This is a genomic window from Shinella sp. CPCC 101442, assembly GCF_024704725.1.
GTDB lineage: Bacteria > Pseudomonadota > Alphaproteobacteria > Rhizobiales > Rhizobiaceae > Shinella.
Genome location: NZ_JALIQS010000004.1, coordinates 55,709 through 112,004 on the forward strand (window position 1 = coordinate 55,709; position 56,296 = coordinate 112,004).

The window sequence follows — 56,296 nt, forward strand, 5'->3', positions numbered from 1 at the left end:
TCTCCGCCCCGCCGTCGATCCTGCCGACCTTCCTGCAGCTGGACATCATGGGTGCGCTGCATGGCGGCCTCGTGCATGTCATCCTGGTCTTCGTGCTCGTCGAAGTGTTCGACGCCACCGGCACGCTGATCGGCGTCGCCAAGCGCGCCAACCTCATCCAGGAAGGCAAGAAGAGCCGTCTCGGCCGCGCGCTTCTCGCCGACAGCACGGCGATCGTCGCCGGCTCCCTGATGGGCACGAGCAGCACCACGGCCTATGTGGAAAGCGCCTCGGGCGTGCAGGCCGGCGGCCGTACGGGCCTGACCGCACTTACCGTCGCGGTCCTGTTCCTCGCCGCCCTCTTCATCTCACCGCTCGCAGGCTCGGTTCCGAGCGTCGCGACGGCCCCGGCCCTGCTCTATGTCGCAGGCCTGATGATGCGCGAGCTGACGGAAATCGAATGGGAAGACCTGACCGAGGCGGCACCGGCGGCACTCACCGCGCTCGCCATGCCCTTCACCTATTCTATCGCCAACGGCCTCGCCTTCGGCTTCATCAGCTATGTCGTCATGAAGCTCTTCACCGGCAAGTGGAAGGACATCCATCCGGCAACGGCGATCGTCGCGCTCCTCTTCGTCATCCGTTTCGCGTTCTTCGCGGAATAGGACGACATTCGACAAACGAACGGGCCGCGCTCATCACGCGGCCCGTTTGCGTTTCAGGAGGTCGCGACGGCATCGAGCCAGGCGTGCCATTTGGGGCGGGCGGCGACGGCAGCCTCGCTGGCCCCGGCACCGTAGAAGAAGCGGCAGAGGCTGAGGCGGATCGCCTCGCCCGCATCGTAGAGCCCGAACAGCCCCACGCCCGGTACCTCTCCATCGATGCGCAGGATCACATAGCGCTGCACCGCGTCCTGACGCACGACGACCACCTCGCCGAACAGCGTTTCACCAGCCTCCAGGGTCCAGTTTTCACCCACATCGGCCGTTTCGTGGCCGAGCCCGTCCAGCAGCGTTCGCCAGACGACAAGGGCGTCGCCTCTGGCTTCGGCAAAAAGCTGGAAGGAGGCGGCCTCTTCGCCGGCATGCCGAGTGAGATAGAGCCGCAGCACATCGATAAAGCCCGGCCAGCCGGATTCGAACCCTTCCATCTGGCCATCCCAATGGGACGACGGGCCGACGATGGAATGGGTCATGCGCACGAGGCATTCGTCGGGAGAACGTGCGACGATCGTGATGTCGGTCAGGACGGGCGGAGCGCCTTCCGCCCAGTCGGCCTCCACATAGCTGAAACGGCACGGGGGCTCCCAATGGGTGACCGTGCCGTGGCCGGTGACATCAGGCGTGAAATGGAAGGTGACCCGGCCGCCGATCCTTTCCTCGATCTCGGCCATGGTGAACCAGGCAGCGTTGCCGGAACCGGTCGCCATGGCGTGCCAGACCGCGTCCGGCGCACCGGGAACGAGAAATTCCAGTTCCACCCAGCGCTTGCCGCTCGCATCGAGTTTTATCGGCATGGTCTTCCTCTCTTTGTGTCGCGTGCCGAGAATAACACGCGAGACAAGGAGCGGCCGTCACGCATCCGTGAAGACAGAAATGCCGGCCCGTGGAGGCGGGCCGGCGGATCCGCATCCCCGGTGGTGGATCAGCGGACCAGGAAGGTTTCGTCGTAGAAGTGCTCTTCGAGGTTCACACCCTCGCCGCCGCGATCGACCACGGCGAAGTCCGAGGTCTTGTCGAGCGGGGTCAGGATGCCGTGCCAGACGTTACGGCCGATATTGACGCCCTGGCCGGGCGCGGTGCGGAAGGCGATGGGCTCGGCCGGGCCGCTTTCCGTCTCCTCGGCGACCACGACGAGAAACGAAGCGTCGCTGAGCGGAATGAAGGCCTGGCTGCCGAGCGGGTGGCGTTCCACCATCGCCAGCTCCAGCGGCAGCGGGTAGGGCTCGCCACGCAGGAGGCTGATCATCGGCCGGGCCTTTTCGCCGGTCGTCTCGATGTTGGCGAGATCGTGGTAGCGCGTGCACTTGCCCGCATTGATCGGGAAATTATGCGCACCGTCCTGCTCGATGACCTGACCGAAGGGCGCGAAGGCCTCGCGGGTGAGCTCTCTGATTTCAATGGTCTTCATGTCTTTCCTCCCTCGGCCGGATGGCCAAAAACCCTGAGACGGCTGATACCGCCGTCCGGATGAATGTTCAGGCGGACATGCGTCACGGCATCCGCCCGCTTCACGTGTTGGCCATCGAACGTGTGGATACGGTCGGCGGCCAGTTTCTGCTCGGGCAGGATTTCCTGCCAGAACATCGACGCGGCGGTGACAAGGGTGGGGAGGTCCCCCGTCGTGCCCGTCAGGTCGGCGGCCTGCAGGGAGCAGGCGTCCGGATAGTTGCCCTTGAAATGGGCGGTATCGACGACGATGCTGTCCACCGTCGCCCGCGCGGCGAGCTTCACCACGATCCATTCGTGACCCGGCTGCCGGCGGCGGCTGGTCTCCCAGCCATCACCCATATTGACGCCACGGCCGGGTGCTAGCAAGCGTTGATGGCCGTAATGCCCGTTGGAAAAGGCGATGACCTGGCCGCCGGCGAGCGCCGAGGCAAGATCGATCGGTCCTTCGGCGGGAGAGAGTGCCGGAATGCCGTAGACCCGCAGCCGCGCCACGCCGCCATCGGGATAGATTCTCAGGCGCACATGGCTGAACAGGCCGTCGGCGGCGCAGTCGAAGAAATGCTGGGCGCTCGGCCCGAGCGGACTGGCCGAAAGCAATTCCACCCATTGCGTCGCCTCGTCCGGGCCGCCGGGTGCATGGCAGGCCTCGATGGCGCAGGCCGTCGGGTAGTTGCCGGTGAAGAAGGCGGTATCCACGTCGAAGCCGCGAATGCGGCCGGGGGTCGCCAGCGCCACGACGGCGTGGTCGTGGCCCGGCCCGCGCCGCCGCCGGGTTTCCCAGCCGTCCATCCATTTGCCGTGCGCGTCGTAGACGCCGGCATGGTAGACGGCCGGTTCGTCGCGGAGCATGCGCGAGAGCGGGCCGAAGAACTCGTCCGTCGCAAAAAGCCCCTTCGCCCCGAGGCCCGCCGAGGCAAGGTTGATGGTTCCGCGCGCGAAGACAGGCAGGGCGGGGGTGGACATGGTCTGTCCTCAGGCCGGCAGCAGCGCCTTGAGCCGCAAGAGCCCGATCCGCTCGACCTGCTTGCAGGCGGTGGCGAATTCGGCGTCGCGGTCATGGGCGATGCGCTTCTCGAAGGCGGCGAGGATGCTGGCTTTCGTGTTGTCGCGCACGGCGATGATGAAGGGAAAGCCGAACTTCCTGACGTAGCGATCGTTGAGATCGGTGAAGCGGGTGCGCTCCTCGTCGGTCAGCGCGTCGAGCCCGGCCGACGCCTGCTCGTCCGTGGAACTTGCGGTCAGGCGCTTGGCCTGCGCCAGTTTGCCGGCAAGATCCGGGTGGGCGACGAGAACACCGAGGCGCTGCTCGTCGCTTGCGGCGCGGAACTGGAAGGTGAGCGCCGCAGCAAGGCCCACGGCGGTATCGTTAGCCGGCGAAAGTTCTTCCGACCAGGCGCGGCGCGCGATCCAGGGGGAATGCTCGAAGATGTCGCCGAAGCGCTGGACGAAATCCTCCTCCGCCATTTGCGAAGGACGCTCCGAAAGCGGCTGCGGCGGATGGGTCTTCGCCCAGTGCTCGGCAATGTCCACGCGCCTGGAAATCCAGACCTTCTCATGGCTCTGGATGTAGTGGATGAAGCGGGCAAGCGCCATGACGCGGCCGGGGCGACCCATCAGGCGGCAGTGCAGGCCGATGCTCATCATCTTCGGGTTGCCCGCTTTGCCCTCGGCATAGAGCGCGTCGAAACTGTCCTTCAGATAGGTGAAGAACTGGTCGCCGCTGTTGAAGCCCTGCGGCGTGGCGAAGCGCATGTCGTTGGTATCGAGCGTATAGGGGATGATGAGCTGTTGCCGGCCGTTGTGCTCGTACCAGTAGGGCAGGTCGTCGGAATAGGTGTCGGAGATGTAGTCGAAGCCGCCGGTCTCGGCGACCAGATCGACCGTGTTGACCGAACAGCGGCCCGTATACCAGCCACGCGGCCGCTCACCGGTGACGAGCGTGTGCAGTCGGATCGCCTCGGCGATCGCTTCGCGCTCCTCCTCCGGCTTCATGTCCTTGTGCTCGACCCATTTCAGCCCGTGCGAGGCGATTTCCCAGCCGGCCTCGATCATCGCCGCGACCTGGGCGGGCGAGCGCTTGAGGGCGGTCGCCACGCCATAGACCGTAACGGGTACGTTCTTTTCCGTGAGCAGCCGGTGCAGGCGCCAGAAGCCGGCGCGCGCGCCGTATTCGTAGATCGATTCCATGTTCCAGTGGCGCTGGCCCGGCCATTGCGCGGCACCAACAATTTCCGACAGAAAAGCTTCGGAGGCCGCATCGCCATGCAGCACGCAATTCTCCCCGCCTTCCTCGTAGTTCAGCACGAATTGCACGGCCACGCGCGCTTCACCCGGCCATGCGGCCTTGGGCGGGGTCTGGCCGTATCCGTGCATGTCGCGGCAATATCGCATGGAACGCTCCTCCAAACGTTTATGATGACCAATGTCTAACCCGGAATCGGGCGCACCATTCCTCAGGAAATTTTGAAAGTCTCGAACGATACTGCTGCTTCTCAGGGGAATGCGCCTGACAGATAGTGGGAAGGAGGAGCGCTGTGCTCGGGAGGAAAACATGCAGTCTCATTCGAACGGAGCCGGCCGGCTCACGACCCACGTTCTGGACACCGCGCGCGGCAAGCCGGCAGAAGGTCTGCGCATCGAACTGTACCGTGTCGAGGGCGATGCGTTCCATCTCCTGAAGACCACCGAGACGAACGATGACGGCCGCTGCGATGCACCGCTTCTGTCGGGCGAGACCATGAAGGCCGGCACCTACGAGCTGCGTTTCCACGCCGGCGACTATCTCGGCCGCACGGCGGATGGCCCGCTGTTCCTCGATATCATTCCCATCCGCTTCGGGCTTGCCGATGAAGGCGCGCACTACCATGTGCCGCTGCTCGTCTCGCCGTTCAGCTATTCCACCTACCGCGGGAGTTAATCCATGGCCGTCGAAATCCGCTCCGAGCTGCGCTTCATCCTGAACGGCAAGGACGTGGCCCTTCGCGATGTCGCACCGGACCACACGCTGCTCGACTGGCTGCGCCTCTCCCGCCTGCTGACAGGCACCAAGGAAGGCTGCGCCGAGGGCGACTGCGGCGCCTGCACCGTTCTGGTCGGCCGCCTGACGCCAGAGGGCGGTCTCGTCTACGAGGGCGTCAATGCCTGCATCCGCTTCATGGGCTCGCTCGACGGCTGTCATGTGGTGACGGTCGAGCATGTCGCCGCCCGCGACGGCCACCTGCACCCGGTGCAGCAGGCGATGGTGGATTTTCACGGCTCGCAATGCGGCTTCTGCACGCCGGGCTTCGTCATGTCGCTTTATGCGCTGTGGATGCAGACACCCCATCCGAGCGACCAGCAGATCGAGACGGCGCTCCAGGGCAATCTCTGTCGCTGCACCGGCTATGAGCCGATCCTGCGCGCGGCGCGCGCCATCTCCAGCTATGGCGGGACGGAGAAGGATCCGCTTCTGACTGAACGCGCAACGATGATCGCGCGCCTCAAGGCGCTGCGGGACGGTGCGCGCGTCGAGATCGCCGACGGCAAACACCGGCTGGTCGTACCGGCCGGCCTCGACGATTTTGCTGGCGTGCTGGAGGCAACGCCGACCGCGACCGTGGTCGCCGGCTCCACCGATGTCGGCCTCTGGGTCACCAAGCACATGCGGGATATCTCGCCGGTGGTCTTCATCGCCGGGCTCGACGAGCTGAAGTCGATCACCGTCAAGGACGGCACGGTCTCGATCGGCGCCGGCGTCACCTATTCCGAGGCGATCGACACGCTGTCCCAGCATATTCCGGCGCTCGGCCCCCTGATCAACCGTATCGGCGGCCAGCAGGTGCGCAATATGGGCACGATCGGCGGCAACATCGCCAATGGCTCGCCGATCGGCGACACGCCGCCGGCGCTGATCGCGCTCGCCAGCACGCTCACCTTGCGCAAGGGGTCGGTTCGGCGCACCATTCGCCTGGAAGACTACTTCATCGCCTATGGCAAGCAGGATCGCCAGCCCGGCGAATTCGTCGAATCCGTGCATGTACCGGCACCGGCCGCGGCGGAAAAGTTCGCCGTCTACAAGGTGACCAAGCGGCGCGACGAGGACATCACGGCGACGCTTGGCGCCTTCCGCCTGGCACTTGCCGCCGATGGCACGGTGGCCGAAATCTGTATCGCCTATGGCGGCATGGCGGCGACGCCGAAGCGGGCCTTCGCCGTTGAAAAGGCACTTGTCGGCCAGCCCTGGACCGAGGCCACGGTGGAAGCGGCAATGGAAAAGTACGCGGAAGACTATGCGCCGCTGACCGACATGCGTGCCACCGCCGAATACCGCGCGCTGGTGGCGAAAAACCTGCTTCTGCGGTTCTTTATGGAAACGACATCCAGCGATGCACCCGCACAGGTGTCCAGATACGAGGCTGCGTGAGCCATGAACAAGCACACTCCTGATCTCAAGGCAGAAAAGATCGAAGGCGGCGTCCATGCGAGCATCCGCCACGATTCCGCGCACAAGCATGTCGCCGGTTCAGCCGTCTATATCGACGACATCACCGAACCCGCCAGCACGCTGCATGCCGGCTTCGGACTGTCGACCGTCGCGCACGGCATCCTGAAGTCGGTCGATCTTTCGGCGGTGCGGGCGGCCCCCGGCGTCGTCGACGTGCTGACGCATGAAGACGTGCCCGGCGTCAACGACATCTCGCCGTCCTACATGAACGACGACCCGGTGCTCGCCAATGGCAAGGTCGAGTTCCACGGCCAGCCGATCTTCTGCGTGATCGCGGAAACCCGCGAACAGGCCCGCCGCGCTGCGCGGCTCGCCAAGATCGAATACGAGGAACTGCCGGCCGACATCGACATCTGGGACCTCGACGTCAAGACGCACCGGCAGGTCGTCACGCCGCTGACGCTGAAGCGCGGTGACGCGGCGGCAGCGCTTGAAAGCGCGCCGCGCCGCGTGACGGGCCGCATGCGGCTTGGCGGCCAGGACCATTTCTATCTCGAAGGTCAGGTCTCGCTTGCCGTTCCCGGCGAGGACGACGAAGTGCTCGTCTACTGCTCGACACAGGGCCCGAGCGAGACGCAGCACATGATCGCGCACGCGCTCGGCGTGCCGAGCAATGCGGTGACGGTGGAAGTGCGCCGCATGGGCGGCGGCTTCGGCGGCAAGGAAACCCAGGCGAACCAGTGCGCGGCGCTTGCCGCCATCGCCGCCAAGAAGCTGAACCGTGCCGTCAAGGTGCGGCTCGACCGCGACGAGGACATGGTCGCGACCGGCAAACGGCATGATTTCGCCATCGACTACGATGTCGGCTTCGACGACGAGGGTCGCATCCTCGGCATCGATTATACGTTTGCATTGCGGGCTGGCTTTTCCGCCGACCTGTCCGGTCCGGTCGGTGACCGGGCGCTGTTCCACTGCGACAACGCCTATTTCTTCCCGCATGTGCATGCCAAGTCGGCGCCGCTCTACACCAACACGGTGTCCAACACGGCGTTCCGCGGTTTTGGCGGCCCGCAGGGCATGGTTGGCGCGGAACGCGTCATCGACGAGGTGGCCTTCGCCGTCGGCAAGGACCCGCTCGAAATCCGCAAGCTGAATTTCTACGACGCAATGGGCGTCGAAGGAGACCGCAACCTCACGCCGTACCACCAGAAGGTCGAGGACTGCATCATCCAGCGCATCGTCGCAGAACTGGAAGAAAGTGCGGATTACGCCGGGCGCCGCAAGGCGATCGCCGAATTCAACGCGAAGAGCCGCATCGTCAAGCGCGGGCTTGCGCTGACGCCGGTGAAATTCGGCATTTCCTTCACCAAGACGGAATCCAACCAGGCCGGCGCGCTGGTGCATGTCTACACGGACGGCTCCGTGCACATGAACCACGGCGGCACGGAAATGGGCCAGGGCCTGCACCTGAAGGTGGCGCAGGTGGTGGCGGAAGAGTTCCAGATCGATCTCGACCGGGTGAAGATCACGGCGACGACGACCGCCAAGGTGCCGAACACCTCGCCGACCGCCGCCTCCTCGGGCGCCGACCTCAACGGCATGGCGGCGCAGGATGCCGCGCGCCAGATCAAGGACCGGCTGATCGATTTCGCGGCGGAAAGCCATCAGGTGCCGCGCGACCAGGTGGTGTTCCTGCCGAACCGGGTGCGCATCGGTAACGCGGAAATCTCCTTCAACGAACTGGTCAAGAAGGCCTATATGGCCCGCGTCCAGCTCTCGGCGGCCGGCTTCTACAAGACGCCGAAGATCCACTGGGATCGCTCGAAGGGCCGCGGCCATGCCTTCTACTATTACGCCTATGGTGCGGCCTGTTCGGAGGTGTCCGTCGACACGCTGACCGGCGAATATATCGTCGAGCGCACCGACATTCTGCACGACACCGGCCGTTCGCTGAACAAGATCATCGATATCGGCCAGATCGAGGGCGGCTTCATCCAGGGCATGGGCTGGCTGACGACGGAGGAACTGTGGTGGGACGGCAAGGGGCGGCTTCGCACCCATGCGCCCTCCACCTACAAGATCCCGCTCGCATCGGATCGCCCAAAAATCTTCAACGTCGCGCTGACCGACTGGTCGGAGGCCTATGAGCCGACGATCCACCGCTCCAAGGCGGTCGGCGAGCCGCCGCTGCCGCTCGGCCTTGCCGTGCTGCATGCGCTGTCGGATGCGGTAGCGAGCGTGGCGGACCACAAGATCTGCCCGCGTCTCGATGCGCCAGCTACGCCCGAATGCGTGCTGATGGCGATCGAGCGGCTGAAAGCCGCCCGAGCAAATCCAGGAAAAGTGTGATGCGGTTTTCCGTCCGGAATTGCGACCAAGAAAAGCAGGGGTGATGTCATGCCGGCCGCTCGCGAAGACATCCGGGATTTCCTGCGCCGCGAGCCGGGAGCGATCCTGGTCGAAGTGACGGGTGCCGCGGGCTCTACGCCGCGCGACACCGATGCCTGGATGCTGGTATCGGAGCGGGCGATCTTCGCGACGATCGGCGGCGGGCAGCTGGAATATATGGCGATCGACCAGGCGCGCCGGGCGCTGCGCTCCGGGTCGGCCGCCGAGCCGATGAACGTGCCGCTCGGGCCGGAGATCGGCCAATGCTGCGGCGGCCGGGTCGGGCTGTCCTTCACCGCCCTCAATCCGGCCCTCGCGAAAGACCTGATCGACCGCAGCGACCGGGAAATGGCGTCGCGGCCGCATGTCTATGTCTTCGGCGCGGGCCATGTCGGCGATGCGCTGGCCATGGCGCTGTCGCTTGCGCCGCTGCGCGTCGTGCTGGTGGATACGCGCGAGGATGAACTCGTCGCCTGCACGGTGCCGCGTATCGAAACCTGCCTGACGGCGATGCCGGAGGCCGTGGTGCGCGATGCACCGGCCGGCAGCAGCTTCGTCATCCTCACCCACGACCACGCGCTCGATTTCCTCATCACCGCGGAGGCATTGCGGCGGGAGGATGCGGCCTATGTCGGCATGATCGGCTCCAAGACCAAGCGCACGACCTTCCGCAACTGGCTGGCGCGCGAAATCGACCGGCCAGAACTGTTTTCCAATCTCGTCTGCCCGATCGGCGGCACGGCGGTGAAGGACAAGCGGCCGGCGGTCATCGCAACGCTTGCTGCGGCCGAGATCATGACGGCGGCGCTGAGCTGGGTTGCCGCCAAGACGGAGCGCCGGGTGGCGGTCAGTCGCTAGGCGCTTCGGCGGCCGGCTCGTCTGCGAGCAGCTTGCCGATCAGCCGCTGACATCGCTCGGCCATGAAATCGATCATCAGGCGCAGTTTCGGATCCTGGAAGCGCTTGTGCGGATAGATCGCGGCGAGCTGCACGGCGGCGGGCGGCGCGTCCTTCAGGATTTCGACCAGACGGCCTTCCTTCAGATGCGCCTTCACCTCGAACAGCGGCTTGTTGATGATGCCGCGATCCTCCAGCGCCCATTGGGTCAGGACGTCGCCGTCGTCGCTGTCATAGGGGCCGGCGACCTCGAACTTGCGCGGGCCGTCCGCCGTCACCAGCGTCCAGTAGTATTCCTTCGAGCCGGGATAGCGCAGCAGCAGACAGTCGTGTTTGTCGGCAATCAGCGCATCGGCGTTCGCAGGCGTGCCGCGGCGGGCGAGATAGGTCGGTGACGCACAGAGCACGCGTTCGCAATTGAGGATGCCGCGCATGCGCAGGTTCGAATCCTCCAGCACGCCGAGCTTGAAGGCAACGTCGACGCCTTCGGCGAGAATATCGACATTGTGGTCCGACAGGCGCACGCGCACTTCGATATCCGGGTATTTGTCGTGGAATTCCGGGATGCCCGAGGCGATGAGCCGCCGGCCGATGCCGAGCGGTGCGGTGATCCTGAGCGAGCCCTTGGGGTTGCGCGAGAGATCGGCGATCGCCGCTTCCGCCTCGTTGACCGCCTCGATGATCTTCACGGCGCCATCGTAGAACACCCGGCCATGCTCGGTCGGCGAGAGCTTGCGCGTCGTGCGGTTGAACAGCCGCACGCCGAGATGGCGCTCCAGTTCCTTGATGCGATTGCTGGCGACTGCGGGGGTGACGCGCTGGTCGCGCCCTGCTGCCGAAAGGGTACCGAGTTCGACCACACGAACGAAGACGCGCACATTATCGAGATAGGACATGGTTCTTTCTACCACATTGGCGTGCAGATCAAAGTGGGCGTGATCTTATAGATTTTTTTGAAAGTGTTGAGGATTCACCGGGATTTCCGCGAAAATCACTTGATGGCAAACAGGTGCATGGAAAATGGGTGGAGGCCCCTATGTACGAATATGCCATTGCCTGGGACTGGCTCATGTTTGCCGTCCGCTGGCTGCACGTCATCACGGCGATTGCCTGGATCGGCTCGTCCTTTTATTTCGTCGCGCTCGACCTGGGCCTGAAGAAACATCCCGACCTGCCGCCGGGTGCGCATGGCGAGGAGTGGCAGGTTCATGGCGGTGGTTTCTACCACATCCAGAAATACCTGGTCGCGCCGGCCGCGATGCCCGAGCACCTCGTCTGGTTCAAGTGGGAAAGCTACGCCACCTGGCTCTCCGGTTTCGGCATGCTCTGTCTGGTCTATTATGCCGGGGCGGATCTCTACCTGATCGACCCGAACGTGCTCGACGTCTCGAAGCCGGTGGCAATCGCCATCTCGCTCGCGTCGCTTGGCTTCGGCTGGATCATCTACGACCTGATCTGCAAGTCGCCCTTCGGCAACGACAACACGCGGCTGATGGTGGCGCTGTATTTCATCCTGGTCGCGGTGGCCTGGGGTTACACGCAGCTCTTCACGGGCCGCGCCGCCTTCCTGCATCTCGGTGCCTTCACGGCGACGATCATGTCGGCGAACGTGTTCTTCATCATCATGCCGAACCAGCGCGTCGTCGTTGCCGACCTCATCGCCGGCCGCACGCCCGATCCGAAATACGGCAAGATCGCCAAGCAGCGCTCCACGCACAACAACTACCTGACGCTGCCCGTGCTGTTCCTGATGCTGTCGAACCACTATCCGCTGGCCTTCGGCACGGAGTTCAACTGGATCATCGCCTCGCTGGTCTTCCTGATGGGCGTCACGATCCGCCACTATTTCAACACCACATCCGCCAATGCCGGCAATCCGACCTGGACCTGGCTTGCAACGGCGCTGCTCTTCGTCCTCATCATGTGGCTCTCCACGGTGCCGAAGGTTCTGACGGGCGAGACGGCCGATGCCAAGGTCTCGGCTATCCAGCAGCCGTTCATCACGGCGGAAGCCTTCCCGAAGGTGCGTGACACGGTGCTTGGCCGCTGTGCCATGTGCCACGCCAAGGAACCCGGCTGGGAAGGTATGGTCGTGCCGCCGAAGGGCGTCGTGCTGGAGACGGATGGCGACATCGCCAACCATGCGCGCGAAATCTATCTGCAGGCCGGCCGGTCGCACGCCATGCCGCCGGCCAATGTCACCCAGGTTTCGGACGAGGAGCGCAAGCTCTTCGTCGCCTGGTACGAAAGCGCTGTGAGCGGGGAGAAAACCCAATGAGCGAACTGCTGATCCGTGGCCGTGTACTGACCTTCGTCAATGAGCCGCAGGGCATCGACGATACTGCCTCCTATCGCTACTTCGAGGACGGAGCGGTGTTCGTGCGGGGCGGCAAGGTCGTCGAGGCCGGCGACTACGCGGATGTCAGCAAGCGTGCCGGTGCCGAGGTCGAGATTGCGGACCACCGCCCGAACCTCATCCTGCCCGGCCTGATCGACACGCATCTGCATTTCCCGCAGACCCAGGCGATCGCCTCCTATGGCGCCCAGCTTCTCGAATGGCTGAACACCTATATCTTCGTCGAGGAGCAGAAGTTTTCACGCCCCGCCCATGCGGCGGCCGTGGCGGATCGCTTCATGGACGAGCTTTTGTCCAACGGCACGACGACCGCGGTCGCCTACTGCTCGGTGCATCCGGAAAGTGTCGAGGCCTATTTCTCGGCGGCCGAAGCGCGCGGCATGCGCATGATCGGCGGCAAGGTGATGATGGACCGCAATGCGCCGGACGCACTGCGCGATACGCCGCAGCAGGGCTATGACGAGACGAAGCGCCTGATCGAGAAGTGGCACGGCCGCGGCCGCGCGCACTATGCGATCAGCCCGCGTTTTGCCATCACGTCGACACCGGAGCAGATGGAGATGAGCCAGGCGCTCGTTGCCGAACATCCGGAATGCTACGTCCAGACGCATCTGTCCGAAAACCGCGACGAGATCGCTTTTGCGACCTCGCTCTATCCGGCGGCCAAGGATTATACAGATATCTATGCCCGTTACGGCCTGCTGAACGACCGCATGCTGCTCGGCCATTGCATCTATCTGAGCGACCGGGAGATTTCGGTTCTCGCCGAGAGCGGCGCCGTCGGCGTCTTCTGCCCGACCTCGAACCTCTTCCTCGGTTCGGGCCTGTTCGACCGCGACCGCTTCGACAAGCTCGGCGCCCGCTGGTCGGTTGCGACCGATGTCGGCGGCGGCACGAGTTTCTCCATGCTGGAAACCATGGACGAGGCCTACAAGGTGCTGCACCTGCAGGGCCAGCGGCTGACGCCGTTTGCCTCCTTCTACCGCATGACGCTCGGCAATGCCCGCGCGCTCGGCCTCGACAACCATATCGGCTCGCTGCATGCGGGCGCGGATGCGGATATCGTCGTGCTCGATTCCAGCGGCAAGTCGGCGATGGAATACCGCATGCAGACGGCCACGTCGCTCGCCGAAGAACTCTTCATTCTTCAGACCATGGGTGATGACCGCTGCGTGGCGGAAGTCTATGTCGCCGGCAAGCCCATGAAGGGCAAGGCGGCCAAGCGTGCGGCTGCGGCAAGCCGCCTGCTCGAAAGCGCCTGACTATTTGAGGGTGCAGACACCATTCGCGCCGCCGTGTCCGGTATAGGAAACGGCGGGCGAACCATCCGGGTTGATCGAGAGCGAAATCGTCACCCCGTGGCCCTTGGCCTCATAATAGTTGTCGTTGAAGACGTGCAGCTTGGCTTCCGTGCCATTGATATAGATCGGCCCGCCCTCGTCGGCATGAACTTCGATATTGCCGGGACAGGTGGCGTTGACGAGCGGGATCTTTGCAACAGCGGGACTTGCTGCAAGAAGTGCGAAGGCGGCGATGGCAAAACGGGCTTTGGCTATCATCGGCAAATCCTCTCGTGACTACGCCGCGTAGACTGGCCGATAAGGCTTTAAAGTCAAGCGCGCTTCGCCCGCCCGCCCATCGCCTTGGTCAGCCCTTCCGCCGCCGCGCGAACGACCGGCCCGAAGGCGTCGACCTTGCTGTCGGGCAGCCGCACCGCCGGACCCGACACCGAAATGCCGGCGACCGCCTCGCCATATTCGTCGAAGATCGGGGCGGCCACGCAGCGCATGCCGAGCGTGTGCTCCTCGTCATCGATCGACCAGCCGCGGATGCGGATCCTTGCAATATCCTCCAAGAGCGTCGGCACGGAATCGCGCGTCTTGTCGGTGAAATGCTGCAGGGTGCGGCCGGCGAGCAGCGCCTCGATGCGGGCGTCGGGCCAGGTCGAGAGGATCGCCTTGCCGATGCCCGAGGCATGGATCGGCCCGCGCCGGCCGGGGCGGAAGAAGGCGCGCATCGGCGCATGGCTTTCCACCTGCGAGATGAAGACCACGTCGCCGTCGTCCTCGATGGCGATATTGGCCGTCTCGCCGCAGCCTTCCATCAACTGCTTGAGGAACGGCCGGCTGATCGTGCCGAGCTTGCGAAAGCGCAGATAGGCGGTGCCGATCTCGAAGGCCTTGACGCCGATCGTCCAGGCGCCCGTCTCGCCGTCATGGGTGACCATGCCGTGCTGGGCAAGCGAGGTCAGCAGCCGGTGCACCGTGGAGGGCGCCATGCCGGACTGGTCGGCAAGATCGGTCAGGGCAGCACCATCCGCCTGTGCCACCAGCTCCAAGAGCTTGAGGCTGCGATCCAGCACCTGTACGGAGGAGGCCACCGCATTTTCCGCCGGTTTGCGCCCCGGCCTGCCCCGCGTCTTTTCCTGATGCTCTGCCATGTCATTTCTCCTGTCCGCCGCAGTCATGACATAGCCGGCCCGCGTCGATTGTTCCAGTTTCGTTGAAAATGTTTATTTCCATCTGATGGGATTGATTTCCATTTTATGATTGCGCCGGGTCATAAATGCGTTACCTTCCATCCCAAGAGACGGAGGAAATCCCATGGCTAAAATGCGTGCTGTCGATGCTGCGGTACTGGTTCTGGAAAAGGAAGGTATCGATTGTGCCTTCGGTGTTCCGGGTGCAGCGATCAATCCCTTCTATTCGGCGCTGAGGGCGCGCGGCACGGTTCGCCATGTTCTCGCCCGTCACGTCGAAGGCGCAAGCCATATGGCGGAAGGTTACACCCGTGCCCGTGCCGGCAATATCGGCCTGTGCATCGGCACCTCGGGTCCTGCCGGCACCGACATGATCACCGGTCTTTATTCGGCTCAGGCCGATTCGATCCCGATCCTCTGCATCACGGGCCAGGCGCCGCGCGCCCGCCTCGACAAGGAGGATTTCCAGGCCGTCGATATCGCCAAGATCGCAGCGCCCGTCACCAAGTGGGCAGTCACGGTCATGGAGCCGGGTCTCGTTCCCTACGTCTTCCAGAAGGCGTTCCACACCATGCGTTCGGGCCGTCCCGGCCCGGTCCTGGTCGACCTGCCGATCGACGTCCAGCTCGCCGAAATCGAATTCGATATCGATGCCTATGAGCCGCTCGAGCCCTACAAGCCGGCCGCAACGCGGGTCCAGGCCGAAAAGGCGCTCGCCATGCTGAACGCGGCCGAACGCCCGCTGATCGTTGCCGGTGGCGGCATCATCAATGCGGACGCCTCGGACCTGCTGGTCGAATTCGCCGAAATCACCGGCGTTCCGGTCATCCCGACGCTGATGGGCTGGGGCACGATCCCCGACGACCATCCGCTGATGGCCGGCATGTGCGGCCTGCAGACCTCGCATCGCTACGGCAACGCGACGATGCTCGCCTCCGACTTCGTTCTCGGCGTCGGCAACCGCTGGGCCAACCGCCACACCGGCAATGTCTCGACCTACACGGAAGGCCGCACCTTCGTTCACGTCGACATCGAGCCGACCCAGATCGGCCGCGTCTTCACGCCCGATTTCGGTATCGTCTCGGATGCGGGTGCAGCACTGAAGGTCTTCCTCGACGTTGCGACGGAGTGGAAGGTTGCCGGCAAGCTGCGCGACTGGTCCGGCTGGGCCGAGGAATGCCGCGAGCGCAAGCGCACCATGCTGCGCAAGACCCATTTCGACCAGGTGCCGCTGAAGCCCCAGCGCGTCTACGAAGAGATGAACAAGGCCTTCGATCGCGACACCTGCTACGTTTCGACCATCGGTCTGTCCCAGATCGCCGGCGCGCAGTTCCTGCACGTCTACAAGCCGCGCAACTGGATCAATTGCGGCCAGGCCGGCCCGCTCGGCTGGACGCTGCCGGCAGCGCTCGGTGTTCGTGCCGCCGACCCGGATCGTCCGATCGTCGCCCTGTCGGGTGACTACGACTTCCAGTTCATGATCGAGGAACTGGCCGTCGGCGCCCAGCACAAGCTGCCCTACCTGCATGTCGTCGTGAACAACTCGTATCTCGGCCTCATCCGCCAGGCCCAGCGCGGCTTCAACATGGACTTCGAAGTCTCGCTCGCCTTCGACAACATCAATGCGACCGCGGATTCGGAAGCCGGCTACGGTGTCGACCATGTCGCGGTTGCCGAAGGCCTCGGCTGCAAGGCCATCCGGGTGCGCAGTGCCAACGAGTTCCAGGAAGCCTTCGCCACGGCGCAGAAGCTGATGAAGGAGCACCAGGTTCCTGTGGTCATCGAGTTCATCCTCGAGCGCGTCACCAACATCGCCATGGGTGCCGACATCAACGCCGTCGTCGAGTTCGAGGAGCTTGCCGAACGCGGCGAAGACGCCCCGACCGCCACGTTCGCCCTGCTGGATTGAGGACAAGCAATTCCAGGAAAAGTGTGAAGCGGTTTTCCGTTCGGAATTGCGACGAAAAAGGAAGAACACCATGCCGAAATTTGCGGCCAACCTGACCATGCTCTTCAACGAGGCGCCCTTCATGGAGCGCTTCGGCCTCGCCGCCAAGGCCGGCTTCGAAGGGGTCGAGTATCTCTTCCCCTATGATTTCGACAAGGATGCGATCTGTGCCGAACTCGACAAGAACGGCCTGACGCAGGTGCTGCACAACCTGCCGGCCGGCAACTGGGCCGGCGGCGAGCGCGGCATCGCGGTCCTGCCGGATCGCGTCGACGAGTTCCGCCAGGGCGTGGCCAAGGCCATCGACTATGCGACGACGCTCGGCTGCAAACAGGTCAACTGCCTGTCGGGCATTGCGCCTGCCGGCGTGCCGGACAGCGTGCTGCGCTCGACCTTCGTGGCCAACCTGAAGCTCGCCGCAACGGAACTCGGCAAACACGGCATCAAGCTGCTGATCGAGCCGATCAACCACTTCGACATTCCGGGCTTCTACCTCAACACCCCGGACCAGGCCGCCTCGATCATCGCGGAAGTCGGCTCGGACAACCTGTTCATCCAGTACGACCTCTACCACCAGCAGCGCACCGAGGGCGAACTGATCGGCACGTTCAGGAAGCACCAGGCCAGGATCACCCACGTGCAGCTCGCCGACAATCCGGGCCGCAACGAACCGGGCACCGGCGAGATCGCCTATCCCTTCGTGTTCAAGACGCTCGATGCGCTCGGCTACGACGGCTGGATCGGCTGCGAATACAAGCCGCGCGCCACCACGCAGGAAGGCCTCGGCTGGCTGGCCGAAGTCGGCCGCTGAGCACAGCAATTCCAGCGGTTTTGCGTCCGGAATTGCGCAAAACAAGCAAATAGTTTCAAGATTGGGAGTTTAGATCATGGCAAATATCGGTTTCATCGGCCTCGGCATCATGGGTACCCCCATGGCGCGCCATCTGCAGAACGCCGGCCACACGGTCGTCACCTCGAAGTTCTTCATCCCGCCGCACAAGGACCTGGTCGATAACGGCCTGCAGATCGTCGACAGCCCGAAGGCGCTGGCCGAGACCGTCGACACGATCATCCTCATGCTGCCCGACACCCCGGAAGTGCAGGACGTGCTGTTCGGCGAGAACGGCGTCGCCTATGGCCTTTCGGCCGGCAAGCTCGTCATCGACATGAGCTCGATCTCGCCGATCGAGACCAAGGAATTCGCCAAGAAGGTCCGTGCGACCGGCGCCGAATATGTCGATGGCCCGGTCTCGGGCGGTGAAGTCGGCGCCAAGAACGCCTCGCTCTCCATCATGGCCGGTGGCTCGCAGGAAAGTTTTGACCGGGCGCTGCCGCTCTTCCAGCTGATGGGCAAGAACATCACGCTGGTCGGCGACTGCGGTGACGGTCAGGTGACCAAGGTCGCCAACCAGATCATCGTGGCGCTGACCATCGAAGCGGTTGCCGAAGCCCTCGTCTTCGCCTCGAAGGCCGGTGCCGATCCGGCCCGCGTGCGCGAAGCGCTGATGGGTGGCTTTGCCTCCTCGCGCATTCTCGAAGTTCATGGCGACCGCATGGTCAAGCGTACATTCGATCCTGGCTTCCGCATCTCGCTGCACCAGAAGGACCTCAACCTGGCTCTCCAGGGCGCCAAGGCGCTGGGCGTTTCGCTGCCCAACACCGCCTCGACGCAGGAACTTTTCAACCAGTGCGCCGCCCACGGCGATGCGGGCCTCGATCACTCAGGTCTCGTCACGGCGCTGGAGCGCATGGCGAACCACGCCGTCGCATGACGGCCTGACCGGGCGGGGAGGGGAGCCCCGCCCGGTCACCCCTTCTGGAGGAGGAGACGTAGCCCCTCATCCCGCCGCACCATTTCTCATCCGTGAGGTGGCGCCGGCTTGCGGATGAGGGGCTATGTTTTATAAGACCTGCGCACCGCAGCTTGGAGGAACCGCATGCCGCCCATCGCCGATCCGCGCGCCTTTCTTGAAAACCTGTTCTCCGTCGCGGTCGCGGCCGCCGACCCGGACAAGGTTCTTGCCGCCAACCTGCCGGAAAAACCGAAGGGCCGCACGGTGGTGATCGGCGCCGGCAAGGGAGCCGCGCAGATGGCCCGCGCCTTCGAACGCCTGTGGGATGCGCCGCTGACCGGCGTGATCGTCACGCGCTACGGTTATGCCGTGCCTTGCGAACGCATCGACGTCCTCGAAGCCGCCCACCCGGTGCCCGACGACAGCGGCCTGCTCGCCTCCGGCCGCCTGATGGCCGCCGTGCGCGGCCTCACCGAAGATGACCTCGTCGTGGCGCTGATCTGCGGCGGCGGCTCGGCCCTGCTGCCGGCCCCCGCCGGCGACCTGACGCTGGCCGACGAGATCGCCGTCAACAAGGCGCTGCTGGCCTCCGGCGCGCCGATCAGCGCCATGAACGCCGTGCGCAAACAGGTCTCGCGCATCAAGGGCGGCCGGCTTGCGGCGCTTGCGCACCCGGCCCGGGTCGTCTCGCTGGTCGTCTCCGATATTCCCGGCGACAATCCCGCCCTCGTTGCGTCCGGCCCGACGATTGCCGATGCCACCACGCGCGCCGACGCGCTGCGCCTCATCGAGCGTTACCGTCTCGAACTGCCCGAGGGCGTGATGCGCCATATCCGCGACGGCAAGGACGAACCGCCGCTGCCGAGCGACGCATGTTTTGCCCGCAATGAGGTGAAGCTCGTCGCTTCCGCCGCCGTGTCGCTGGAGGCCGCCGCCGAAGCCGCACAAAAGGCCGGCGTCGAAGCCGTCATCCTGTCCGATGCCATCGAGGGCGAGGCCTCCGAAGTCGGCCGCGTGCATGCTGCCATCGCCGCCGAAGTGGTGCGCCGCGACCGGCCGTTCAAAAAACCCGTGCTCATCCTTTCGGGCGGTGAAACCACCGTGACGATCAAGGGCAAGGGCAAGGGCGGCCGCAACGGCGAATTCCTGCTGTCCTTCGCCTGCGCCACCGATGGCCTCGACGGCCTCTTTGCGCTTGCCGCCGATACGGACGGGATCGACGGTTCGGAAGACAATGCCGGCGCCTTCGCCGACGGTACCACCGTCGCGCGCCTCGCCGACAAGGGCAAGGACGCCGCCGAGTTTCTCTCCCGCAACGACAGCTGGACCGTCTTCGACGCGCTCGGCGACCTCTTCGTGCCTGGACCGACCGGCACGAATGTCAACGATTTCAGGGCGATCCTGATCCAGTAGCCCCAAACGAAAACAGCCCCGGCTTGCCGGGGCTGTTTTGTATTCGGCGGATGCCGATCAGGCGGCCGGCTGCTTGGTCTTGCGCAGATAGGGCAGCACCGTGTCGAAGGAGCCGAAGCGCGCGATGGCGTCCTCGTTGGAAACGGCGGCGGTGATGATGACGTCGTCGCCCTGCTGCCAGTTGGCAGGCGTTGCGACCTGGTGCTTGCTGGTAAGCTGAATCGAATCGATGGCGCGCAGGATTTCCGCAAAATTGCGGCCGGTCGTCATCGGGTAGGTGAGGATCAGCTTGATCTTCTTGTCCGGACCGATGACGAAGACCGATCGCACCGTGGCGTTGTCGGCGGGCGTGCGGCCCTCGGAACTGTCACCGGCAGCGGCCGGCAGCATGTCGTAGAGTTTCGCGACCGCCAGGTCCTTGTCGCCGATCAGCGGATAATCGACGTCGAAGCCGGTGGCGGTGCGGATGTCGGCCTTCCACTTGGTGTGGCTGTCGACCGGATCGACCGAGATGCCGATGATCTTGACGCCGCGCTTGCGGAACTCGCCCTCGATACCGGCCATGGCGCCGAGCTCGGTGGTGCAGACGGGGGTGAAGTTCTTCGGATGCGAGAAGAGCACGGCCCAGCCATTGCCGATCCACTCGTGGAAATTGATCGTGCCGGCGGTGGTTTCGGCGGTGAAGTCCGGAGCGATGTCGTTGATACGAAGGCTCATGGGTCTCGTCCTCTCTGTCGTGCGGGATCGCAGGTCAGGCCCGCGAAAAGTGTATCCGGGCGGTTAGATAGACCGAAAAGCGCGGCTTGCCTATAGCGGCAGGGCGTGACCGGGAATGGACCGGCAAGTGCATCTTTGCGCCGTTTTCGCCGCCGGAAAGACGGCTTTCGGCGAGTCCAACGCCTTGCGCCAAACCGTTCCACGAAGCCGCCTTCGCGTGGAAAGCCGATTTTATTTTGCCGCAGGGGCAAAGCGGGCTTTTCAGTCGATCTCGGCGCGCCCGCTGGTGAGATCCACGATCAGCCGGCGCGCTTCCTCCGCCCGGTCCGTCGGGATGCGGAAGAAGAGACGCGCGCCGCTTTCGTGGAAGACCTCGTCGTCGACGACAAGTCCCGGCAGGGCCGCAAGTCGTGCCTTGACCAGCGCAAGATCGGAAAAGCCGAGCGAGACGGACAATGCGGCACGCTCGACATATTCGGTCTTGGCGGCAGCCCGCAGGCACAGGGCGGCGGTGCCGCCATAGGCGCGCATCAGCCCGCCGCTGCCAAGCAGGATGCCGCCGAACCAGCGCGTGACCACGACCAGCGCTCGGTCGAGCGCCTGTCCGTCGATGGCTTGCAGGATCGGTTTGCCCGCCGTGCCGCTCGGCTCGCCGTCGTCGCTGAAACGGTAGGCCTGCCCGATGCGCCAGGCCCAGCAATTGTGGTTGGCCGAAAGATCGGAAACCTCCGCCAGCCGCAGCTTTGCCTCCGCCTCATTTTCGACCGGACAGGCGATCGCAAGGAACCGGCTCTTGCGGATCTCCTGCTCGAAATGTTCGGTCTGGTCCAGCGTGTACAAGGCGGCGTCCATTGGTTTCACACGCCTCGTAGCCGCTCAGGCGTCCGCGCATCAAGTGCAGAATAATGCATAAATTCTATAGACTATTGACAGTCGCCACGATTCCGCCATGATGTTTGCCGGGACGTTAAGGAAACGGAGTAGCGCATGATCTATCTCGGCGGCGTGACGCTTGGTTATTTCAACCTCTATCCGGTCGGCTTCCAGCCGAAGGACGAACAATCGCGCGAGGCCGATACGGCCGGCGGCATCACCGAAGAACGCCTGCCGCTCGAAGGCAGCCGCCTCTCGTCTGCCCGTCGCCCGGTGCAGTGGCCGCTGCACGTCTTCTTCTGAGGCCTGGGCGCCTACAGGAAATGACAGGTGATTTCCTGTGGGCGGATTTTCCCGGTTCGATCCGGACCGGGAAAGATGTGCCGGTTTTTCCGGGGTCATTCATCCTGCATTAAGGTTTTGTAGACAAATTGCGTGAGACGGGCGGGAGACCGCGCCGTTGCCGCCACCACCGATCGTTTGCAAGGCCTGCTCATGTTTCCGGACGATCCGGTTCTCCTCCTGTCGATGGTTGTCGCAACGCTCGGCCGCTCCAGCGAGCTGGAGCTGCTGTTTGCTTCGCTCGCCGCCTTCGGCCGGCGCGATTTCGAGATTATCCTCGTCGATCAGAACAAGGACGACCGGCTCGCGCCTGTGGTCGCCGCATGGGCGGACCGTCTGCATATCCGGCATATCAGAACCGACCGCCCGGGTGTCTGTCGAGCCCGTAATCTCGGCGCCGCCGAGGCACGCGGCACCTGGCTCCTCTTTCCCGATGACGATTGCTGGTATCCCGCCGATCTCCTGAAGCGCTTCGACGCGGTTTGCGCCACATCACCCGCCGACTTCTACTGCGGCCGTGCCGTCAATGCCGAGGGCGAGACGATCATGGGGCGCTTTTCATCCGTGCCCCAGCCCATCGAACGGGAAAACGTCTGGACGACGCTGATCGAGTGGATGCTTTTCGTCCGCCGCGAGGCCTTTGCCAAGGCCGGCGGCTTCGATGCCCGCATTGGCCCCGGTTCCGGTACGCCCTGGGGTGCCTACGAGGTGCAGGACCTTGCGCTGAACCTGCTTTCGCGCGGCGCAAGGGGCCGTTACGACCCCGATCTCACCGGCCATCATCCCGACGACCGCCTGCTTGCCGAAACGCCTGACGGCGCGCGAAAAATGCGCGTCTATGGGGCCGGTCTCGGTTACGTCATGCGCAAGCACGGCTATCGTTTCCTCGATTACCTGCCCCATCTCCTTCGCCCCATCGCCGGCATGGCGGTCTATACGTTGACCGGCCGTCCCGCCCTTGCCCGCCGCTCGCGGGAAATCCTCGCCGGTCGCTGGTCCGGCTGGCGCACGGCCCCTGGCGGAACGACGATATCTTAAGGGTTTCGCCATAGGGTTCCTCCTGAAGAACCGTGGGATTGCCACGGTTGCATGCGGCGGATGGAACGACCGATGAGCAAGGGCATCATGTCCAATTCGATCATGAACGCGGCGGCAGGCATGCTGCTGCTGGTGACGGGTTTTGCCTGCTCGATCCTTGTCGCGCGCCTGCTCGGGCCGGAAGCGAACGGCACGATTGCCTTCGCGCTCTGGATCGGCGCCACGGGCGCGCTGGTGGCCGAACTTGGGACGGGCGTGCTGCTGCTGCGCCTCCTGCCGCAATTGAAGGCGCGCGGCGTGGACGAGGCGGGCCGGCGCGGTTTTGCCGCCTATCTTGCCCTGCCGGTCATCGCATCGACGCTCTTGCTCGTCGCGCTCTATTTCGGACTGTCCTTCAAGACCCCGCTGCTCTACGGCACGGATGTCACGACCGGCATCGTCGTGCTCACCGCCACCCTGCTGCTCATCCAGTCGATCGGTTCGTTCTCGAAGAACTTTCTGATCGGCGAACAGCGCGTCGGCACATTCTTCCGCATCACGGCACTCTCTTCCCTGCTCCAGATGACCTTCGTCATCGCAGGCGCCATTTTATACGGCATCGAAGGCGCGCTGTTCGGCTATATCACCGGCCAGTGCGTGCAGTTTCTCTTCACGCTCGGTCTGTTTGGCGTGCGCCGCGACAGCGCGGGCTATCGTCGTCGTTACCTCCTCGCCACCTCCGCGGTGATCTTCGTCGAATATGTCGTGAGCGCGATCTTTCTCAACCGGCCGGAACTGTTCTTCCTGCAGCATTTCCGCTCGCTCGGCGAGGTCGGCTACTATGCCGTGGCGCTGTCGCTTGCCAACCTAGCGCTACAGCTTCCCGTGCAGCTGACGGGCAGCCTGCTGCCCTACTATGCCGAACGGCGCGAGTCCTCCGGCGATACGGCGCACGCGGCCATGTTCGACGGCGTCGTGCGCAGTTTCGCCTATATCACCTTCCCGCTCTGCTTCGGCCTTGCCGCCATCGCGCATCCGCTGGTGACGGCGGTCTATGGCGCGCCCTTTGCCGAGGCCGGCCTGATCGTCGCGATCCTTGCGGCAGGCTCGCCTGCCTATGTGCTCGGCCAGCTCATCACACAGTATCTCTATTCCATGGACCGGGTGAAAATACGCCTCGTCGCCAGCGGTGTCGGCGCCACGCTGATGGTCGTCGGCTGCCTGCTCGTCGTGCCCAGCTGGGGCGGGGCGGGGGCGGCTGCCGTGCGCGGCGTGGTTTTCGCCGTCATGGCCGTGTTGCTCCTGACCGGCGTCGGCCGTGGCGCCATGTCGGCGCGCCTGCCGGTCGTGCTGGTTAAGGTGGCGCTTGCCGGTGCCGGTTGCGGCCTTGCTGCATGGCCCGTCGCGGAGGAGATCGGCGGCTTTGCGGGTGTGGGAGGCGGAATTCTGGCCGGTGCCGTCGCCTATGCGGCGTTGCTGCGCCTGCTGCGCGCCGTGCCGCCGGAAGATGGCGCAGTCATTGACGGCATGCTGAAATCGCTGCCAATGAAGCCCGGCCGCATCGCGCGCCGGTTGCTGGCCTTCGTGGTGCCGCTGCCGGCCGTCCAGCCGGCCGGGGAATGAGGGTGGCATGTATCGGGACGACGGCAAGAGCATAGCAAAGACGGAGAACGTCATCAGGCCCGTCTGGTGTTCCGGCGAGGCCGCGCTTCCTGTCGTCCTCTCGGGAACCGTTGGTCTCTACACGCCGCCGGCCGCCGAAAGCCCGCCGTCCGATGCCGCCGTGCTGTTTCTCAGCCCCTGGGGTTTCGAGGAAATGTGCACGCGAAAACTCTGGCGCCTTCTCGCCGAGCGTGCCGCGGCACAAGGCCTTGCCAGCCTGCGCTTCGACTATCCCGGCACGGGCGATGCGCTCGATCCGGCGACCGTGCCCGATCTCGAAAGCTGGGACCAGGCCACCGTCGAAGCGGCCGACACGCTTCGCCATCTCTCCGGGGCTCGCCGGCTGGTGCTGATCGGCCACGGCCTCGGCGCCACCTTCGCCGCCCGGCTCGGCCCCGCGCTTGGCGCCGAAGCGGCGGTGCTGATGGCCCCGGTCGTCAGCGGTCGTTTCTACCTGCGCGAACTCTCGGCCTGGTCGAAGATGGTGGATGAAGGGCTGGGGCTGCGCCAGGAACAGCGCATTGCCAGCGGCGTCGCCATTGCCGGCCTCGTCCTGCCGGAAAAGATCGCGGAGGCCGTGCGCGGCCTCAATCTGGAGCGGCTGGAAACGCTGCCCTTCGCGAAAGCATTGGTGGTCGAGCGTCCGGGACGGGAGAAGGATGCGGCCTTCGCCGCCCATCTCGCCGGCCTTGGCGCAGACATCTCCCGCTTCGACTATGCCGGCCATGACGATCTTGTTTCCAACCCCACGCTGGCGCATCAGCCGCTGGCGGTGATCGACGGCGTCGCGGAATGGCTCGCGCCGTTTGCCGGCGAAGGCGCAGACGCGGTCGAGACCTTGCCCCGATCGACCCATCTTCTGGGCGACGGTTTTGCCGAAGAGCCGCTGCGTTTCGGTGAAAACGACCGTCTGTTCGGAACGCTCTGCATGCCCCTCCACGCGCGTCGCGGCGCCATCGTCCTGCTCTTCGGCACGGCCTATGACCGGCAGGCCGGCTGGGCGCGCGGCGTGACGGAAACGGCGCGCTATCTTGCCCGGAACGGGGTTGCCTCGCTGCGCTTCGATGCCGCGAATGTCGGCGACAGCCCTGCGGCCCCGGCGGCGCCGGAGCAGGTCCAGTACAGCGACACCCAGCTTGCCGATGCCCGTGCGGCACTTGATCTTCTGTCGGCGCGCGGTCTCGGGCCGGTCGTCGCCGTTGGCCGGTGCAGCGGGGCCTATCTCGCCTTCCGCACCGCCGTTGCCGACAGCCGCATTGCGAGTGTCGTCCCGGTCAATGCCTATACGTTCCGCTGGGATCCGGACATGTCGGTCGACGAGGCGCTCAGGGCCAATCCGCGCTCGCTCGACGACTACCGCCAGCGCCTGGTCGATCCGGCGACCTTCCGCCGCCTTTTCGCCGGCCAGATCGATCTTGGTCGTGCGCTGCGCAATGTCGGCCTGCAGATCCTTCGCCGGCTTGTCGCGATCGTGCCGGGTCTGGACCGGTTCACCCGCGCCGGGCGGCTGCGGGCAGCGACCCACGGCGATTTTCGCGATCTCGCGGCACGCGCGGTGCCGGTTCTCCTCATCTACAGCGAGGGGGATGTCGGGCTGGAGCGGCTGTCATTGGATTTCGGTCGCGCAGGTCTCTCGCGCCACCGCAATGTCACGGTCGAGATGATTGCCGATGCCGACCACAATCTGTCCCCGCCCGAGGCGCAGGCCGCCTATCGGGCGCTGCTGCTCGAAACGGCGCTGAAAACCGGCTGATTTTCAGAAGGAAACGATCGCTTCGACGGCGATACCGCGGATGGTTCCATGGGGCTTTGCCGCGGGATCGGTGCCGGCGCGCGGCAGAAGCCGGACCGGCCTGACCCTGCCGGGCGCGAGGTGGAACCAGCTGTCATCGGCCAGGAAACCTTCGGCTTCGATGACGACGGATTGCGCAAGACGGTCCGACGAGAGATCGAGCACCCAGCCATCCGCATCCTGCCGAAGGGTTGCCGAGAGGGCAGCGGGCAGGATCGCCTTCGCCCGTCCGCGCGGGAAATGAAACGCCTCGGCCACTGTCCGTCCTTCACCGTCAACGAGCCGTGCCACCGTGACGTCGTGGGCCGGAGGGCCAAAACGGAAGGCGTAGGTCGTATCGAAGAAGGCGCCGAACAGATCGGTTGCCGGGAGCGTGAGCGTCGAGTGCGGAGTGAGCGCGATCTCGCGCCTGCCGGTCACGACCGGCTGGCGGCCATGGCGCAGGCAGGAAAGTTCCAGCGCCAGCTGCTGCTCTCCGGTGCCGTCGTTGAGGATATGCACGTCGAGCCCGTTCGTGCCCTCGTCGGACAGCGTGACCTGCACCGGCCGGAAGGCGCGGCGCAATGCATGCCATGCGGATTTCGGCAGGCCCGTGGCATCCACGATACCCCAGCCGGCGCCTGGCAGCAGGTCCTGAAACGTCCAGACGAGCGCGCCGTTGCAGGTGGATTTTTCGCGGCGCCATTCGGCAAAGGTGGCCTCCATCACCTCGGCGACGACGGCGCGGGAGAGATCGAGGTAGCGGGCCGGGTCCTCGCGGCGCAGACGCGCTGGATCGTGGCCGTAAAGCAGGCCGAGATAGTGATCGCGCACATCCTCGAAGTCCCAAGAGGCACCGCGGTCGCGCGGCACGCGGGCCTTCCAGCGCGGGTCGTGCACGGCGGGTACCGGCAGGTGCGCATCGAGCGTCTGCTGTTCCGGCACGTTGGCAAAGGCAAGGCTTTCCGCGGCAAAGCGCACCTCGGCGCGACGCGCATCCTCCACCGGTCGGCAGTAAGCGCCGACGCCGTAATAGTGCGTCACGCCGACATTGGGCGAGAAGGGCATCGCCCCACCAACAGGCGAATTTTCGACATAGGGCACGTCCGGACGATGCGCCGCGACGAGGGCGGGCAGGATGTCGAGCGTCAGCGGCCCGGCCCAGGCCGTTTCCGGCAGGCCCAGCATCGCCGCCTGCTGGTCGATCTCACTGCCGCCGCAGAGCACGGCAAGCGACGGCGAGGCGGCGGTCGCGTCGAGGAACTGCGCGACCTCCATGCGGACGTTTTCGACAAAGGCCGGATCGTTCGCCGGGTAATCAAAATTCGCGAACTGGAAATCCTGCCAGACCATCAGGCCGAATTCGTCGCACAGCGCAAAGAAATCCGGCGTCTCATAGGCCATCGTGCCGCCGATGCGCAGCATGTTCATGTTGGCGTCGGCAGCAAGTTTCAGCAGCGGCGCGTAGCGGTCGCGGTCGCCCGGCAGGTCGACGATATCGGCAGTGGTCCAGACGGCACCGCGGCAGAAGATTTTGGTGCCGTTGACGCGCAACGCAAAATCCCGGCCGTCAGCGCCGCGGTCGATCTCGATGCGGCGAAAACCGGTGCGGCCGAGTTTTTGCCGCACGCCATCCACCACGAGCGAGATATCGTGCAGAGCCGGCGTGCCGTGCGTGCGCGGCCACCAGGCTTCGACGTCGGGGATGGTGAGGCTGGCGCTGAAACTGCTGTCTCCGTTCGCGATCGCTTCGACGGCGACGCCGGCGCATTCCACCATGGGCGCTGTGGCGCTATCGAGCGTGAAGCCGATCTCCAACTGGCCCTTGCCGTTTTCGTGAAGGCGCGCGGAGAGACGGATATCGGAGGCAATAGCGGGCGTCGGCCGCGACAGGCGCACCGGCCGCCAAGGACCGGCGGCGTGGACCTCCGGGCACCAGCCCGGCATGCGGCCAAGCAGCGTGGTGCGCACGAGCCGCAGGCCCTGCGGTGTGATCATCTGCGGCCGCCAGCGGGCACGGGGACCGCGTTTTTCGAGATGCGGTTTTAGCGCACGGAAACAGAGGGCGAGCCGGTCGTTACCAGTGAGCGTGACGGGCAAGGCATGGGCCACGAACATGCTGTCGGAGGAGAGCACAAGCGCCCCGTTCCACCAGACCTCGGTGATCGTCGCGAGGCCATCGAAATGCAGCACGGCGTCACCCGGTGCTTTGCCCGAGAGGTCGAGCACGTACCAGGCGTCGAGATGGTCGAGCGGTTCGGGCGCGGTGCGATCGAAGCGGCCGGCGCGTTCGAGGGCGCCGGCAACCGTGCCGGGCACGGGGGCATCGAGGACATCGGAAAGGTCTTGCAGCGCGGCGGGGTCAGCGGCAGCGTTGGCCGCTGTCAGGGCCATGCGCCAGCCGGTGGAAAGCGCCTTTCCGATCTCGGACATTCCGTCTTCCTTCAGTCGATGCGGGCAGCAAGGCTCGACATCAAAGTATCCCATGCCTCGATCGCCGGGTCGAGCGCCGTCGCCAGCGGATCGAATTTCCGGCGCGTTACCGCCCGGGCGAGCTGGAACTGCACGGACTTCGCCGTCTCCGAAATTTTTCGCGCGGCGTCGCCGCCATCAAGACCCAGCCAGTCGAGATGGCTGCCGGCCAGCTCGAAATTGGCGCCGAGCTGGCGCAGCGTGTTGAAGGCATATTTGTGGAAGAAGCCGAAGGGGCGCTCCGCAACGGCCTCGACCTGCTTTGGAAACACCTTCGCGAAGGCCGCAACCGGGTTTTCCGTTGGACGCCGGCCGAAATGGAAGGCGAGCAGGCGTTTTGCCTCACGGCGCAGATGCGCTTCGTCGGCCCGCTTTTCCGGGAACTTGGCGAATTCCGTATAGGGCAGGAAGGGAAGATCGTCCGGGCCGTTGTTCAGCTGGAACAGGCCGTCGAAATCCTCGCCTTCCAGCCGGAAGAAGCCGGCATTGTGGAAATAGTCGAGCTGCTTGTTTTCGAGATCCAGCCGGTTGATCGCGACCGTCGTCTTGCCGTGCTCCTGGCGGTAGGCGACGCCGCGGGTATCCGGCATGTAAAAACTGTCCATCTCGACGAGGCAGAGGCGGCCGCGGGCGATCTGGGTCGCGACGTGGTTTTCCACCGTGTCGAAGATGGCGAGTTCCGTCGCGCGGATGCCGTAGAGTGTTTCGAGGTCTTCCAACGGCACCTTGAAGAAGGTGAACTGGTCGCCCTCGAAATCCTGGGTCAGTGAAAAGCCGAGCATCGCCTCCGGGTGAGTGCCGAACGCATTCAGCACCTCGATCCAGAGGTCGACGTAACAATTCGTTTCCGGCCACATGCGCTCCGCATCGTGCAGCGCGTGCGGCCGGTAGGTCTCGGGATTGGCCCCGGCGAAGACGGCAGCCATGCTCAGTCCTGATATCCCAGAACCTTGCGGACATCCGCCGGCCAGGTCGCAATATCCATGCCGTGGCGGGCAAAGAGCGCGAGCGCGATGCGCTCCAGGCCGAAACCGACGCAGGCGGTGTGCGCGACGTCGCCGTTTTCGAGGTTCAGCCCCCACTTCGCGCCAAAGGCGTCCTGGTGGTAGTTGAAGCTCATGCAGGCCGTCGGCTTGGCAGCCGAGGTGACCGGGATCAGCAGCTCGAACTTGAGGTTCTGGTCGCGCTGGTTGTTGGCCATCATGCGGCCGGCGCGGCCGAAGAACGGGTCGTTCGCCACATCCATCGTCACGTCGAGGCCGACCTTGGCCATCATCTCCAGGCCGCGGTCCATCCAGGTCTGGCGGAACTCGGTCACATGCTCCTGCGTGCCCATGCAGACATATTCGCGCATGCGGAAAAGCTGCTGGCGGGCCGGGTCGTTGGAGGGCTCATGACGGAAGCAGTAGGACTGCAGGTCGTAGAGACCACCCTTGGCCGGTAGGCGGCCGCGCTTGGCGATCGTCGGATAGAGCGGATAGCAGGCGGCCGGCGTCAGCACGATGTCGGTCGCCTTCTGGTCCTTCGTCCAGTCGCCACCGACTTCCATGCATTGCAGCAGGCTCATATGGTCGAGATCGGCGCCGCAGAAGGCGTGCACGGTGCCGGCGAGCTGCGGAAAGCTCTTCATGTAGCCGGAGGTCTCGAAATGCGCGCGGTTCATGCCGGGCGGAAAGCGCATGGCTTCCGCACCGTCGGGGCCGCCATAGACGTCGATCAGCCGCTCGAAGCGGGCAATCACGTCCTCGAAGGCGCCGCTGCGGCCATAGAGGCCTTCGACGCCGGTATCGATGAGCAGGCCCGAATCGAAGAGCCTGTCGAGAAGGGAGGTCTGCATATCCATGGTGTCACCCGATCAGGCTGGTGTCCTGCTTGTGGACAAGCAGGAGGTTTGACGTGTTGCCGAGGATGCGGTCGTTGGAAATCATCAGCTGGGCGGAATGGGCATCGCGCAGGTGCCGGCCGATGCTGAACGGCGTGCCGTTCTTGTAGCCCATGATGCCGACGATCAGCATCGCCTGGTTGATGATGGCGAGGATCGTCTCGGAAGAGGCGATCTTCACGTTGTTCATCGCGACCGCAAAGCCCATGGAGGACAGCCGGTCCGGATCGGCCTTGGCGGCTTCGTATTCGCGAAGGCCGGCGATCGTGTTCGACTTGACGAGCTGCAGCAGGTTGGAAGCTTCCGCCAGCCGCAGCGCGCCGGGCGGCGTCACGCCGGGGCTCTTGCGGGCGGCGGCGCGCACGTATGCCTGAGCGCGGGAAACCGCGTTGACGGCGATACCGTACCAGACAGCACTCCACAGCAGGTGCGAGGTAGCGAGCATCGACTGGGCGGCGATCTCGGCGAAGGGTTTGGGAAGGATCTGTTCCTTCGGCGCTTCGCCCTTGAACAGCCAGCCGTCCGAGCAGGTGCCGCGCATGCCGAGCGTATCCCAGACATGGGTCTGCTCCAGCGTGTACTGATCCTTGGTGAAGACGGTCATGACCTGGTCGGTCGAGGCGGCGTCGGTGTGCGCCCGCGACGTGATGAGGATCGCGTCGGCATGCGCGCCGTAGGAAATGACGGTGGCGTCCTTGGTGAGGCGGCAGGTGTCGCCGTCGACCTCGATGGCACAGATGCTGTTGCGCAGGTTGCCGCCGATGCCGCCTTCGGTCGTTGCCGAAGCGAGCAGCAGCTGTTCGTCGGAAACCCGGCGCATGAAGGCCGAATGCCAGCTATCGCCCACGCCGTGCGAGACGAGGCTCGACAGCTTGATGTGGTGCATGGCGAAGACCATGGCGGCGGCCGAGCAGCTCTGGCCGAGCAGCGAGCAGGCTTCCGCGATCTCGGAGACCGAGGCATCCTCGCCACCGAGGCTTTTGGGGATCTGGATGGAGAGCAGCCGTTCGGCGATCATCGCATCGACAGCTTCCCGGGGGAAACGGCCTTTGGCGTCCACGTCGTCGGCATGCACTGCGGCCACGGCGGACACGCGCTGGGCGCGTTCCGCGAAGCTCGTACCGACGGTCATGGTCATTCGGCTGCCTCCGCGCTGCCGGTCAGACCTTCGACCGCCCGCGTGATCGCGGCGATGCTCTGGAAGGACTTGCGGTTCAGGAGATTGTCGGGAAACTCGACGTCGAAGGCTTCTTCGATGCCGAGCATCACCTGTACGGAGGCGAAGGACGACAGGCCTGCGGCATAGAGATCGGCGTCGTCGGCCAACGTCTCGACCGGCACGGGGAGACCGCCGTGTTTGCCCAGAATGTCACGGATCTTCTGCTTCATGTTCTTCTCCATCGCTTTCTTGGCCGGCCCATGGGCTGGCTTCCGTATTCTTCCCAGGAAACATAACCGACGGTTGATAAGATCGACTGAAGGGACATGGATAAGATTTCGTGAAGCGGCACGAGAGAGCGGATCGCCCTGCAACAGGCCTTGCGGGGCTTCTATGAAGAAAGATCAAATGGTGCTGGTTTTTCAGGCGGTTGCGGTGTGGGAACCCTGTCTCGGTGTGGCACGCGTCGATGAGATTGGCATTCCGTTAGCCATACGCCGAAAGCGTGTGGGATTGGCGGTTCCGGGGCTTGAAAAAATGCTTCAGGGAAGGGCGGGGCAGCTTCCGGGTTTCGCGGGCAGGCCGCCACCGGCAATCAGCGCGGCAAGCTGCGGCCGGTCGCCATCGACGGTTGGCTGGATGTTGAGCGGTTCGGTCGCCGGCCACCAGTCGCCACCGGCCCAGTAGGTCCAGCCGGTCCAGACGGCCTGTTTCTGGCCGACGAGCGCCGTCATGCGGGCCAATCCGTCGAGGCAGGCCTTGTCGGCGGAGCCACCGAATTCACCGAGGAAGCCGCGTTTGCCGTTGCGCTTCAGCCAGTCGGTGAAACCCTGGAGGGCCTTCATCGCATCGTCGGCGCGTGCGCAGGTCTCCGCCTTGCCGGAAAAATCGTCGTCGAGATACTGGTGCACCTCGTAGGCGTAGTTGTTCGCGGGATCCTTGATGCCGAGCATGACGGTGCCGTTGGCGCCACCGTCGCGCTCCTGTTCCCAGCTGTGCGCGCCGGTCCAGATCGTGCCGGGCACGAGCACGAGGTTCTTCGCGCCCGTCTCGCGGATGGCGGCCATGGCGGCATTGGCCGAGGCCAGCCATTGCGTCGCCGTCACGTCATAGGGTTCGTTCATCAGGCCGAACTGTACGCCGTCGTCGTCCTTGTAGTCCTCGGCGAGCCGCTTCCAGAGATCGGCGAACGCGCTGTCGGGCACCTTGGCCGAGCCGATCTGGTTATTGCCGTAATAGGCGTAGTTGTGGGGATCGAGAATGACGGTCATGCCGGCGTCGCGCAGCGCCTTGACGGTGGCGGCCAGCCGCTTGCGCTCCGCCTTGTCGAACCCGCGGTTGAGGCGCGGCTGCAGCCGCTCCCACTTGAACGGCAGGCGCACGGCGTTGAAACCCTTGCCGGCGAAATAGGCGATCGCCTCGGCGGAGGGGTAGGTGTAGTCCTTGCCGTAGGTTCCGCGGCCCTTGCCGAACTCGGCTCCCGCAAGGTTGACGCCACGCAGGCAGGCGGCGCCGGCTTCGGCCGGAATCGTAAGGCAAACCATGGCTGCCACCAGTCTGAAGAGTGCCGATGCGCCGCCCGAGGATGCCATGCCTGTCTCCGTTCCGGACTTCGCGCCACCGGACATGTGTGAAAACTAGGGGACCAGAACGTGTTAGGCGCCGGGACGTTCCGCGAGAAGCCCGCCGGTTTCGCCACGCCTGATGTCGCCGAGCGCGGCACGATAGACGTCAGCGTAGCGATCCGCCACCCGATCCCAGGAATAGGCCGCCGCCGCCTCTATCGCCGCGCGGCGATAGCCGGCGGGATCGAGCGCCAGCATGGCGTGCGCCCCGGCAATGCCATCGGCGGCCGTTCGGGCATCGGCAAAATCGCAGAGCCGGATTTCCGGGTGGCTGGCGGCAAGGTCGGTATAGGCGACGTTCGGGTGCAGCACCGGCACCAGCCCCGCACTCATCGCCTCGATGGCGACGAGGCCGAAGCCCTCGTATTCCGAGGCGGAGGCGAAGAGCGAGGTGTCACCGATCAGGCCGCGCACGGCTTCGTTGGGAAGGCCGATATGCACGGTGACATTGGATCCGAGGCCGCGCGCCCGCACCATGCCGGCCAGATCGTCGGCGGAATGGTCGCCGGGCACGCCGGCAATGTCGAGATGCCAGGCCGGGTCGGCGGCGGCGAGCGGCACCATGGCGTCCATCAGACGGTCGAGGCGCTTGTTGACGGAGAAGCGGCCGACGGTGATCAGGCGGCGGCGGGCGTCGCGGGCACCGGCATCACCGAACTTCTGCGTATCGGCGCCATTGTCGATGCGCACGACGCGGCGTCCGGCAATCTTCTGGAAGGTGCGGGTATCCTGCGCGCTGCAGCCGATGATGCGGCGATAGGCGAGCGCGGAGAGGCGCGTCGTGGTGTTGAACCAGACGGTCTTCAGGCCGGAGAATTTAGCCGTGTGGAAGAAGCCGCCATGGGTCGTCGCGATCAGCGGCTTGCGATGGGCCAGCCAGCCCCAGGCGAGCGCGTCGTAGAAGAAATCGATCGCGTGCACATGCACGATGGCGGCGTCCGAGAGGTGGCGGAAGACTTGCGGCGCAATCGGATAGCGCGTGCTGCCGGAATAGGGGATGCGCACCACCTCGACGCCATCGATCATTTCACGGGCCGGCAAGGTCTTGTCGGGCGCGGAAAACAGCCGGTCGAGCGTGACGACGCGCACGCGAAAACCGCGCGACAGCAGCTGGCGCGACAGTTGCGCCACGACATCCTCCAGCCCGCCGCGGTTCGGGATGTACTGGCGCACGACCTGCACGGCAAGCGGCGCGGAAACATTCGGGACGGCAAGGTTGGCAGGGCTCATCGCGGTCATCCGTGGCAAAGGCTGAAGCGCCGCGGCCGGTCAGGCGACGGCGATGCCGGGCGACACCATCGCGCCCGATCGGGCCGATCAAGACGCCCGCGATGTTAAGGCCACGTTAAGGCGCGCGGCCTTCCGCAAACAGGCTTAAGAGATTGCAACCGCCGCGCATCCTGAGCGCGCGGCCTGCCGCGGCGCTCAGTGCGCCTCGTCCCAGTTCGTCGCTGCACGCGCATCCACCTTCAGCGGCACCTTCATGGAAAGTGCGGGCATGGAGGCGTTTTCCATGACATCGACGATGACGGGGATGGCCTTGTCGACCTCGCCGTCCTCGACCTCGAAGATCAGTTCGTCATGCACCTGCAGCAGCATGCGGGCGGAAAGGCCGGCAGCGGCGAGCGCCGGCTCCATCTTCACCATGGCGCGGCGGATGATGTCGGCGGCAGAACCCTGGATCGGCGCGTTGATCGAGGCGCGTTCGTTGAAGGCGCGCACCGACGGGTTGGACGACTTGATCTCGGGATAATGCGCGCGGCGGCCGAAGATGGTTTCAACATAGCCATGCTCGCGGGCGAAGGCCTTGGTCGAATCCATGTAATCCTTGATGCCGGGGAAACGCTCGAAATATTTCTTGATGTAGTCGCTGGCTTCCGAGCGCTCGATGGAGAGCTGGTTGGCGAGGCCGAAGGCCGAGATGCCGTAGATGATGCCGAAATTGATCGCCTTGGCGCGGCGGCGCACGTCCGACGGCATACCTTCGACGGGAACGCCGAACATTTCCGATGCCGTCATCGCATGGATGTCGACGCCATCGGCAAAGGCCTGCTTCAGCTGCGGGATTTCGGCGACATGGGCGAGCACGCGCAGCTCGATCTGGCTGTAGTCGGCCGAAACCAGCTTGTTGCCCGGTGTCGAGATGAATGCCGTGCGGATTTTTCGACCTTCAGCCGTGCGGACAGGAATGTTCTGAAGGTTCGGATCGGAGGAGGAGAGGCGGCCTGTTGTCGTCGAGGCCAGCGCGTAGGAGGTGTGCACGCGCTTGGTGTCGGGATGCACGAAGCCGGGCAGGGCGTCGGTATAGGTGGATTTCAGCTTGGTGAGCTGGCGCCAGTCGACGATTTTTCGCGGCAGCGGAATGCCCTGGGCGGCGAGATCTTCCAGCACCTGCGCGGAGGTCGACCACTGGCCGGTCTTGGTCTTGGATGCGCCGGGCAGGCCCATCTTGCCGAACAGGATGTCGCCGAGCTGTTTTGGCGAGCCGATATTGAAGCGCTCGCCGGCAAGCTGGTAGATTTCCTCTTCGTAACCGGCAGCACCCTGCGCCAGTTCGCCCGACAGCCGCGACAGAACCTGGCGGTCGACGGTGATGCCGCGCTCTTCCATGCGGGCAAGCACCGGCACCAGCGGACGTTCCAGCCGTTCATAGACGGTCGTCATGCGGTTGGCGGCGAGGCGGGGCTTGAGGACATGCCAGAGGCGCAGCGTGACGTCGGCGTCTTCGGCCGCGTAGGCGGTGGCGCGGGAAATATCGACCATGTCGAAGGTCTGCGCGCCCTTGCCGGAGCCCGCGACGTCCTTGTAGGCGATCGGCTTGTGGCCGAGCCAGCGCTCCGAGAGCGTGTCCATGCCATGCGTCGTCACGCCGGCATCGAGCGCATAGGACATCAGCATCGTGTCGTCGAAGCCCTGCACGGTGATGCCGTGGCGGCGCATGACGAGGTAATCGTATTTGAGGTTCTGCGCGACCTTCAGCACCGAGGGGTCTTCGAGCAGGCTCTTCAGCCGCTCAAGGGCCGCGCGGATCGGGATCTGGCCATCGGCCAGTCCGCCACCCAGGAGATCGCCGACGCCGGTCTTGTGGTTGAGGGGAACGTAACAGGCGCGGATCGTCGTGCCCGTCGGATCCTTGGCATTGTCGGCAATCGCCAGGGAGAAACCGCAAAGCTCCGCCTGCATGGCGTCGAGCGAGGTCGTTTCCGTGTCGAAGCCGACAAGGCCGGTTTCGCGCGCGGCGGCGATCCAGCGGTCGAGCGATTCGAGGTCGCGCACCGTCTCGTAGGTGGAATGGTCGATCGGGGCGGCGGAAAAACGCTCCGCGCGCGCCCTGGCAAGGGCTGAAGGCGTCGCATCGCCGGTGCCGGCGGAGGGCTGCGGCGTCGCAGCAGCCTCGGCGGCCGCCTCATTGCCGTCAAGGGCCGGCGCGGGACCGGTCAGATCGCCCTTGTCGAGATCCGGGCCCCGCGCTTCCGCCCCCCATTCCACCGGTACGGCCGCCGGCTCGATGGCGCTCGCATCGCAGGCACAGTCTTCCGCGACACGGCGCGTCAGCGTGGTGAATTCCATGGCCTTCAGGAAGGCGATCAGCCTGGGTCCGTCCTGCGGGTGCAGGATCAGCTCGTCCAGCGTCGTATCGAGCGGCGTATCCGTCTTCAGCGTGACGAGCTGGCGCGACAGCAGAACGAGCTCGCGATTGGCGATGATGTTCTCGCGGCGCTTGACCTGCTTGATCTCCTCGGCGCGGGCAAGCAGCGTGTCGAGATCGCCGTATTCTTCCAGCAGTTGCGCGGCAGTCTTCGGGCCGATGCCGGGCACGCCGGGCACGTTGTCGGTCGAATCGCCCGTCAGCGACTGCAGGTCGATCATCTTTTCCGGCGGCACACCCCATTTCTCGATGACTTCGGGAATGGAGATCTGCTTGTCCTTCATACCGTCATACATCGAGATCTTCTCGGTGACGAGCTGCATGAGGTCCTTGTCGGAAGAGACGATGGTGACGTCGGCGCCGTCGGCCTCGGCGAGGCGCGCATAGGTGGCGATCAGGTCGTCGGCCTCGAACCCTTCCTTCTCGATGCAGGGCAGGTTGAAGGCGCGCGTCGCGTGGCGGATCAGGCCGAACTGCGGGATCAGGTCTTCCGGCGGCGCCGAGCGGTTCGCCTTGTACTGGTCGTAGAGTTCGTTGCGGAATGTCTTCGAGGAATAGTCGAAGATGACGGCGAAATGCGTCGGGGTGACACCCACATCCGTGTTGCGCGCATCCTTCAGCAGCTTCCACAGCATGTTGCAGAAACCCGACACGGCATTGACCGGCAAACCGTCCGATTTGCGGTTGAGCGGCGGGATGGCGTGGAAGGCGCGGAAGATGAAGCCGGAGCCGTCGACGAGGAAGAGATGATCACCTTTTTTCATGGGGTGAATGGATAGCGCGGGCTTCCTTCCGCGTCCATCTCTCATTGCGGTTCAAAGACCCTTCGAGGCTCTCCAAAAGCCTCACACGAACGTTACCAATTTGTAATTCTCAAAGGCCTGCGAATCCCTTGAAAAGCCACATTCGGACCCACAAATATTCCTCATCGGCACCTGATCAAGCCGCTGTCTGGCATCCCGGCCTGTCCCCCGCCGCGCCAGACAAGGACAAAGGCCTCATCCCCCTCTCCGGGCCTTTGTCCACTCTTCGCAGAAGCCGCCGCGACAAGCCTCCTGTCGTTGGCGGCTTCTCGCATTTCGGGCCGCTTGCCGCGTCTTTCGAGCCACTTGCAATGCCTGCGATCCATCATTGTCTTCCGCCGGGAACCGGCATAGCCTCCTGCCATGGATTTTGACCGGAAGGAGTCGGCCGGCTACCTCGCCAATCTCCTGGCGAAGGGGGCGTCCCGCGCATTGCAGGCGCGGGCGGATGGCAGCGGCTTGGCGCCCGGCCAGTTCCCGGTGCTCCTGGAGCTATGGAGCGGCGACGGCCTCACCCAGCGCGAACTTCTGGACCGGCTCGACATCGAACAGGCGACCATGGCCAACACGCTCGCCCGCATGGAGCGCGACGGGCTGATCTCGCGAAAAAAACATCCCAAGGACAAGCGGGCGCAGCTCGTCTATCTCACGACACGCGGCAAGGCGTTGCGCGAGACGGCGATGGCGGCGGCCCTGGAGACGGAGGACGCGCTGTTCCAGGGATTCCGACGGTTCGAGCGGGAGCTGCTGCTCGAATATATGCGCATGGTGCTTGCCAATCTCAGCCGCGATCCGCGGCTCTGACGGCGCAGAACCTTCATACGATTTGCCCTCTCCGACGCGATCGGTCTAATGTCGCGCCCGAACGTCATTTGATTTGCGCATGGTGTGCCCGCAAAGCGCTCGAAACGCCTTGCGCGCCATGCATTGGGGAATTCGACCATGACCAATATCCTGCCCGTCCTCGATCGCGCCAGCGCCGATATTCCGGCCAGTCTCGAACGCCTGTTCGAGCTGGTGCGCATCAAGTCCATCTCCACCGACCCGGCCTTCAAGGCGGATTGCCGGCGGGCGGCCGAATGGCTGGTCACGGAGCTGCGCTCGCTCGGCTTCGACGCCACGGTGCGCGACACGCCCGGCCACCCGATGGTCGTCGCCCATCACGACGGCGCCAAACCCGATGCGCCGCATGTTCTGTTCTATGGCCACTATGACGTTCAGCCGGTCGATCCCCTGAACCTTTGGGACCACGATCCTTTCGAGCCGGCCGTTCGCGATGCCGGCGAGGGCCGCCGCATCATCACCGGACGCGGCACATCCGACGACAAGGGCCAGCTTCTGACCTTCGTCGAAGCCTGCCGCGCCTACAAGGAAACCGTGGGGTCGCTGCCCTGCCGCGTCACCATCCTGTTCGAAGGCGAAGAGGAATCCGGTTCGCCTTCGCTGAAACCCTTCCTCGAAGCCAATGCCGCCGAACTGACCGCCGATTTCGCGCTGGTCTGCGATACCAGCATGTGGGACGCCGATACGCCGGCGATCTCGGCGGGCCTGCGCGGGCTCGTCGGCGAAGAGGTCGTCATCAAGGCGGCCGACCGGGATCTGCATTCCGGTTATTTCGGCGGTGCTGCGGCAAACCCGATCCATATCCTATCGACCATTCTCGCCGGCCTGCACGACGAGACCGGCCGCGTGACGCTCGACGGTTTCTACGACGGCGTCGAGGAGACGCCGACGCAGATCAAGGCGGCCTGGGAGACGCTGGGCAAGACGGCGGAGGGCTTCCTCGGCGAGATCGGCCTTTCGATCCCCTCGGGCGAAAAGGGCCGTTCCGTGCTGGAACTCACCTGGGCGCGCCCGACGGCGGAAGTGAACGGCATCACCGGCGGCTATACCGGCGAGGGCTTCAAGACGGTCATTGCCGCCGAAGCCTCGGCAAAGGTCTCCTTCCGCCTCGTCGGCAAGCAGGATCCGGCAAAAATCCGCGACGCTTTCCGCGCCTATGTGCGCGCAAAAATCCCGGCGGACTGCACCGTGGCGTTCCACGCGCATGGCGGCTCGCCGGCCATCCAGCTGCCCTATGATTCGGCCCTGCTGACGAAGGCGAAATCCGCTCTTTCCGACGAATGGCCCAAGCCCGCCGTCGTCATCGGCATGGGCGGCTCCATCCCGATCGTCGGCGATTTCCAGAAGATGCTCGGCATGGAATCCCTGCTCGTCGGCTTTGCGCTTTCGGACGACCGGATCCATTCGCCGAACGAGAAATACGAACTGCGCTCCTTCGAGAAGGGCATCCGCTCCTGGGTGCGTATTCTGGCCGCCCTCGCGGCGCGCTGACGCAGATGTGATCACAGGCTGGACCAGCGTTAACCCGAGGGAACGGAAATGCTGGTCCACTGACCGAACAAAGGGCCGCGCCGCTTCAGGGTGGATGACAGGCCCGGACGGTGGGGACGACGAAATGGCTTTTTACGGGGCAGGTGCAGGAACACCTTGCTGCTCTGGCGTTGGGGCGCCGGGCACAAGGGGGAAGGCGGGATGAAGCGGCTGAAGAAATTCTTCTGGCCGCTGGTCAGCACGCTCGCGATCGTCCTGTCGGTCTATATCCTCTACAAGGACCTGAGGGGCCTTTCGCTCGATGATTTCATGGCGAGCATCAACGCCATCCCCGTTTCGGGCTGGGTGCTCGCATGCTGCGCGACGCTCCTCGCCTATGCGGCGCTTGCGGCCTACGACCATCTCGCGCTGGAACATCTCGGCCACCGCATATCGCTGTGGTTCATCACCATCACCTCCTTCACCACCTATGCGCTCTCGCACAATATCGGCGCCTCGGTCTTCTCGGGCGCGCTGGTACGTTACCGCGCCTATACCTCGAAAGGCCTGACGGCTTCGGAGGTCGGCGTCCTCGTCGCCTTCTGCTCCTTCACCTTCGCGCTCGGCACGGTGATGCTGTTCGGCCTGGTGCTGGTGCTGGAGCCGGAGATCGTGGCGCGCTTTTCCCATGTCCTGCCGATCGAGGCGGCGTTTTCGACCGGGATCTTCATCCTGGCGCTGGTGGCGCTCTATGTGATCGGCAGCCTCGTCGGTTTCCGGCCGATCAATACCCGTTGGCTGAAGCTCGAATATCCGAAGCCTTCGCTGGTCTTCCGCCAGCTTTTCATTGCGCCCATCGAGCTGATCGGGGCGGCGGCGATCATCTATTTCGTGCTGCCGGCAGAGGGCAATCCCGGCTTCTTCGTCGTGCTCGGCATCTTCCTCGCCTCCTTCTCCGTCGCGCTGCTTTCGCATGCGCCGGGTGGCATCGGCGTGCTGGAACTCGTCTTCATCGCCGGCCTGCCGGACATGGATCCGGCAACCGTTCTGGCGGCGCTCGCGGTCTTCCGGCTGTTCTACCTGATCATACCTTTCATCATGGCATTGGTGGTTATCCTGATCTACGAACGACAGCGTTTCCTCGCCCGCCGCAGCAACGGCGAAGACTGACGATACGGATAGTTTTGGTTCATCCCGGGTTCAGCCGAATTCTTTCATGCTATGAACCGTCTAGATCACTGTTCAACAGTGACAACCAAGGGAGATCGACATGAAGACAACGATCAAGAGCGGCTTTGCCGCTGCCATGGCCGTCGCCATGTTCGCCACGACATTCGTATCGGCGCCGGCCATCGCCATGCCGCTTGCCAAGGTCGGTGCCGCCCAGACCAGCGATGTCGAGCAGGTACAGTACCGCGAACGTCGCGGCTGGCACGGTGGCCATCGCGGCTACAGGCATAGCCGCCATGGTTATCGCCGCCATTCGGATGGCTGGTGGTATCCGCTGGCCGCCTTCGGTGCCGGCGCGATCATCGGCGGCGCGATTGCCAACGACGGCTACGCCCAACCGCGCTACGAGGGCATCAATCCGCGCCACATCGAATGGTGCTATGCGCGCTATCGCTCGTATAGGGATTACGACAATACGTTCCAGCCCAATTACGGCGGTCGCCGCCAGTGCTACTCGCCTTACTACTAAGGTTTTCTCCCGGGCGGCCCGAAAGGCCGTCCGGTCTCGTTCAAGACCCTATTGGAAGAGTTTCAGCACGCCCTCGGCATTGCTGTTGGCGATCTGAAGCGTCTGCAGGCCGAGCTGCTGTTGTGTCTCGAGCGCCTTGAGCCGGGTCGATTCCTCGTTCATATCGGCATCGACGAGCCGGCCGATGCCCTGGCCGATGGCATCGCTCAGATGCTCCAGGAAGGCTGACGACAGCGCGATGCGCTGTTCCAACGCGCCGAACATCGAGGCGACTTTCGCCATGCGCTCCGTCATCAGGTCGACGACGACGGTCATTTCTCCCAGCTCTTCGCGCGTCGTCTGTGGCGTGAGCGTGATTTCCGGATGGCCGCCATGGTTGGCGCCGCTGATCAGCACCCAGTCCTGGCCGAAGCCCTGCATGGTGGCAAAACCGGAATTGGTGATGATGCCGTCGCAGCCGCCATCCGAGACGAGATAGAAGACCTGGTCCGTGTCGAAGACGGCGGTCATGTCGAACTTGATGCTGGTGATCGAGACGCCGCCGGCCTCGTTGCGCACGAAGGAGGCCGGCAGCGATTTCACGCCGTTCTGCATGGGATCGGTCGGATCCGTCATGTGCAGCCAGTTCTGGCCGGCGAAGGAGGCGGAGGAGGCGATCGAACGCAGCTGGTCCTTCAACTGGTCGAGCTCCGTATTGATCTTCTCCTTGTCGACGCCATCCTCATGCGCGGCCACGAGCTTGGCCTTGACCTGATGCATCACCTCGATGGCCGAGGACATGCCGGCATAGGCGGTGTTGACGATGCTTTCGCTGATGCCGAGCGCATCGGAAACGGCATCCAGGGCCATGCTGTCGGAACGCATGGTGGTCGCCACGGCCCAATAGGCCGCGTTGTCGTCGGCGCCGCCTACGCGAAGGCCGCTCGAAACCCGGCCCTGCGCATCCATCATGCTGGAATTGAGCGTGCGAAGCGTCTGAAGCGCAGAGATCGCGCCCGCATTCGTAAGGATGCTGGTCATATCGAAACATTCAAAAAGGGAGATTGTGCCCATCATGGGCGGGAAGGTCATGCCGAGTAAGCGGAATTATGGTTAACAAAATCTGAATCACCCAATTTTTACCAATTATCCCAATGAATTAGTATTCTCTTGAATGCTTTTGGCTACAATGCGGACGGGTTCGCGCGAGGCAGATTGGCGGCGCCGGGCCTGCTAGCGGCAACGGCGCGTTTGCGATTCCTTAACCACCCCTTAAATCGCCTCATTTAAGGTTCAGGGACCACAACGTTTTCAAGGGCATATCCGACCGTTCATGGCAGCCAACCGCAAATCCCAGCGCATCGAACCGTCCTTCCAGGCATCGGCAGGCCGGGACGACGACGACTTCCATGTCGGCGCGGGCGATCGCGTGGCCGGTGGCGGCGGGCGCAAGGGGCGCGGCAAGGCGGCGAAGGCCGAGCGGCCGCAGCGCGGCTCCAGTCGGCGACGCGGTGCTTCGGGTGGTGGTGGCGGCGGCCTTTTCGGTCTCGTGCGCCGGCTTATCTACTGGTGCGTCGTGCTCGGCATCTGGGGCGCCATCGGCGTCGGCGGGTTGGTGCTCTACTACGGCGCGCGCATGCCGAGCGCCACGAGCTGGTCGATCCCCGACCGGCCGCCGAACATCAAGATTCTTGCCGTCAGCGGCGATGCGATCGCCAATCGCGGCTTGACGGGCGGCGAGGCGCTGAACCTCGAAAACATGTCGCCCTATATCCCGCAGGCCGTCATTGCCATCGAGGACCGGCGCTTCTATTCGCATTTCGGCGTCGATCCGCTGGGCCTTGCCCGCGCGATGCTCACCAACATCACGACCGGCCGCATGGTGCAGGGCGGCTCGACGCTGACGCAGCAGCTCGCAAAAAACATGTTCCTCTCGCCGGAGCGCACGCTGGAGCGCAAGGTGCAGGAAGTGCTGCTCGCCTTCTGGCTGGAGCATAAATATTCCAAGGACCAGATCCTTGCGATGTATCTCAACCGCGTGTTCTTCGGCTCGAATTCCTATGGCGTCGAGGCCGCTTCGCGGCGCTACTTCAACAAGTCGGCGCGGGATGTGAACCTCGGCGAGGCAGCCCTTCTTGCGGGTCTCCTGAAGGCGCCGTCGCGCCTGTCGCCGGCGCGCGATCCGGAGGCGGCGGAAGCCCGCGCCCAGGTCGTGCTCGGCGCCATGCGCGAAGAGGGCTTCGTCACCGAAAACGAAATCAAGACCGCGATGTCGCAGACGCCGGCGCGGGCGAAAAGCTACTGGTCCGGCGCGCAGCACTATGCCGCCGACATGGTGATGGCGCAGCTGCCCGGCATGATCGGCGACATTACCGAAGACCTCGTCATCGACACGACGATCGACCTCGACCTCGAGAAAAAGGCCGACGAGGCGATAACCGCGGTCATGGACAAGGAAGGCGCCAAGCTGAACGCCTCGCAGGCGGCCCTCGTTTCGATCGACGGCACGGGCGCCATCCGCGCACTGGTCGGCGGGCGCGACTATGCCGAGAGCCAGTTCGACCGCGCCTCCAAGGCCAAGCGCCAGCCAGGTTCGGCCTTCAAGCCCTTCGTCTATGCGGCCGCGCTGGAAGCGGGCCGCTCGCCGCTGTCGGTGCGCAACGACGCGCCAGTGAAGATCGGCAAGTGGACGCCTGAGAATTACGACCAGAAATACCGTGGCGAGGTGACGCTCTCCTCCGCGCTCGCCAATTCGCTGAACACCATCGCCGCCCAGCTCGTCATGGAGGTCGGCCCCGACGAGGTGGTCAAGCTTGCGCGCCGGCTCGGCATCGAATCGGAGATGCAGGCGAATGCCTCGATCGCGCTCGGCACCTCCGAAGTGACGCTGGTCGAGCTGACGGCCGCCTACGCCCCCTTCATGAATGGCGGCTACAAGGCGACGCCCCATATCATCCGCCGCATTTCGACGGCCGACGGCAAGGTGCTCTACGAAAACACCTACGACAACCCGCCGCGCGTGCTGGAGGAAAACATCGTCGCCCAGATGAACGGCATGATGGAACGCGTCATCACCGAGGGCACCGGCAAGAACGCCCGTATTCCCGGCTGGCAGTCGGCGGGCAAGTCGGGCACGACCCAGTCCTTCCGCGACGCGCTCTTCGTCGGCTACACCAGCAACCTGACGACCGGCGTCTGGTTCGGCAATGACGACGGCAAGTCGATGAAGAAGGTGACGGGCGGCGGACTGCCGGCGAAAGCCTTCAGCCAGTTCATGACCGCCGCCCATGCCGGCCTCTCGCCCTCGCCGCTCTTCGGCACGGCGGGCGGCGGCCAACCGGTGGTGGAGGGTACCGAACCAGCGCCCGAAGGCGACCAGCTGTTCGACATCATTTCCCGCACGCTCGGCACCGATAACGGCGATAGTCGCGACGGTCAGGCCGTCGCCGCCGAACAGACGGGCGCGGTGCCGCTCGACGACGGCCTCGTTCCGCCCGCCGATGTGGGCGAGCCGCGACAGACGGGGACGCGGCGCACGACGTTGCTGGACGTGCTGTTGGGGGGCTGAGGACGTCGGCGCGTTCGCCGTGCCTTCTTGGCTTAACCCCAAGCGACGATCACGTTCTCAGGTTCTCTTGGGTGATCGATCCAGACGCGGATTCGTGTTTTGACCGTAGGCACGGGAATGCTGGCAAACTCTGGTTCGTTGGCGTCGAAGAAGATAAGCTTCTTTTCGGGCGTGTTGAGAATGCCATCGAACGTCGGTGGCGTCGACATCGGTATTTCCAAGGCCTCACCAACAGTAAAATTTGTATCGCCGTCGTTCCAATATGTACATGGAATGCTGACGCAGTCGGGCGTGAAGGGAATGATTCTTTCCCTGAAATCGTAGGGAACATCGCGCAGAGTGCGGCTCGCGAGGTAAACGCTGTTGTATTCGGGTGCTATGCTGAAGTGAAGAATAGCCATTTCAGAATTTCCCGCCACTTACGATGCCGCCCTGCGCATTACTGCAGAAAAGGCAATGAGGATATATGCGTGTAGGTGTACCCGGTGAAGTTGGCACTTGGTGATCTCCTACATACCCTCCTTTCTTGGTTCCGGGTATCTTCGTGCCGCATCGGTGGCAGCCGAATTTGCGACCGATGCGGTTGATCTCTTCCTGTTCAGCTCGCGTAAGCCTCCGATTGGTGGATGGAGCGACGATCCATTCCGATGAAAACGGTCCTGGGCCGATGCGTTTAACCGTCAATTCATATACCCTAAAATGTGCCTCTCTTGTTACGGCTTCATTGGCTCTAATCAGGCCTTTGACAGACTCGTAAAGCTGTGATGGTGGCTTCCAGTTCGGATCGATTTTTCTGACGGCGCGCAGCGCCTCCTGCATTTGGCTTGTACTGACCGCCAGCCGCGCCTCCTGCGCCGGCGTGATGGCCTGCCATCGGCCAAGGATACGCACCTGCCCGTTGCCACGCGGACCACGGCGGCTGACGAGGACGGGGTGGCTGTCGTTGCTTCGGCGGTCCACTGCCCGCCGTCGGGATTGCCCGCGGCGACACGCGGCTGGTCGAGTCGGAAGCCGGCCCTCAGATGAAGGGATAGGGCCAGCGCGCGGATTTCGACGGCGAGCGCCGCATGTCGGTACCTTGATCGTACAAGGTTCTGGTCTGTCTGCTCCGCCGGGTCATGTGCTTTGCCATCCGCTCTCGAGTCCATTGGATAAGGATGAGGGCGGTGGAGACGGGGGGATAAGTTGGCGCCGGAAAAACCGGCGGTCCATTAGCGGCCGTGGCAAGTGGTTGAATATGTGGTATTTTTCTAGAATTCTGCTTCAAGCATCATCGTCGTTCCTCCCGCAGAAGACGATGAGTGACCTCCATTTCCCCGATTGGCTCCGGCGTTTTCGAAGAACCGCCCGAAATCCTTGAGGCAATCCCTTGAATCCCGCCCGCGATTGCGGTTGATTGCGGCTTGCCAGGATAGGGAGCGAATTCCGCCTCGCAGGCACTGATTTCGCGCGCTTTGCGGCGCGTGAATGTCTTGCAGTCGTTCGGAGGCGTCCTTATATACCCCGCAAAGCTTCGGTTCACGCCGATGCTTTCGCTAAGACCATACCATTAGGGGCTGCCAACAGAATGCCTGAATGGGTTCCGGCAGTTCGCTTGAAGGAGAGAATGACATGGCTAAAGTAATCGGTATCGATCTCGGGACGACCAATTCCTGCGTATCCGTCATGGACGGCAAGGACGCGAAGGTCATCGAAAATGCCGAAGGTGCGCGCACGACCCCGTCGATCGTCGCCTTCAATGATGATGGCGAGCGCCTGACCGGCCAGCCGGCAAAGCGCCAGGCCGTCACCAATCCGGAAAACACCCTGTTCGCAGTGAAGCGCCTCATCGGCCGCCGCTACGACGACAAGCTCGTCGAAAAGGACAAGGGTCTCGTTCCCTACAACATCGTCAAGGGCGACAATGGCGACGCCTGGGTTCAGGCCCAGGGCACCGGCTATTCGCCTTCGCAGATCTCCGCGATGATCCTTCAGAAGATGAAGGAAACCGCCGAATCCTATCTCGGTGAAAAGGTCACGCAGGCCGTCATCACCGTTCCCGCCTACTTCAACGACGCGCAGCGCCAGGCAACCAAGGATGCCGGCAAGATCGCCGGTCTTGAAGTGCTGCGCATCATCAACGAGCCGACGGCCGCAGCGCTCGCCTACGGCCTCGACAAGAAGGACGGCAAGACCATCGCCGTCTACGACCTTGGCGGCGGCACGTTCGACATCTCGGTCCTGGAAATCGGCGACGGCGTCTTCGAAGTGAAGTCGACCAACGGCGATACCTTCCTCGGCGGTGAAGATTTTGACATGCGCCTGGTCGAGTACCTGGCGGCCGAGTTCAAGAAGGACCAGGGCATCGACCTGAAGAACGACAAGCTCGCTCTGCAGCGCCTCAAGGAAGCTGCCGAAAAGGCCAAGATCGAACTCTCGTCCTCGCAGCAGACCGAAATCAACCTGCCGTTCATCACGGCGGACGCTTCCGGCCCCAAGCACCTGACGATGAAGCTGACCCGCGCCAAGTTCGAAGCGCTGGTCGACGATCTTGTCCAGCGCACCGTTGCGCCGTGCAAGGCAGCCCTCAAGGATGCCGGCGTCACGGCGGCCGAGATCGACGAAGTCGTTCTCGTCGGCGGCATGAGCCGCATGCCGAAGGTGCAGGAAGTCGTCAAGCAGCTGTTCGGCAAGGAGCCGCACAAGGGCGTCAACCCGGATGAAGTCGTCGCCATGGGCGCCGCCATCCAGGCCGGCGTTCTGCAGGGCGACGTCAAGGACGTGCTGCTTCTCGACGTGACCCCGCTGTCGCTCGGCATCGAAACGCTGGGTGGCGTCTTCACCCGTCTGATCGAGCGCAACACGACGATCCCGACGAAGAAGAGCCAAACCTTCTCGACCGCCGAAGACAACCAGTCGGCCGTGACGATCCGCGTTTCGCAGGGCGAGCGTGAAATGGCTGCCGACAACAAGTCGCTCGGCCAGTTCGACCTCGTCGGCATTCCGCCGGCCCCGCGCGGCATGCCGCAGATCGAAGTCACCTTCGACATCGACGCCAACGGCATCGTGCAGGTTTCGGCCAAGGACAAGGGCACCGGCAAGGAGCACCAGATCCGGATTCAGGCCTCCGGTGGCCTCTCCGACGCCGACATCGAGAAGATGGTGAAGGACGCCGAAGCCAACGCCGAGAGCGACAAGAAGCGCCGTGAGGGCGTCGAGGCGAAGAACCAGGCCGAAAGCCTGGTCCACTCCTCGGAAAAGTCGCTCAAGGAATATGGCGACAAGGTCACGGAGCAGGATCGCAAGGCCATCGAGGACGCGATTGCCGACCTCAAGACCGCTGTCGAAGCCTCCGAGCCCGATGCCGAAGACATCAAGGCCAAGACCAACACGCTCATGGAAGCATCCATGAAGCTCGGTCAGGCGATCTACGAGGCCCAGCAGGCCGAAGAGGCCGCATCCTCGGGTGAGGCCGGCGACAATGTCGTCGATGCCGACTACGAGGAAGTCAAGGACGACAAGAAGTCGGCCTAAGCCTCCAGACAAGCCGGCCGCGTTTTTCGCGGTCGGCGCAAGTGGATAGCAAGAAGGCGGAAGTCAGCGCGAAGGGAACAAGGCCAGGATGATCACGCCCGTTCTAAGCGGTGACGATGTCATGGCCTTCCTTTCGCCCGGCTTCCGCCTTTTGCATGCGCGCTTTTCAGGCGTGCAGGTTAAGGCAAGCTCCCAGGTCCAGAACAAGAAGACCGTTCCTACGAAACGGACGTGAACCCGAATGGCAAAAGCTGATTTTTACGAAACGCTTGGTGTTTCCAAGACCGCCGACGAGAAGGAGCTGAAGAGCGCCTTCCGCAAGATGGCGATGAAGTATCATCCGGACAAGAATCCGGGCGATGCCTCTGCCGAGCACAAGTTCAAGGAAGTCAACGAAGCCTATGAGACGCTGAAGGACCCGCAGAAGCGCGCGGCCTATGACCGGTACGGCCATGCGGCCTTCGAGCAGGGCGGCATGGGCGGCGGTGGCGGTGCCGGCTTCCAGGGCGGCGGTTTCTCCGACATCTTCGAAGACATTTTCGGCGAGATGATGGGCGGCGGGCGCCAGCGTCGGTCCTCCGGCGGGCGCGAGCGCGGCGCCGACCTGCGCTACAACATGGAAATCTCGCTGGAAGAGGCCTATGCCGGCAAGACGGCGCAGATCCGCGTTCCCACGTCGATCACCTGCGATGTCTGTACCGGAACCGGCGCCAAGCCTGGCACCAGTCCGAAGACCTGCGCCACCTGCCAGGGCTCCGGTCGCGTGCGGGCAGCCCAGGGCTTCTTCTCGATCGAACGCACCTGCCCGACCTGCCATGGCCGCGGCCAGACCATCACCGATCCCTGCACCAAGTGCCACGGCAATGGTCGCGTCACGGAAGAGCGCTCCTTGTCGGTGAACATTCCGGCCGGCATCGAGGACGGCACGCGCATTCGCCTGTCCGGCGAGGGCGAGGCTGGCGTTCGCGGTGGGCCTGCGGGCGACCTCTACATCTTCCTGTCGGTGAAGCCGCACGAATTCTTCCAGCGTGATGGCGCGGATCTCTATTGCGCCGTGCCGATCTCGATGACGACGGCGGCGCTTGGCGGCACCTTCGATGTGGCGACGCTCGACGGTACGAAGTCGCGTGTCTCGGTGCCGGAGGGCACCCAGGCCGGCAAGCAGTTCCGCCTCAAGGGCAAGGGCATGCCGGTGCTGCGCTCCAGCCAGGTCGGCGATCTCTATATCCAGATCCAGATCGAGACGCCGCAGAAGCTGACCAAGCGCCAGCGTGAACTCTTGAAGGAATTCGACGAGATTTCCTCGAAGGACAACAATCCGGAATCCGCAGGCTTTTTCGCGCGGATGAAGGAATTCTTCGAGGGCTGATCTCTTTGAGAGAATTAAAGACAAGCCGGGGTCGAAAGACCCCGGCTTTTTTCATGCGGCGCGCAGGATGAAATTCGAAAACCGCTTCTGCACGAAGGGCGAGACGAAGAAGACCATCGCGAAGACCATGACGGGCGCGATGACCGCCGTGCGCTGCCAGATCGTCCAGCCCTCTGTCAGCGGCAGCACGATGTAGAGGATCGTGGTGATCAGCGGGTAGACGGGCAGCAGCATGGCGAGTGCGAGGTGCAGTTTGGAAAGCTTGCGGGGAGCGGATGGGGTGGTCATGGGAGGAGCCTTTATAGAACGGAACGTTTCGTTTATATAGAAACGAAACGTTCCGTTCAAGTACCTTTCGTGCTACACGGATAAAAAAGGAAAACGCCATGTCCGACGTCGTCGAAACCACACCCGCCCGCCGCTCGATCGGCGCCATGCGCAATCCCGAGAGCGAGGCTGCGATCCTTGCGGCGGCGGAGGCCGTGCTTCTGGAAAACGGGCTGAACGGCTTCTCCATCGAGGCGGTGGCCAAGCGCGCACGGGCCGGCAAGCCGACGATCTATCGCTGGTGGCCCTCCCAGGCCGCGCTGTTGCTCGATGTCTATCACGGCCGCAAGCGCGTGAACTTCATCTACCCCGACACGGGTACGATCCGGGGAGACCTGCGGGCCTATCTCTCCGGCTTGCTGACCACCTGGCGGGAGGGCACAAGTGGCGAGGTGTTTCGCTGCGTGGTGGCAAAGGCGCAGGCCGAGCCCGCGGCCCTTGCCGCCCTTTCGGCCTATATGGCCGACCGCCGCTGCCAGAGCGGAAAGATCATCGAGAAGGCGCAGGCGCGCGGCGAGGTGCGCGCGGGGGTCAGGCCCGAGCTGATTACGGAACTGTTGTCGAGCTTCGCCTGGGGGCGGCTCCTGACCGAACGGCTGGATGTCTCCGACGAGGAGATCGACGCGGTCGTCGACACGGTGCTGTCAGGCATCGCGTCGAAGCCGGCCGCCTGAAATTTTAGCCGTCCGTGCGGACGAGCCGCAGCTTGCCGTCCGTGTCCACCTCCGGAGCAAAGCCTTCATAGCTTTTCAGCCGCGGATGGCTGGTCTCGATCGGGTGATGATGCGTTGCCGTCATCACGGCCACATGGGCGCCTGCGCCTTCGCCGGCGAGAATGCCGGCCGGCACGTCTTCGAAGACCAGGCAATCGGCGGGATCGAAGCCGAGACGCGTGGCACCGAGGATATACCCGTCCGGGGCCGGCTTGCCCCTGGTCACGTCATCGGCCGTCACGATCACCGTCGGCAGCGGAATGCCGGTTGCCGCAAGGCGGCGATGGGCGAGCGCCACCGGGGCCGAGGTCACGATGCCCCAGCGGCCGGCCGGCAGCGCCGAAAGGAACTGGATCGCGCCGGCAATCGGCACGATGCCCTCGACATCCTCCATCTCCGCCTGCTCGACCTCCTTGGCCTCGGCGAGGGGATCGACGCCGGGCAGACCGAGCCGCGTGATCGTATCGATGCCGCGCACGCCATGCATGGTCGGCAGGAAGGTCGCGACATCGAGCCCGTGCTTGCGCGCCCAGTTGCTCCAGACGCGTTCGGTCGCCGGAATGGAATTGATGATCGTGCCGTCCATGTCGAACAGGAAGGCGGAAAAGCTGCGGTCGAAGACGGGGCGTGCGGAAGAGGACAAGAGGCAGACCTGCTGGCTGGAAGGGGAGGAGCAAAGCGCGGCGGGAGTTTTGGATTACCCCCTCGCACGCAGGCAGGCAACCGGCCTCACGCCATCGTGTCCCCTGGAGCGCCTTCAATGTTGATCCCCGGCCCCCGCCACCCCATCTTTCTGTTGCTCTCCACAGAATGCGCCGACAAGTGATTCCACTTCGGTGAAAAATGCTCTAGCTCTCGAACCATGCCGCACAAGGTTTTCCTTTCCCGCCTCAAGCTTACGGATTTCCGCAACTATGCGGGCCTGTCGCTGTCGCTCGATGGCCGGCATGTCGTGCTGACGGGGCAGAACGGAGCAGGCAAGACCAATCTCATGGAGGCGGTCTCCTTCCTCTCGCCCGGCCGCGGTCTTCGTCGCGCTGCCTACGGGGATGTGCCGCGAGCCGGCAGTGCAGGAGGCTTTTCCGTCTTCGCCGCGCTCGACGGCATGATGGGCGAGGTCGATATCGGCACCGGCACGGAAGGCGGCGAGGAAGGGCAGGCGCGAAAACTCCGCCTCAACGGCACATCCGTCAAGACCGTCGACGAGCTGCTGGATCATCTGCGTGTCGTCTGGCTGACACCCTCCATGGACGGTCTCTTCACCGGCCCTTCGGCCGACCGCCGTCGTTTCCTGGACCGGCTGGTGCTGTCGCTCGATCCCGAGCACGGCCGCCGCGCGGCGGATTTCGAAAAGGCGATGCGCGGCCGCAACCGGCTGCTGTCGGATCATCGGCCCGATGCCGCCTGGCTGACGGCGCTGGAAAAACAGATGGCCGAACTCGGCATCGCCATGGCGCATGCCCGCCATGAACTGGTCGGCCTGCTTTCCGGTCTGGTGGAGGCGGCGCGCGACGACGGGCCTTTCCCCTCCGCCGCCCTGCGGCTCTCCGGTTTCCTCGACGGGGAATGGCAGCGCCCGGCCTACGAGATCGAGGAAATCTATCTCGACATGCTGCAAAGCGGGCGCTACCGCGACGCGAGCGCCGGCCGCACGCTGGAAGGCCCGCACCGCGCCGACCTGCTCATCCGCCACCGCGAGAAGGACATGGAGGCCGAGCGTTGCTCGACGGGCGAGCAGAAGGCGCTCCTGATCGGCCTCATCCTCGCCCATGCCGGGCTTGTCGCGGGCATGACCGGCCATGCGCCGGTGCTGCTGCTCGACGAGATCGCCGCCCATCTCGACGAAGGCCGCCGCGCCGCCCTCTTCGACCGGGTCGATGCGCTCGGTGGCCAGTCCTTCATGACCGGAACGGACCGGTCGATGTTCGATGCGCTCGGCGAGCGGGCGCAATTCCTCACCGTCTCGAACGGAGGCATCCTGACATGACCGATCCCCTCAGCGCCGAAGAGATCGACCGTTACCGCCGCCATATCGTGCTCGCCGAAATCGGCGGCGCGGGCCAGCAGAAGCTGAAGCAGGCCAATGTGCTCATCGTCGGGGCCGGCGGGCTCGGCGCCCCCGTCATCCAGTATCTGGCGGCCGCCGGCATCGGCCATATCGGCGTGCTCGACGATGACACGGTGTCGCTTTCCAACCTGCAGCGTCAGGTGATCCACGATACCGCCGACCTGGGCGTGCCGAAGATCGAAAGCGCGGAAGCCGCCGTCGCGCGCCTCAACCCGCATGTGCGTTTTTCCGGCGTCGCCGAGCGGCTGACCGCGGAGAATGCGGCCCGGTTGTTAGCCGGCTATGATCTTCTCGTCGATGGCTCCGACAATTTCGATACGCGCTACGCCTCCGCCGATGCGGCGGAAGCGGCCCGCATCCCGCTCGTGACCGGCGCCGTCGGCCGTTTCGATGGCTCGCTGACGGTGCTGAAGCCCTATGAGACGGCAGCGGATGGCCGCCTCAATCCCGGCTACCGCGATCTCTTCCCATCCGCTCCGCCGCCGGGCGTCGTGCCGGCCTGCGCGGAAGCCGGCATTGTCGGCGCGCTGACGGGCGTCGTCGGCACGCTGATGGCGATGGAGGTGATCAAGCTCGTCGCCGGCGCAGGCGAGCCGCTGGTCGGCCGCCTCCTGCTCTACGATGGTCTCGCCGCCCGGTTCGAGACGCTGAAATATGCGCGGCGCAAGGCCGCCGGCGCATGACGGACATCGTCCGGCTCGGACAAGGCTTTACCAGATGGGAGGATCTGCTGGCGCTCATCCTCGACGCCTTCGCCTCCATGGACGGCGTCATCGATCCACCGTCGTCTGCGCGCCTGCTGACACCGGCCTCACTTGCCGCGAAAGCATGCACGGAAATCGCCTACGCCGCCCTGGAGGGGCCAACGTTGCTCGGCTGCATCTTCTGCCGTCCGGAAGCCGAAACGCTCTACATCGGCAAGCTCGCGGTCGCACCGGCCTTTCAGGGCAGGGGCGTCGGGCGGCTGTTGCTGGCGGCGGCTGAAAGGGCGGCGCGGGAGCGGCAGCTCCCGGCACTTCGCCTCGAAACACGCATCGAGCTTGTCGGCAATCACGCGACCTTCGCGCGGTGGGGTTTCGTCAGGACGGCCGAAAACGCCCATCCCGGTTTCACCCGCCCGACTTCCATCGAGATGCGCAAGGTGCTGGACTAGATCCGGCCCGGCAACACGCGGTCCGGCGGGCGGTGGCCGTCGAAGAAGGTTCTGATGTTGATGACGACCTTCTCGCCCATGTCGACGCGGCCCTCGATCGTCGCCGAGCTCATATGCGGCAGGAGTACGACCTTGCCGTCGGCTGCGAGCTTCAGGAGCTTCGGATTGACCGCAGGCTCGTTTTCGAAGACGTCGAGGCCTGCACCGGCGATCTTGCCTTCCTTCAGGCACTTGATCAGCGCCGTCTCGTCGATGATGCCGCCGCGCGCCGTGTTGACGATGTAGCTCGTCGGCTGCATCAGCTCGAGCCGGCGTGCGGAGAGCAGGTGGAAGGTGGCAGGCGTCGAGGGGCAATTGACCGAGACGATATCCACGCGCGCCAGCATCTGGTCGAGGCTGTCCCAGTAGGTCGCTTCCAGCGCGTCTTCCGTGTCCGGACGCACGCGGTGGCGGTTGTGGTAGTGGATCGAGAGGCCGAAGGCCTTGGCGCGCTTGGCGACGGCGGTGCCGATGCGGCCCATGCCGATGATGCCGAGGCGCTTGCCCCAGATGCGGCGGCCGAGCATCCAGGTCGGCGACCAGCCGGCCCATTCGCCCTTGCGGTCGGTCAGGATGCGCGCACCTTCGGCGAGGCGGCGGGGCGCGGCGAGAATGAGCGCCATCGTCATGTCGGCCGTATCTTCGGTCAGCACGTTCGGCGTGTTGGTGACGGTGATGCCGCGCCTGGCGGCGGCCTCCACGTCGACATTGTCGACGCCGTTGGAAAAACAGGCGATCAGTTTCAGCTGCGGCCCGGCCTGTTCGATGAGGGCGGCATCGATCCGGTCCGTCAGCGTGGGCACCAGAACGTCGGCGCTCTTCACGGCGGCGACGAGTTCCGGCTGGGTGCGCGGCGTGTCGTCGATGTTGAGTTCTGCGTCGAACAGTTCGCGCATCCGGGTCTCCACCACCTCGGGCAGGCGGCGCGTGATATAGACCTTCGGTTTTTTCTTCTGCGTCATGGGATGTTCCGGCGTCCTGTTGACGGGTCCTTAACCAAGTTGGGCAAGGATTGCTTCATCAGGGGCATTTTCTACCAGACCCGGTCGCGAAGACAATCCGCCCGTCGTGCGGTCACCGCGATTTGCTACCGCTGACCGGCATGGCAGCCCGATGCCCCCTCAAAATCTTGTGCGGATCATCCATGCGTAACCTTGTCGTGCGTCTCAGCCTTGTCGCCCTAGCGGGCCTCCTCGTTTCCGTTGCAGGCCTCCAGTCCGCCCATGCCCAGGCGGCCAAGGGACCGAGTGGCCTGCCACTGCCGCGCTTCGTCAGCCTCAAGGCGAAGAGCGTCAACCTGCGCGTCGGCCCGAGCGTCGACTATGCGGTGGCCTGGCGCTACCTGAAATCCGGCGTGCCGGTCGAAATCATTCAGGAATACGATAACTGGCGCCGCATCCGCGATGCGGACGGAACGGAAGGTTGGGTCAACCAGGCGCTGCTGTCGGGCGAGCGTACGGCCGTCACAGCGCCGTGGATGCGCGGCAAGGGGGAAAACATCTTCGTCAACATGCGCCGCGAAGGCATGCCCAACGCGACGCTGATCGCAAAAATCCAGCCCGGCGTCGTCGTCAAGGTCGGCGAATGCAATGGTGACTGGTGCCGCGCCGAAGTGGACGGCACGGCCGGCTGGGTCTCGCAGAACGAGATCTGGGGCGCCTATCCCGGCGAAGCCTTCAAATAAGGCCCAGCTTTTTCGCTTCCGCCGCCAGCGATTGCAGCGGGCGGGGGCCGACC

At 64.4% G+C, this 56,296-nt stretch carries 51 protein-coding genes (2 of these 51 cut by a window edge); 27 read left to right on the forward strand and 24 right to left on the reverse strand.

Going from position 1 to position 56,296, the window contains the following annotated elements; all coding sequences use genetic code 11:
- On the forward strand, positions 1 to 644 hold the 3' end of the coding sequence (locus MUO32_RS15620) for an NCS2 family permease (protein WP_257949291.1). It extends 649 nt beyond the left edge of the window; the window shows 644 of its 1,293 coding nt (coding positions 650-1,293); its start codon lies off the left edge, out of view; the stop codon is at positions 642 to 644.
- A gap of 53 nt (positions 645 to 697) precedes the next feature.
- On the opposite strand, the gene MUO32_RS15625 is transcribed toward MUO32_RS15620, so the two are convergent.
- The 4 genes from MUO32_RS15625 to puuE all read right to left on the reverse strand — a co-directional run bounded on the left by MUO32_RS15625 (position 698) and on the right by puuE (position 4,541).
- Positions 698 to 1,495: an SRPBCC domain-containing protein gene (locus tag MUO32_RS15625; protein ID WP_257949292.1), complete on the reverse strand. Its 798-nt coding sequence runs from the start codon at positions 1,493 to 1,495 to the stop codon at positions 698 to 700.
- Between the two features lie 128 nt (positions 1,496 to 1,623).
- Positions 1,624 to 2,109, reverse strand: a complete 486-nt coding sequence (locus MUO32_RS15630) for an ureidoglycolate lyase (RefSeq protein WP_257949293.1) — start codon at positions 2,107 to 2,109, stop codon at positions 1,624 to 1,626.
- Positions 2,106 to 3,113, reverse strand: a complete 1,008-nt coding sequence (alc, locus tag MUO32_RS15635; protein WP_257949294.1) for an allantoicase — start codon at positions 3,111 to 3,113, stop codon at positions 2,106 to 2,108. The genes MUO32_RS15630 and alc overlap by 4 nt, the downstream gene beginning before the upstream one ends.
- A 9-nt stretch (positions 3,114 to 3,122) precedes the next feature.
- Positions 3,123 to 4,541 carry an allantoinase PuuE gene (gene puuE, locus MUO32_RS15640; protein ID WP_257949295.1) on the reverse strand — a complete coding sequence of 473 codons (1,419 nt, stop codon included), beginning with the start codon at positions 4,539 to 4,541 and terminating at the stop codon, positions 3,123 to 3,125.
- Positions 4,542 to 4,701: 160 nt separating this feature from the next.
- On the opposite strand from puuE, the gene uraH reads away from it, so the two are divergent.
- From uraH to xdhC, 4 genes are read left to right on the forward strand one after another with little or no spacing between them, the layout of a single operon-like run.
- Positions 4,702 to 5,067 (forward strand): hydroxyisourate hydrolase, encoded by a 366-nt coding sequence (gene uraH, locus MUO32_RS15645; protein ID WP_257949296.1) that lies wholly within the window; start codon positions 4,702 to 4,704, stop codon positions 5,065 to 5,067.
- Between the two features lie 3 nt (positions 5,068 to 5,070).
- Positions 5,071 to 6,552, forward strand: a complete 1,482-nt coding sequence (gene xdhA / locus MUO32_RS15650) for a xanthine dehydrogenase small subunit (protein WP_257949297.1) — start codon at positions 5,071 to 5,073, stop codon at positions 6,550 to 6,552.
- Positions 6,553 to 6,555: 3 nt separating this feature from the next.
- On the forward strand, positions 6,556 to 8,922 hold the full coding sequence (gene xdhB, locus MUO32_RS15655) for a xanthine dehydrogenase molybdopterin binding subunit (RefSeq protein WP_257949298.1): 2,367 nt from the start codon (positions 6,556 to 6,558) through the stop codon (positions 8,920 to 8,922).
- 48 nt (positions 8,923 to 8,970) lie between these two features.
- On the forward strand, positions 8,971 to 9,819 hold the full coding sequence (xdhC, locus tag MUO32_RS15660) for a xanthine dehydrogenase accessory protein XdhC (protein WP_257949299.1): 849 nt from the start codon (positions 8,971 to 8,973) through the stop codon (positions 9,817 to 9,819).
- Here xdhC and MUO32_RS15665 read toward each other — a convergent pair.
- Positions 9,809 to 10,753: a LysR family transcriptional regulator gene (locus tag MUO32_RS15665; protein WP_257949300.1), complete on the reverse strand. Its 945-nt coding sequence runs from the start codon at positions 10,751 to 10,753 to the stop codon at positions 9,809 to 9,811. The genes xdhC and MUO32_RS15665 overlap by 11 nt on opposite strands.
- Positions 10,754 to 10,893: 140 nt before the next feature.
- Here MUO32_RS15665 and MUO32_RS15670 point away from each other — a divergent pair, with 140 nt between their 5' ends.
- Complete coding sequence (locus MUO32_RS15670) at positions 10,894 to 12,135, forward strand: urate hydroxylase PuuD (RefSeq protein ID WP_257949301.1); 1,242 nt, start codon at positions 10,894 to 10,896, stop codon at positions 12,133 to 12,135.
- On the forward strand, positions 12,132 to 13,475 hold the full coding sequence (gene guaD / locus MUO32_RS15675; RefSeq protein ID WP_257949302.1) for a guanine deaminase: 1,344 nt from the start codon (positions 12,132 to 12,134) through the stop codon (positions 13,473 to 13,475). The genes MUO32_RS15670 and guaD overlap by 4 nt, the downstream gene beginning before the upstream one ends.
- Here the strand turns inward: guaD and MUO32_RS15680 are convergent, their stop codons facing one another.
- Positions 13,476 to 13,772, reverse strand: a complete 297-nt coding sequence (locus tag MUO32_RS15680; protein ID WP_069060463.1) for a hypothetical protein — start codon at positions 13,770 to 13,772, stop codon at positions 13,476 to 13,478. It abuts the gene before it with no gap.
- A 53-nt stretch (positions 13,773 to 13,825) separates the two neighbouring features.
- Complete coding sequence (gene bhcR, locus MUO32_RS15685; RefSeq protein ID WP_257949303.1) at positions 13,826 to 14,653, reverse strand: HTH-type transcriptional regulator BhcR; 828 nt, start codon at positions 14,651 to 14,653, stop codon at positions 13,826 to 13,828.
- A 163-nt stretch (positions 14,654 to 14,816) separates the two neighbouring features.
- Between bhcR and gcl the strand changes: the two genes are divergently transcribed.
- The 4 genes from gcl (at position 14,817) to MUO32_RS15705 (ending at position 19,846) form a co-directional block, all read left to right on the forward strand.
- Positions 14,817 to 16,601, forward strand: a complete 1,785-nt coding sequence (gene gcl, locus MUO32_RS15690) for a glyoxylate carboligase (RefSeq protein WP_257949304.1) — start codon at positions 14,817 to 14,819, stop codon at positions 16,599 to 16,601.
- Between the two features lie 70 nt (positions 16,602 to 16,671).
- On the forward strand, positions 16,672 to 17,451 hold the full coding sequence (gene hyi, locus MUO32_RS15695; protein WP_257949305.1) for a hydroxypyruvate isomerase: 780 nt from the start codon (positions 16,672 to 16,674) through the stop codon (positions 17,449 to 17,451).
- Positions 17,452 to 17,527: 76 nt separating this feature from the next.
- Positions 17,528 to 18,412, forward strand: coding sequence for a 2-hydroxy-3-oxopropionate reductase (locus MUO32_RS15700; protein ID WP_257949306.1), 885 nt, complete (start codon positions 17,528 to 17,530; stop codon positions 18,410 to 18,412).
- A 165-nt stretch (positions 18,413 to 18,577) separates the two neighbouring features.
- Complete coding sequence (locus MUO32_RS15705; protein ID WP_257949307.1) at positions 18,578 to 19,846, forward strand: glycerate kinase; 1,269 nt, start codon at positions 18,578 to 18,580, stop codon at positions 19,844 to 19,846.
- 57 nt (positions 19,847 to 19,903) lie between these two features.
- Here MUO32_RS15705 and MUO32_RS15710 read toward each other — a convergent pair whose 3' ends face one another.
- Positions 19,904 to 20,563 (reverse strand): peroxiredoxin, encoded by a 660-nt coding sequence (locus MUO32_RS15710; protein ID WP_244761490.1) that lies wholly within the window; start codon positions 20,561 to 20,563, stop codon positions 19,904 to 19,906.
- A 261-nt stretch (positions 20,564 to 20,824) separates the two neighbouring features.
- Positions 20,825 to 21,403 carry a YigZ family protein gene (locus tag MUO32_RS15715; protein ID WP_257949943.1) on the reverse strand — a complete coding sequence of 193 codons (579 nt, stop codon included), beginning with the start codon at positions 21,401 to 21,403 and terminating at the stop codon, positions 20,825 to 20,827.
- A 147-nt stretch (positions 21,404 to 21,550) separates the two neighbouring features.
- Here MUO32_RS15715 and MUO32_RS15720 point away from each other — a divergent pair, with 147 nt between their 5' ends.
- From MUO32_RS15720 to MUO32_RS15735, 4 genes are all read left to right on the forward strand, one after another.
- The gene (locus tag MUO32_RS15720; RefSeq protein WP_257949308.1) at positions 21,551 to 21,739 is read left to right on the forward strand and encodes a hypothetical protein; all 189 of its coding nucleotides are present in this window, start codon (positions 21,551 to 21,553) and stop codon (positions 21,737 to 21,739) included.
- Positions 21,740 to 21,871: 132 nt separating this feature from the next.
- Positions 21,872 to 22,816: a glycosyltransferase family 2 protein gene (locus tag MUO32_RS15725; protein ID WP_257949309.1), complete on the forward strand. Its 945-nt coding sequence runs from the start codon at positions 21,872 to 21,874 to the stop codon at positions 22,814 to 22,816.
- A 72-nt stretch (positions 22,817 to 22,888) separates the two neighbouring features.
- Complete coding sequence (locus MUO32_RS15730; protein ID WP_257949310.1) at positions 22,889 to 24,418, forward strand: lipopolysaccharide biosynthesis protein; 1,530 nt, start codon at positions 22,889 to 22,891, stop codon at positions 24,416 to 24,418.
- Between the two features lie 7 nt (positions 24,419 to 24,425).
- Positions 24,426 to 26,210 carry an alpha/beta fold hydrolase gene (locus tag MUO32_RS15735; protein WP_257949311.1) on the forward strand — a complete coding sequence of 595 codons (1,785 nt, stop codon included), beginning with the start codon at positions 24,426 to 24,428 and terminating at the stop codon, positions 26,208 to 26,210.
- A gap of 3 nt (positions 26,211 to 26,213) precedes the next feature.
- Here MUO32_RS15735 and MUO32_RS15740 read toward each other — a convergent pair whose 3' ends face one another.
- The 8 genes from MUO32_RS15740 to polA all read right to left on the reverse strand — a co-directional run bounded on the left by MUO32_RS15740 (position 26,214) and on the right by polA (position 37,779).
- The gene (locus MUO32_RS15740) at positions 26,214 to 28,661 is read right to left on the reverse strand and encodes a glycoside hydrolase family 2 protein (protein WP_257949312.1); all 2,448 of its coding nucleotides are present in this window, start codon (positions 28,659 to 28,661) and stop codon (positions 26,214 to 26,216) included.
- An 11-nt stretch (positions 28,662 to 28,672) separates the two neighbouring features.
- Complete coding sequence (locus MUO32_RS15745) at positions 28,673 to 29,626, reverse strand: DUF1839 family protein (protein WP_257949313.1); 954 nt, start codon at positions 29,624 to 29,626, stop codon at positions 28,673 to 28,675.
- Positions 29,627 to 29,628: 2 nt separating this feature from the next.
- Entirely contained in the window at positions 29,629 to 30,543 is a 915-nt protein-coding gene (locus MUO32_RS15750) for an amino acid--[acyl-carrier-protein] ligase (RefSeq protein WP_257949314.1), read from the reverse strand.
- A 4-nt stretch (positions 30,544 to 30,547) separates the two neighbouring features.
- Entirely contained in the window at positions 30,548 to 31,720 is a 1,173-nt protein-coding gene (locus tag MUO32_RS15755) for an acyl-CoA dehydrogenase family protein (protein WP_257949315.1), read from the reverse strand.
- Positions 31,717 to 31,971 (reverse strand): acyl carrier protein, encoded by a 255-nt coding sequence (locus tag MUO32_RS15760; protein ID WP_257949316.1) that lies wholly within the window; start codon positions 31,969 to 31,971, stop codon positions 31,717 to 31,719. The genes MUO32_RS15755 and MUO32_RS15760 overlap by 4 nt, the downstream gene beginning before the upstream one ends.
- Before the next feature lie 312 nt (positions 31,972 to 32,283).
- A complete protein-coding gene (locus MUO32_RS15765) occupies positions 32,284 to 33,333 on the reverse strand; it encodes a glycoside hydrolase family 5 protein (RefSeq protein WP_257949317.1) in 1,050 nt (349 codons plus the stop codon).
- Between the two features lie 63 nt (positions 33,334 to 33,396).
- Entirely contained in the window at positions 33,397 to 34,596 is a 1,200-nt protein-coding gene (locus tag MUO32_RS15770; protein WP_374708667.1) for a glycosyltransferase family 4 protein, read from the reverse strand.
- A gap of 195 nt (positions 34,597 to 34,791) precedes the next feature.
- Positions 34,792 to 37,779, reverse strand: coding sequence for a DNA polymerase I (polA, locus tag MUO32_RS15775; protein ID WP_257949318.1), 2,988 nt, complete (start codon positions 37,777 to 37,779; stop codon positions 34,792 to 34,794).
- Between the two features lie 402 nt (positions 37,780 to 38,181).
- Here polA and MUO32_RS15780 point away from each other — a divergent pair, with 402 nt between their 5' ends.
- From MUO32_RS15780 to MUO32_RS15795, 4 genes are all read left to right on the forward strand, one after another.
- Entirely contained in the window at positions 38,182 to 38,622 is a 441-nt protein-coding gene (locus tag MUO32_RS15780) for a MarR family winged helix-turn-helix transcriptional regulator (RefSeq protein WP_257949319.1), read from the forward strand.
- Between the two features lie 138 nt (positions 38,623 to 38,760).
- Entirely contained in the window at positions 38,761 to 40,152 is a 1,392-nt protein-coding gene (locus MUO32_RS15785; protein ID WP_257949320.1) for a dipeptidase, read from the forward strand.
- Positions 40,153 to 40,353: 201 nt separating this feature from the next.
- A complete protein-coding gene (locus MUO32_RS15790; protein WP_257949321.1) occupies positions 40,354 to 41,301 on the forward strand; it encodes a lysylphosphatidylglycerol synthase domain-containing protein in 948 nt (315 codons plus the stop codon).
- Between the two features lie 100 nt (positions 41,302 to 41,401).
- Positions 41,402 to 41,830 carry a BA14K family protein gene (locus MUO32_RS15795; protein ID WP_374708668.1) on the forward strand — a complete coding sequence of 143 codons (429 nt, stop codon included), beginning with the start codon at positions 41,402 to 41,404 and terminating at the stop codon, positions 41,828 to 41,830.
- Between the two features lie 48 nt (positions 41,831 to 41,878).
- Here MUO32_RS15795 and MUO32_RS15800 read toward each other — a convergent pair whose 3' ends face one another.
- Positions 41,879 to 42,850, reverse strand: a complete 972-nt coding sequence (locus MUO32_RS15800; RefSeq protein WP_257949322.1) for a flagellin — start codon at positions 42,848 to 42,850, stop codon at positions 41,879 to 41,881.
- A 292-nt stretch (positions 42,851 to 43,142) separates the two neighbouring features.
- On the opposite strand from MUO32_RS15800, the gene MUO32_RS15805 reads away from it, so the two are divergent.
- Positions 43,143 to 45,377, forward strand: coding sequence for a transglycosylase domain-containing protein (locus tag MUO32_RS15805; protein WP_257949323.1), 2,235 nt, complete (start codon positions 43,143 to 43,145; stop codon positions 45,375 to 45,377).
- A 32-nt stretch (positions 45,378 to 45,409) separates the two neighbouring features.
- Here the strand turns inward: MUO32_RS15805 and MUO32_RS15810 are convergent, their stop codons facing one another.
- Positions 45,410 to 45,778, reverse strand: a complete 369-nt coding sequence (locus MUO32_RS15810) for a hypothetical protein (RefSeq protein WP_160858002.1) — start codon at positions 45,776 to 45,778, stop codon at positions 45,410 to 45,412.
- Between the two features lies 1 nt (position 45,779).
- The gene (locus MUO32_RS15815; RefSeq protein WP_257949324.1) at positions 45,780 to 46,268 is read right to left on the reverse strand and encodes a hypothetical protein; all 489 of its coding nucleotides are present in this window, start codon (positions 46,266 to 46,268) and stop codon (positions 45,780 to 45,782) included.
- A gap of 720 nt (positions 46,269 to 46,988) precedes the next feature.
- On the opposite strand from MUO32_RS15815, the gene dnaK reads away from it, so the two are divergent.
- Together dnaK and dnaJ are read left to right on the forward strand one after the other, a co-directional pair.
- Positions 46,989 to 48,890: a molecular chaperone DnaK gene (gene dnaK, locus MUO32_RS15820; RefSeq protein ID WP_257949325.1), complete on the forward strand. Its 1,902-nt coding sequence runs from the start codon at positions 46,989 to 46,991 to the stop codon at positions 48,888 to 48,890.
- 241 nt (positions 48,891 to 49,131) lie between these two features.
- Positions 49,132 to 50,259: a molecular chaperone DnaJ gene (dnaJ, locus tag MUO32_RS15825; RefSeq protein WP_257949326.1), complete on the forward strand. Its 1,128-nt coding sequence runs from the start codon at positions 49,132 to 49,134 to the stop codon at positions 50,257 to 50,259.
- A 51-nt stretch (positions 50,260 to 50,310) separates the two neighbouring features.
- Here the strand turns inward: dnaJ and MUO32_RS15830 are convergent, their stop codons facing one another.
- On the reverse strand, positions 50,311 to 50,547 hold the full coding sequence (locus tag MUO32_RS15830; protein WP_257949327.1) for a hypothetical protein: 237 nt from the start codon (positions 50,545 to 50,547) through the stop codon (positions 50,311 to 50,313).
- A gap of 98 nt (positions 50,548 to 50,645) precedes the next feature.
- On the opposite strand from MUO32_RS15830, the gene MUO32_RS15835 reads away from it, so the two are divergent.
- Entirely contained in the window at positions 50,646 to 51,260 is a 615-nt protein-coding gene (locus MUO32_RS15835; protein WP_257949328.1) for a TetR/AcrR family transcriptional regulator, read from the forward strand.
- A gap of 4 nt (positions 51,261 to 51,264) precedes the next feature.
- On the opposite strand, the gene MUO32_RS15840 is transcribed toward MUO32_RS15835, so the two are convergent.
- Complete coding sequence (locus tag MUO32_RS15840) at positions 51,265 to 51,942, reverse strand: HAD family hydrolase (protein ID WP_257949329.1); 678 nt, start codon at positions 51,940 to 51,942, stop codon at positions 51,265 to 51,267.
- Positions 51,943 to 52,161: 219 nt separating this feature from the next.
- Here MUO32_RS15840 and recF point away from each other — a divergent pair, with 219 nt between their 5' ends.
- Genes recF through MUO32_RS15855 form a run of 3 tightly spaced genes read left to right on the forward strand, consistent with a single transcriptional unit; the run spans position 52,162 to position 54,520 of the window.
- A complete protein-coding gene (gene recF, locus MUO32_RS15845; protein WP_257949330.1) occupies positions 52,162 to 53,286 on the forward strand; it encodes a DNA replication/repair protein RecF in 1,125 nt (374 codons plus the stop codon).
- Complete coding sequence (locus tag MUO32_RS15850; RefSeq protein WP_257949331.1) at positions 53,283 to 54,050, forward strand: molybdopterin-synthase adenylyltransferase MoeB; 768 nt, start codon at positions 53,283 to 53,285, stop codon at positions 54,048 to 54,050. Before recF ends, MUO32_RS15850 begins: the two co-directional genes overlap by 4 nt.
- The gene (locus MUO32_RS15855; protein ID WP_257949332.1) at positions 54,047 to 54,520 is read left to right on the forward strand and encodes an N-acetyltransferase; all 474 of its coding nucleotides are present in this window, start codon (positions 54,047 to 54,049) and stop codon (positions 54,518 to 54,520) included. The genes MUO32_RS15850 and MUO32_RS15855 overlap by 4 nt, the downstream gene beginning before the upstream one ends.
- On the opposite strand, the gene MUO32_RS15860 is transcribed toward MUO32_RS15855, so the two are convergent.
- Positions 54,517 to 55,521, reverse strand: a complete 1,005-nt coding sequence (locus MUO32_RS15860; RefSeq protein ID WP_257949333.1) for a D-glycerate dehydrogenase — start codon at positions 55,519 to 55,521, stop codon at positions 54,517 to 54,519. The two genes, MUO32_RS15855 and MUO32_RS15860, sit on opposite strands and share 4 nt — an antisense overlap.
- Before the next feature lie 182 nt (positions 55,522 to 55,703).
- On the opposite strand from MUO32_RS15860, the gene MUO32_RS15865 reads away from it, so the two are divergent.
- The gene (locus MUO32_RS15865; protein ID WP_257949334.1) at positions 55,704 to 56,243 is read left to right on the forward strand and encodes an SH3 domain-containing protein; all 540 of its coding nucleotides are present in this window, start codon (positions 55,704 to 55,706) and stop codon (positions 56,241 to 56,243) included.
- On the opposite strand, the gene MUO32_RS15870 is transcribed toward MUO32_RS15865, so the two are convergent.
- On the reverse strand, positions 56,236 to 56,296 hold the end of the coding sequence (locus tag MUO32_RS15870) for an adenosine kinase (protein WP_257949335.1). Its footprint extends 932 nt past the window's final position; 61 of the gene's 993 nt are visible here — the last part of the coding sequence; the start codon falls outside the window, past its right edge; it ends in the stop codon at positions 56,236 to 56,238. The two genes, MUO32_RS15865 and MUO32_RS15870, sit on opposite strands and share 8 nt — an antisense overlap.

What these genes read in the sequence shown, in the direction of transcription:
- xdhB (WP_257949298.1), top strand. Translation starts at nt 6,556, where the DNA reads ATGAACAAGCACACTCCTGATCTCAAGGCAGAAAAGATCGAAGGCGGC.
- MUO32_RS15770 (WP_374708667.1), bottom strand. Translation starts at nt 34,596, where the DNA reads ATGAGCCCTGCCAACCTTGCCGTCCCGAATGTTTCCGCGCCGCTTGCC.
- MUO32_RS15830 (WP_257949327.1), bottom strand. Translation starts at nt 50,547, where the DNA reads ATGACCACCCCATCCGCTCCCCGCAAGCTTTCCAAACTGCACCTCGCA.
- MUO32_RS15750 (WP_257949314.1), bottom strand. Translation starts at nt 30,543, where the DNA reads ATGGATATGCAGACCTCCCTTCTCGACAGGCTCTTCGATTCGGGCCTG.
- MUO32_RS15835 (WP_257949328.1), top strand. Translation starts at nt 50,646, where the DNA reads ATGTCCGACGTCGTCGAAACCACACCCGCCCGCCGCTCGATCGGCGCC.
- MUO32_RS15850 (WP_257949331.1), top strand. Translation starts at nt 53,283, where the DNA reads ATGACCGATCCCCTCAGCGCCGAAGAGATCGACCGTTACCGCCGCCAT.
- puuE (WP_257949295.1), bottom strand. Translation starts at nt 4,541, where the DNA reads ATGCGATATTGCCGCGACATGCACGGATACGGCCAGACCCCGCCCAAG.
- MUO32_RS15860 (WP_257949333.1), bottom strand. Translation starts at nt 55,521, where the DNA reads ATGACGCAGAAGAAAAAACCGAAGGTCTATATCACGCGCCGCCTGCCC.
- MUO32_RS15760 (WP_257949316.1), bottom strand. Translation starts at nt 31,971, where the DNA reads ATGAAGCAGAAGATCCGTGACATTCTGGGCAAACACGGCGGTCTCCCC.
- MUO32_RS15865 (WP_257949334.1), top strand. Translation starts at nt 55,704, where the DNA reads ATGCGTAACCTTGTCGTGCGTCTCAGCCTTGTCGCCCTAGCGGGCCTC.
- MUO32_RS15740 (WP_257949312.1), bottom strand. Translation starts at nt 28,661, where the DNA reads ATGTCCGAGATCGGAAAGGCGCTTTCCACCGGCTGGCGCATGGCCCTG.
- MUO32_RS15780 (WP_257949319.1), top strand. Translation starts at nt 38,182, where the DNA reads ATGGATTTTGACCGGAAGGAGTCGGCCGGCTACCTCGCCAATCTCCTG.
- guaD (WP_257949302.1), top strand. Translation starts at nt 12,132, where the DNA reads ATGAGCGAACTGCTGATCCGTGGCCGTGTACTGACCTTCGTCAATGAG.
- MUO32_RS15730 (WP_257949310.1), top strand. Translation starts at nt 22,889, where the DNA reads ATGAGCAAGGGCATCATGTCCAATTCGATCATGAACGCGGCGGCAGGC.
- xdhC (WP_257949299.1), top strand. Translation starts at nt 8,971, where the DNA reads ATGCCGGCCGCTCGCGAAGACATCCGGGATTTCCTGCGCCGCGAGCCG.
- MUO32_RS15710 (WP_244761490.1), bottom strand. Translation starts at nt 20,563, where the DNA reads ATGAGCCTTCGTATCAACGACATCGCTCCGGACTTCACCGCCGAAACC.
- MUO32_RS15795 (WP_374708668.1), top strand. Translation starts at nt 41,402, where the DNA reads ATGAAGACAACGATCAAGAGCGGCTTTGCCGCTGCCATGGCCGTCGCC.
- MUO32_RS15765 (WP_257949317.1), bottom strand. Translation starts at nt 33,333, where the DNA reads ATGGCATCCTCGGGCGGCGCATCGGCACTCTTCAGACTGGTGGCAGCC.
- MUO32_RS15625 (WP_257949292.1), bottom strand. Translation starts at nt 1,495, where the DNA reads ATGCCGATAAAACTCGATGCGAGCGGCAAGCGCTGGGTGGAACTGGAA.
- xdhA (WP_257949297.1), top strand. Translation starts at nt 5,071, where the DNA reads ATGGCCGTCGAAATCCGCTCCGAGCTGCGCTTCATCCTGAACGGCAAG.
- MUO32_RS15680 (WP_069060463.1), bottom strand. Translation starts at nt 13,772, where the DNA reads ATGATAGCCAAAGCCCGTTTTGCCATCGCCGCCTTCGCACTTCTTGCA.
- MUO32_RS15735 (WP_257949311.1), top strand. Translation starts at nt 24,426, where the DNA reads ATGTATCGGGACGACGGCAAGAGCATAGCAAAGACGGAGAACGTCATC.
- gcl (WP_257949304.1), top strand. Translation starts at nt 14,817, where the DNA reads ATGGCTAAAATGCGTGCTGTCGATGCTGCGGTACTGGTTCTGGAAAAG.
- MUO32_RS15630 (WP_257949293.1), bottom strand. Translation starts at nt 2,109, where the DNA reads ATGAAGACCATTGAAATCAGAGAGCTCACCCGCGAGGCCTTCGCGCCC.
- alc (WP_257949294.1), bottom strand. Translation starts at nt 3,113, where the DNA reads ATGTCCACCCCCGCCCTGCCTGTCTTCGCGCGCGGAACCATCAACCTT.
- dnaK (WP_257949325.1), top strand. Translation starts at nt 46,989, where the DNA reads ATGGCTAAAGTAATCGGTATCGATCTCGGGACGACCAATTCCTGCGTA.
- bhcR (WP_257949303.1), bottom strand. Translation starts at nt 14,653, where the DNA reads ATGGCAGAGCATCAGGAAAAGACGCGGGGCAGGCCGGGGCGCAAACCG.
- recF (WP_257949330.1), top strand. Translation starts at nt 52,162, where the DNA reads ATGCCGCACAAGGTTTTCCTTTCCCGCCTCAAGCTTACGGATTTCCGC.
- dnaJ (WP_257949326.1), top strand. Translation starts at nt 49,132, where the DNA reads ATGGCAAAAGCTGATTTTTACGAAACGCTTGGTGTTTCCAAGACCGCC.
- MUO32_RS15705 (WP_257949307.1), top strand. Translation starts at nt 18,578, where the DNA reads ATGCCGCCCATCGCCGATCCGCGCGCCTTTCTTGAAAACCTGTTCTCC.
- MUO32_RS15800 (WP_257949322.1), bottom strand. Translation starts at nt 42,850, where the DNA reads ATGACCAGCATCCTTACGAATGCGGGCGCGATCTCTGCGCTTCAGACG.
- hyi (WP_257949305.1), top strand. Translation starts at nt 16,672, where the DNA reads ATGCCGAAATTTGCGGCCAACCTGACCATGCTCTTCAACGAGGCGCCC.
- MUO32_RS15785 (WP_257949320.1), top strand. Translation starts at nt 38,761, where the DNA reads ATGACCAATATCCTGCCCGTCCTCGATCGCGCCAGCGCCGATATTCCG.
- uraH (WP_257949296.1), top strand. Translation starts at nt 4,702, where the DNA reads ATGCAGTCTCATTCGAACGGAGCCGGCCGGCTCACGACCCACGTTCTG.
- MUO32_RS15805 (WP_257949323.1), top strand. Translation starts at nt 43,143, where the DNA reads ATGGCAGCCAACCGCAAATCCCAGCGCATCGAACCGTCCTTCCAGGCA.
- MUO32_RS15745 (WP_257949313.1), bottom strand. Translation starts at nt 29,626, where the DNA reads ATGGCTGCCGTCTTCGCCGGGGCCAATCCCGAGACCTACCGGCCGCAC.
- polA (WP_257949318.1), bottom strand. Translation starts at nt 37,779, where the DNA reads ATGAAAAAAGGTGATCATCTCTTCCTCGTCGACGGCTCCGGCTTCATC.
- MUO32_RS15855 (WP_257949332.1), top strand. Translation starts at nt 54,047, where the DNA reads ATGACGGACATCGTCCGGCTCGGACAAGGCTTTACCAGATGGGAGGAT.
- MUO32_RS15720 (WP_257949308.1), top strand. Translation starts at nt 21,551, where the DNA reads ATGATCTATCTCGGCGGCGTGACGCTTGGTTATTTCAACCTCTATCCG.
- MUO32_RS15665 (WP_257949300.1), bottom strand. Translation starts at nt 10,753, where the DNA reads ATGTCCTATCTCGATAATGTGCGCGTCTTCGTTCGTGTGGTCGAACTC.
- MUO32_RS15670 (WP_257949301.1), top strand. Translation starts at nt 10,894, where the DNA reads ATGTACGAATATGCCATTGCCTGGGACTGGCTCATGTTTGCCGTCCGC.
- MUO32_RS15700 (WP_257949306.1), top strand. Translation starts at nt 17,528, where the DNA reads ATGGCAAATATCGGTTTCATCGGCCTCGGCATCATGGGTACCCCCATG.
- MUO32_RS15790 (WP_257949321.1), top strand. Translation starts at nt 40,354, where the DNA reads ATGAAGCGGCTGAAGAAATTCTTCTGGCCGCTGGTCAGCACGCTCGCG.
- MUO32_RS15810 (WP_160858002.1), bottom strand. Translation starts at nt 45,778, where the DNA reads ATGGCTATTCTTCACTTCAGCATAGCACCCGAATACAACAGCGTTTAC.
- MUO32_RS15755 (WP_257949315.1), bottom strand. Translation starts at nt 31,720, where the DNA reads ATGACCATGACCGTCGGTACGAGCTTCGCGGAACGCGCCCAGCGCGTG.